Genomic DNA, 57671 nt, shown 5'->3' with positions numbered 1-57671 from the left:
TTATCAAACAAAACACCGCCGCATAAATTTCCGGCTGCACTGGCGCCTGAATTCAGCATGAGGACAAGCCCTGCTACTGTTAATGACTTCCCTAAATGATTATGGATATAAATCGTATTCAGCGGCCATAAAAAAGAAGCACCTGTCACATTGATAAACATTCCTATAATTAAAATTTTAAGAGCACCCGGCATACTCATCCCCCTTTCTTACCTAAAAAAGCTCATGAAAAAAACGAAACCTAAAACGGCTCCGTACGAATCCAGTTATCATAGCACATTCATTCTATCTGTCTATCTCACATTTTTCAACTGATGAGCGTGAAAAAATCTAACAAATATTGTTCATAAAATGTAAAATAAATAGAAAAAGGGGTAATTTTATGGAAATGGCATTAGCATTCTTAGGTTTTCTTGCATATCTCACTTCGCTTGGCTATGGATTGTATCACCTCGTCAGATATGTGCTGAAAAAGGAAAAACGTTTCTCTAAGAGACTCTTTTGACCGCTTTTCATAGGAGGCCTCGTGCTGCTCTTCACCGGAGCAGGATTGTCAGAACCTGATGCTGCTGCAGCAAATGCTGAGAAAAAATATTCAGCGCTAAACGCCGAATACAAAAGTCTCACAAAAGAGCATGAAGAACTTGAGAAAGAATATAAATCTGTCAGCTCTGAAGCAAAGAAATTGAAAGACAACACAGAAGATCAAGGCAAGCTTGAACAGCTAAAAAAAGAAAATAGCGAACTCAAAAAGACTGAGAAATCATTAAAAGCAGAGATGAAAGAGCTGCAAGAAAATCAAAAACAGCTCAAAGAAGATACAAAAACGGTAAAGGCTGAAAATGAAACACTCCAACAAGATAAAACAAAGCTTGAAAAGCAATTAAAAGAGGCAAAAAGCCAAACTGCCAGTTCTCATGAAGACACTGGAAATTCTTCAAGCAATACGAATAAAAGTGATGAAGACAAAACAGCTGACACAACAGAAGGCTGTAATATCAAAGGAAGCAAAAACGGCATCTACCACACGCCTGGCAGTACATACTATGACCGGACAACCGACCCGGCTGAAATGTTTTGCTCAGTAGAAGAAGCTGAAAACGCCGGTTATCGGGCGCCAAAACGATAAACAAAAAGCTCCAGAATCTCTGGAGCTTTTGCTGTTTTACAACGACGATTTAATAACCTTCTTATAATAAAGAACTGACAGAAAACCAAAAATGGAGTAGAGCGCAGTATATAACACCATCACCACTATCATCGGCGTCCACACCTCAGATCCGAATAAGAACCAGCCGGATTGGACGGCAAAGTAGCTGTGGAAGAGGCCGACAACCAGCGGAATGCCGAAGTTGTACATTTGTTTGATGCGTATCCCCTTTATCAGGTCGCTCTGCGTAAAACCGAGTTTTCTCAAAATCGTATAATTCGGTTTTTCATCTTCACTTTCACCCATTTGTTTAAAATAAAGGATACATCCCGATGTAATCAGGAACGTTAATCCTAAGAAGCCGACGATGAACATAACGAGACCAAACAGTGATTTTTGCACAATGCTTGTATCCAGTCTTGATAAATGCTGATCTTTCTTGTTCACCTTTTGAAAAAGCTCATTTGCTTTTTCCAGCTGGTCTTCTTGTTTTACATTGATGCCGATAAATTCAGATTGCGCGAGCTGAATGCGGGGGTCTTTATCTTTGTTCAGCCGTTTATACAGGCTGTCATCCACTATAACTGTGGGCATTCCCCCGCTTGTGAACGTGTAGGATACAAGAAACTCATCTCTTAATCCTTTATAGTTTAATGGTTGCGTTTCATGCTTGCTGTTTACTTTAATGCTGCCAGAGTCTTTTAAAATCATTATTTTTTGCAGCAAGTCGGTATACCCTGAGAAAACCGCCTCTCCAGCCGCCACATCGACTCCTTTTACATTCTTGTCGCTGACAACGGCAAGCTGTAATTTGCTAGGATCGCCCTGCATTTCTTTCGGGTTTCCATCCATGATATGTGTGACATCAAAAGTTGCTTGCAGAACGGGAGTTTCTTTTTTTACATACGAAATGTTGCTTTCACTCAAACTGTTTTCAAATTGTTTGGCATCTTTCTCATTCATGAATGAAAAATCAGCCGCTACATTTTGTTCAGCAGTCTTTTCTGCAGAGTAATACGAAATATAAGCGAGCGATAACAGCCCGATGGCGAGCGCTGAAACGGTTGTAATAATCGTCAGCAGCAACGCATTTGATTTCATTCTGAACATGATCGATGACAGTGACAGGACCTCGGAAATATTTAAGTATCCGCCCTTGCTTTTTCGGATGATGTTCGAGATAAACGTGACCGATCCTTTATAGAAGAGAAACGTCCCGATAATGACGGTCCCCAGGATAAAACTCATCGCAGCAAACAGTTCATTAATGGTCTTAAATTTTCCGCCGAACAGCTCAGAGGACACATAGTATCCTGTCAAAATCAGCACGATGCCTAAAGCGCCGATCAGCATCTGGAAAAATGATATTCTCTTCACTTTATCTTCAGTGGAGGACGTCACTTTAAACAAAGATAAAATACTCTGGTTTTTGATAAACGTATAATTCATGATCATAATCAAAAGGTAAATGCCGCAGAACACAATGATCGTTTGGATCAAGGCTTGCCCGGAAAAATGCAGTTTCGCATCAGCTTCGACATCGACAATTTTGAACAAGATCATGAGCACAAGCTTTGATATTGAAAACCCGGCAAATACCCCGATGGCTAAAGAGCCGAAATACAGCATGATATTTTCTGCACTTAAGATGCGAAAGATTTTATGCTTCGTCATTCCGATTAATTGAAACAGCCCGATTTCTTTACTCCGTCTCTTAATAAAAATCGTATTGGCATATAAAATGAAGATCGCCACTACAGCCACAAGCAAAATCGAAGCGGTTTTAATAGCCGCGGCTCCCTTGATTGAAGCCTTCACTTCGTTAATCGCAGGGTCATATTGCAGTGTGACAAAGGCGAAATAAAGCGCCACGCTAAAGATTAGCGCAAACACATACAGATAGTAATTCCGAAGATTCTTTTTCAGATTTCGCAGGATGAGCTGATTAATGTTCATGCTGCACCCCGCCTAACACGCCTTGCGTTTTCATGATATCCTGGAAAAACGTCTGCCTGTCTTGGCCCCCTTTATTCAGCTGCGTATACATTAGCCCATCCTTAATAAAAATGACTCTGCCGCAGTAGCTGGCCGCGACAGGATCATGGGTGACCATAATAATCGTGGCGTTGCGTTTTTGATTGAGCTGGCTCAGCTTGTTTAATAGATCGGAGGCTGATTTCGAATCCAGCGCGCCGGTCGGTTCATCAGCGAAAATAATGCTCGGGTCATGAATAAACGCTCTCCCGGCCGATGTTCTCTGCTTCTGGCCGCCGGAAATTTCATTCGGGTACTTATCCCGTAATTCATAAATTCCCAGTTCCTTTGCAACTTCCTCAAACTTGCGATTGGCTTCCTTTTTTGATATTTTCGTGATCGATAATGGCAGAAGGATATTCTCTTTTACTGTCAGTGTGTCTAACAAATTGTAATCTTGAAAGATAAAGCCTAAATGCTGTTTTCTAAATTCAGCCAGCTGCTTTTCCTTCATAGTAGTCATTTCGTTTCCGTTAATGTTGATCGTTCCGTGACTGACCTGATCAATCGAAGACAGTACGTTGAGCAAAGTGGTTTTGCCCGATCCGGAAGCACCCATAATACTGACGAATTCACCCTTTTCAATGTGAATATCGATGCCCTTCAGCACTTCCTGTTTATTCAGCTTGTTACCATAGCTTTTTCGAATTTTATTCGCTTCTAAAATCATCATATCCGTAGTCTCCTTTATATTGGATAATGTTATTATAAAAAGGATTGCCGGGCTTTTCCTTCGATTAGGCGAACAAAAAAGAAAAGCATGTGACATTTTCGTCACACGCTTATGACACGTTCAAATTGATTCCGTTTTGGAAAGGTTAATGTAAAAACTGTCCCCGCTCCGAACTCCGAATGCACATCAATATGGATCAATAACGGCGCCGCGGCTTTTTTCGCCAAGTACAGCCCCATGCCAGTGGATGCTTGATCATGGTGGTCCGTTGTAGATGTAAAACCTTTATCAAAAATACGCGGCACATCTTTTTGATCAATGCCTCTGCCAAAGTCTTTCACTTCGAGGTGCGTCCGCTCCCCTTTTTGAAAGCTTTTGATCTCAATTTCAGAGGCTTCGCTGTATTTCACTGCGTTTGTCAGCAGCTGCCTGATGATAAATGCCAGCCATTTTGCATCGCTCAGCACTTCCTCGGCCTCAAGCTGAATATCAAAGCCAATCCCTTTTTGGATACACCACGATTGTAAATCTTTGATTTCCTTGAAGATCAAAGGCTGAAGCTGAATGAATTCTACAGACAGATCATTTTCAATAAATGACATGCGTTTTTGATGAAGCTGCTGATCAAGAAGCAGGTGAATACGCAGCCATTCATATGACAGCTGGGATTTCAAAGCTTGGTCTTCCATTCTATCAATGATTAAATGCATCGCTGTTAATGGGGTTTTGACCTCATGAATCCATGCCATCAGCTCATCTTTTTCATTTTCTAATGCCAAGCGATGCCGGTCTGCGGTTTGCTTCAAGTGTTCCGTTTGTCCGGTAATGCTTCTTTCAATCATCGATTCAAACGGCGTTTCCGGTTCACTTATCGCTGTCACATCAAGATTGTTCTCCCATGTTTTCAGGCTTTTATAAAACGCCGTTTCTTTCCGATAGCGGACCCAAAGGAATATCATAAAAAACAAGACACACAAATACACCATATAAAGAACATTTTCAAATGAAATGGAGGGATCAACAAAAGCAATGAGCAAAATCAAAACCTGCTGAAACAAAAACGCGGCAATCCAGCTTCGCCTTTCAGTGAGGAATGCTTTAATCATAGAAATGATCCTCTTCCTTCGCCAGGTAGCCTTGGCCGACCTTCGTCTCGATATATGTGCCAAGCTGCAGGGCGTCCAGTTTTTTTCGCAGGCGATTGACATTGACGGTCAGCGTATTATCACTCACAAAACGCTCATCGTTCCACAAGCTTCTGATCAGCTCTTCCCGGCTGACGATCTTGTTTTTTTGTTCTATTAATTGTTTTAAAATAAACATTTCATTTTTAGTCAGTTCAACAGTGCCTTTGTCGTTGCTGACGAGGTTCTGCTCTGCGTCTATGGCAGCCCCGCACCACGTTTTGAGCGTGTTCGCCTCCGTATTATAATGATACACACGCCGGAAAATCGCTTGGATTTTCGCAATCAGCACATCAAAATGAAACGGCTTTTGAATAAAGTCATCTGCCCCGAGCTGCATGGACATCACCATATCGGCAGGATGATCTCGGGAGGATAAAAAGAGAATCGGTACATTTGACCGGGAGCGGATCAGCCGGCACCAATGAAAACCATCAAATTTAGGAAGCTGGACATCAATAATGACACAATCAGGCTGAACCGCCGCAAATTCCTGCAGCACTTGACTGAAATCCTGAATGCCGTATACATCGTAGGACCATCCCGTTAAACGATCCTTAATTTCATGAAACAGCGATTCATCATCTTCAATCAGCAAAAGTTTAAACAATCGACTCACCGCACCTTTTCCTTTTTTATCAAGTGTATAGCAAAACGCCATCATGCGCTATAGAGAAAGCCGGCTGTCTCAGCCGGCTCGTACGCATTATAATTCTCTTCTCAACGCTGTCAGTACGTTGGTTTTGGTTGCTTTTCGTGCCGGGTTCATTCCGGAAATCACCGCAACCCCTCCACAAATCACAACGGCAATGATGACAAGGCTGACCGGGATGTAGGAGAATGTGTAATTCAAATCGCCCGCATCGCCCCCGCTTGTCGCCGCGAGAATCATTGGAACGGCCAAGTTAACAAGGTAGCTCACGCCATAAGAAATGATAATCCCAATCACACAGCCTAAAATCCCGATATACGCGCTTTCCATCAAGAACATTCGGCGAATAATAGACGGACTCGCTCCAATCGCTTTCATAATGCCGATTTCCTGAGTTCTTTCTGTAACCGCCATTGTCATCGTGTTAAAAATGCCGATTGCAGAGATAATAACAGCGATACATCCGACAAAGATCAAGCCGATTTTGAAGACCATGAAGAAGGTGTTGGCTCCCTCAAGCTCGGTAGTCACTGAAGTAACATAGTACCCGTCTTCTGTTAGATCATTTGTCAGCTGTTCCACATTCTCAAATTTATCAGCAAAAACGCCGATGTTAGTCTCAACATTTCCGCCTTTAAAATCCAAAAATTCGGAAAAATCTTTTTTGAATTGATCACTGATGAAGATGTTTGAGTCCTCCATCCAATCTTGAGATGGCTTTTTTGTAATACCAACAATTTTAAAGTCATATGTTTTTGTTTTTTTAACATCCCCTGTTTTGGGATCTGTTTTTGATACACTTAATTCAATTGTTTTGTTCAGAATGTCTTTCGTATAGCCTTTTGGTTCTTTTATATCTTCTGGATTTCCTTTTGCTTCCTCAATTTTTTTGTTATATTCTTCCGATTCCTTTTTCGTCAATAATCTCTTTGCAAAGTCGTATCCTACTACGATTTCATTTTCCGACTTTGCGACTCTTCCCTTTTCCAATTCCATATTGGCCTTTAATTCATCACTCATATTAGTAAAGATGAGATTAGAGCTTTCATTTGTACGATTGCCTAAAGTTGCTTTGTTTGGTTCATACACTTGAGTTCTTTCTACAACTGACCTTACATGATCATACTTCTCTAAATCAGCTTTTTTAATAGGCTTATCCCCTTCCTTGCCCATTACACTGACTTTAGTCACAACCTGCTGGCTCATCGTCATATCTGTGATTGTCTTTTGAATACCGAATCCAACCGACGACAGCACAACCAAAAACGCACACGCCATTGTTGTCGCAAGAATTGTCATAAAGACGCGGAGTCTGTTTTTCTTCATATTTCTTCTGATAAAATGAACCTGATCCTTAAACCTCAACGGTAATTCCCCCTTTTAACACACCGTCATGAAGCTGAAATTTTGAATGTCCGATAGAAGCGACTTCATCATCGTGAGTAATGATCACAAATGTAATGCCACGTTCACGGTTCAGCTGCTTGATCAATTCCAGCACTTCCTGTTCCGTTTCTGAATCAAGGCTTCCCGTCGGCTCATCCGCTAAAATAATGGATGGGTTTAAAATCAATGCTCGCGCAATGCTGACACGCTGCTGCTGGCCGCCTGACAGTTCATTCGGATAATGAGCGGCGTGATTTTCCAGACCGACGCGTTTCAGCATGTCCTGCACCTTTTGCTTGCGCTCGGACGGTTTGATCCCTTTTAACGCCAGCGGCATTTCAACATTCTCATACGTTGTTAACCCTGGGATAAGCTGAAAGCTTTGAAAAATAAATCCGAAATGGTCAAGACGAAACTGCGCCCAATCCTTTTCATTAAAGCCCGTAACATCAGTCCCATTAATGACAATCCGCCCTTTTGTCGGCGATATGTAGCCGGATATTAAATTCAAAAGCGTTGATTTTCCTGAGCCGCTTCGTCCGACGATACAGGCGATTTCCCCTTTCGCCACGCTTAATGAAACATCCTTCAAAACTGGAACTTCATTCTCACGGCCCTTTTTCCCGATCGTGAAAGAATGGTCAATATGCTGAACATCTATCATAAGTTCTCTCTCCCTTATAAAAGTTTCGTTTTTTTATAAATCGCAAAATAACTGATGAAGAAACCGATCACAGCTCCTGCAGCCATGCCAATAAGATAGCCGGCAAAGCTCTCCGTTGCGGAAAATCCAAAATATCCGAAGCCCATGATTCCAATGATAATGACGATTACTTGAACCGGACGGTCAAGTGATTTCCACAAAAAGAAATACCCGTTTCGTTCATTAGACAGTTTGACGAAACTGATGTAGCCGATAATGTAGAACATGATACTCATCACAGCCGGAATCACTAAATATTTCGGTGAATCTTCAACCCAGTTTGGAATGACATATGTGATTGGAAATATATACTGCATCCATTCAGGTATAGGGTAATCTAAAAATGCTGCTCCGCCAAAAAGGATATCAATGTTGATTGCAGGCAGAGTAATAACTAAAAAAGGCAAGATGGTGACGGTAAATGAGACCAGCAGCTGTGCGAAAATATTGCCTGTCAAAGCTCCTCCAGCCATAACCAAAGAATAAGCCAGCATGCTGACGATAGTCATTCCCAGGCTGTAGTTGTGAAAATAAACAGCCTGTTCAGGCTTCAAAAGCATTATCAGCAAAACAGATAAAACATAACCTATGAGTTGCGGTATCACAATCACCATTCCGCCGGTAAGGAACTTCGCATTAAATATCTGCCCTCGTGTATAAGGAAGGCTCAATGTAAAATCAAACAAGCCCTTGCTTCGTTCAATCCCAAGCTGGCTGACCGCCAAAACAACACCCCAAATCCAAAACAGTGAGATAAATGTGCCGTTTAAATAGTTAATCGTAAATACGCAGGTTCCGACCCACTCGTTCTGATTAGCCACGCAGCCTTGATATGAGATGTACGTATTTAAAACAGTAAAAGGATTGCTAAGCATAAATACCAAAAAAATCATGATTAGCAGAGCTTTATTTTGCTTCCACTCTTTATAAAGCAGCCCGGAATCCGGCACATCACTTCCCTCCAAACCGAAAGTATTTCTTAATGTTTCGTTTTCTTATAAATAGAGAAGTAGCTCACAAAGAATCCAGCCACTGCTCCAATGATCATACCCAAAATATAACCAATAATGGAATGTCCAGAGTAATATCCAAATAACCCAAATCCAAGAATTCCGAAAGCTATGACAAGGATTTGTACCGGACGATCTAATTTGTTCCATAAGAAAAAGTGTCCGTTTCGTTCACTTGGAAGCTTTTTGAAGCCTATTAATCCAATTAAGTAAAAAAGAATGCTCATTACGGCTGGAATCAATAAAAGATATTTACTGTTAGTCAGCCATTCATTTACAACGTAACTAATCGGTACTAGATACGATAAATTGCTTGCCAGAGAGAAATAACTCTCAGGTGAAGGAAACAATTCCCATATACTCACACCAAAAACAACTTCAAAGTTTCCAACCGGCAATGCAACAATTAAATACGGCAATATGCCGGCAGAAAGAGCAGTTAATAGCTGGGCAAAAGAATTTCCAGTTAACGCTCCGGCGGCCATCACGAGTGAAAAAGCCATAAAACTAATCACGATTACTCCAACACTGCTGTGCTCAAAATAGTAGACGTGTTCAGGGCTATAAACAAGAATTAGTAGCCATGCAAGTAAAAAACCAATCAATTGTGACAGCACAATCACAAAACCGCCTAACCAAAATTTCGTCTGAAAAATTTGGCTTCTGTTATATGGAAGGCTTAATATAAAATCCATCGTGCCTTTCGAACGTTCCATTCCCAGGAAGCAGACCGCCAAAATGACACCCGGCACCCAGTTGATATCTATCAGATTGCTTATGGAATAATTCACAATAAAATCACAATATTGCGGGTCTTGGCGATCAAGACATCCTTGATAAGTCAAATACGTATTAACGATAGAAAGCGGATTTGCCAGCACTAAAAACACAATACTTAACAAAATCACCACTTGATTCTGCTTCCACTCTCGATAGAGGAGGCCTCGGTCTACCATCTCCGCTTCCCTCCAAACTTCGCAATGAACACTTCTTCCAAGTTGACAGGAAGCTCATTCCACACTTTTGGCTTCAGCTCTCTTAAAAAGCTCTTGTTCTCTTCGTCGCTTTTCGGAATCAGCACCGTATAGAACACGCCGGCCTGATCGAGCATCGGAATGTTTTGCTCTCTGATGGCCAAATTGACATCTGTATCAAACGCCATTTGAATTTTGATGTATTCTTCTTTTAGCTCATCAAGATCCATCACATTCGTCAGCCTGTTATCTTCGAGAAAACCGATTCGGTTGCACATCCGCTCTATGTCCTCAAGCCGGTGAGAAGTGATCAGAATGCTCGTATCACGCTCTGCCACTTCATCGACCATCAGCTGCAGCACATCATGCCTTGTCACCGCGTCTATTCCATCCGTCGGCTCATCAAGGAGAATCAGCGCCGGTCTCGCCGCAAACGACAGAACGAGCGACAGCTGTTTTTTCAAGCCTGTTGACAGCTCGCGGTATTTTTTCGTTTCTGGAATTTCGTATCTGTTCATCAGCTCATTTGCGTACGTGACATCAAATTTCGGATAAATTCTTCTTAGGATATCGACAAGCTGCTTGTATGTATACTTATCATAAAAAGGATTCTGAACAGGCATGTAGATGATATTCTGTTTCACCTTCGGATGCTTTTTAATTTCTACGCCGTCAAATAAAATCGTCCCGCTGTCTGCGAAAATGATTTGCTGGATTAAGCGGAGCATCGTCGTTTTGCCTGATCCGTTGCGGCCGAGCAGTCCGAAGATTTCTCCTTTTTCAATCGTTAATGAAACATCTTTTAATACCTGATTGCCGTCAATCGTTTTTGACAGCTGCCGTAGTTCAATCATTTTTTGTGCCTCCTTTCACATCAGCGCTGATTTCCTTTATCCATTCTTGCAGTTTCTCCAGCTCAACCCCTGCATAGTGTGCATCGATGATGAGCTGTTTGAGTTGCTCTTTAATCATCGTCATCTTCCCTTCAACCAGTGTCGTTTTTGCATTCTCCGATATATAGGTCCCTCTGCCCCGAAGCGTTTCAATAATCCCCTCTCGCTCAAGCTCTTTGTACGCTTTGCTGACAGTGTTCGGATTCGCAATAATGATCGTCGCCAATTCTCTGACAGAAGGAAGCTTATCACCAGGCTTCATGATCCCTTTCAAACAAAGCTCTTTCATTTGCTGAATAATTTGTTCGTAAATGGGTGTTGAGCTTCTTGGATCGATTTGAATCATTTACTTCCCTACTTTCTATACGATCTGAACCTTTATAGATAAAACTGATCAATTATACTTTTTTGACATTCAAAACCGATCATCACAAGAACAAGAAAAAAAGAACAAGCGATCACAGATGCCGTGATTAGCATTGGCACGTTACGTTTGTTTCGTTTTTTATGTTTCATAACTGCCTCCCTTAATTTCAATATATAAATGACTTTTCATCAGTGTCTATAGTGTATTACTTCAATTAGTACACTTAATACAATAAATACTTTGACGTACAAAGTCAATCCTTTTTTTACAAAAAAACGGACCCTTATCAAAAGGGTCCGTTTCTTATACATCAAGAGGGTGCTGCAGGATCATATTATTTTGCAAAGCTTGCAGCTGAAGTCTCATTCTGTACAGCTGTTCTCTCTGCTGATCATTTGACGACAGCCACAGCTTATTCAAGGCATTTACCGCGTTTTCAAGCTGCATTTGTGCATCACTGTATTCTTGATCGTTATAATGCTCTTGTTTAGAAGCGATTTTCAGCTGTTCTTCAGCATAATCATACGCCTGCATACATTGCTGGAGATGTTCATCTACTGATTGTCTTGTTGCCACAGTAACCCCTCCTCTTGGTAATGGAAACAATCCATCATTCATATTGTAGCCCCATCTGACTTCGTTCAATAAAGTAATTTATGGTCGATATTCATTTGTTCTCTTGTGAAATGCGTGCTACAATTTTAGGATGCAATCGTACGCAAGGAGGCACATGAATTGTGATGCAGAACAATCCTTTTCCTTATTCAAATACGGAAAAACGCTATCATACATTGAATTATCATCTCAGAGATCATTTTGGCCATAAGGTGTTTAAAGTGGCGCTGGACGGCGGCTTTGACTGTCCGAACCGGGACGGCACCGTTGCCCACGGCGGCTGTACATTTTGCAGCGCAGCAGGCTCCGGCGATTTTGCCGGAAATCGGGCCGATGATTTAATTACGCAATTCCATGACATCAAAAACCGCATGCACGAAAAATGGAAGGACGGCAAATACATCGCCTATTTTCAGGCCTTCACCAATACGCATGCGCCGGTTGAGGTGCTTCGTGAGAAATTTGAATCCGTCCTTGCCCTTGATGATGTGGTCGGCATTTCGATCGCCACACGCCCAGACTGTCTGCCTGATGATGTCGTTGACTATTTGGCAGAGCTGAATGAACGCACATATCTGTGGGTGGAGCTTGGGCTTCAAACGGTTCATGAACGGACCGCTCTTCTGATCAACCGCGCACATGATTTTAACTGCTATGTGGAAGGCGTCAAAAAATTAAGAAAACACGGCATACGGGTCTGCTCACATATTATCAACGGACTGCCTTTGGAAGACCGGGACATGATGATGGAAACCGCAAAGGCCGTCGCAGATTTGGACGTACAGGGCATTAAAATCCATCTGCTGCACCTATTGAAAGGCACACCGATGGTCAAGCAATATGAAAAAGGAAAGCTGGAATTCCTTTCTCAAGATGAATATGTGCAGCTCGTTTGCGATCAGCTTGAAATCATTCCGCCGGAAATGATCGTCCACCGCATTACAGGTGACGGGCCGATAGAATTGATGATCGGGCCGATGTGGAGCGTCAACAAATGGGAAGTGCTTGGCGCCATTAATAAAGAACTTGAAAATCGCGGCAGCTATCAAGGAAAGTTCTTTCAGCGGCTTGAGGAGGAATCAGCGCTATGATTTTGAAAAAAATTCTTCCTTACAGCAAAGAGCTGCTGAAAATGGCCGCGGGAGAAGGAGATATCGTCGTAGATGCAACGATGGGCAACGGACACGATACGCAGTTTTTAGCGGAGCTTGTCGGTGAAAACGGCCATGTGTACGCATTTGACATCCAAGAATCAGCCGTGGTCAATACGAAGGAACGGCTCGGCGAGACATTTCAAGCGCGAACAACGTTATTTCACAAAAGCCACGACAAAATCGCTGAATTCCTTCCGCTGGAAGCACATGGCAAAGTGGCGGCCGCTGTGTTTAACCTCGGCTATCTGCCGGGCGGGGACAAATCGATTACGACGAACGGCAGTTCAACGATCAAAGCGATTGAACAGCTTCTCAGCATCATGAAAGATGAGGGCCTGATTGTTCTGGTCGTCTATCATGGTCATCCGGAAGGCAAAGCTGAAAAAAACGACGTGCTTGACTTTTGCCGGGACTTGGACCAGCAAACAGCCCGTGTGTTAACATATGGATTTATCAATCAGCAAAATGACCCGCCATTTATTGTCGCCATCGAAAAAAAAGCTCAAATCAGCAAATGATTTGAGCTTTTTTCTTTGAGTTTTTCATCCAGGCCATTTTTTGAAATTTCCGGTAGGCTCTGCCGTTGATATAAAAGAAAAAGGAGGTTTTTCCGCTTGCTTTGATCAGCTTCTTCGCGAGCCGGCCCATTTCCTTTTGGCCCGCCACTTTATCATCTGACAAATAAACACCCAGCAAGCCCCGATTGATTAAACGATGGAAGTTTTCATGCGGAATGCCTTGCAAATGTTCGTCGGCTTTATGGATAAAGTGTTCAAGCCGCTTCATCATTTCTTCATGCGACTGATAATACGAGCAGAAATTCAAGTCCCCTTCTAGCAAGTCCTCCTCTTGATCGATCAAATAATCCAGCAGAATGTGAAGACCTTGTATGTAAGGAAAATAACTATTGCGGATTTTTTTAGCGGTGTTTTCTGTGAAATCAGGCTGGAACGAATACGCAACAAGACAGAAAATGCCTAGCGTAGAGCCTGCACAAGCTGAAAACTCATACCATTCCATCTCAGGCAGCTCTGATTCATATTGAGTAAACCACTTCTCAAGCCGCGGAACACGCTCATGCTCAATGACGTGCTTATGCACCTGCAAATCGCAATAATAGCCGCACAGTTCAAGCAGATACGGTTTAATCATGTCGTAGTGCTCAATTGAACCAAGTACACGCTGGCACGTTTTGACCAACTCATGCAAATATCCACTGTCATCCTGTTCTTCACGGAATTGATAATAATTTTGCGGTTCCGCTCCCACTGTCAGTGCGTCCTGCATTGAGGTGTGGAGCATCCGAAAATCCTGCGGGTCAAGTGATGTGCTGCGGTCGCACAGATTGTCCAGATAATCACTGATCGTTTGATACGCGATGATAAACTCGACGCATTTCTGCTTTTGATTGCCTGACAACAAGGCCAGTATGCCGCCGCCTTCACAGTGGAACGTTTTGTCTCGAATACTTGCGGTTGCCTGTGCTTTTAATTCACTGTTATGAATTGATTCTGATTTTTGCTTCCATATGTCCAGCTCTTGATGAACGAGCGGAAAAATATCTCGATATACTTTTGCCATCAGTCCAAAAGGATGTTCCGGTACTGTCAACACATGCACCCCCAACTAGTTCAAATATATTGATCAGTAAACGCTCTTGCTGCTTTAAAGACATCTTCTCTTTCGGGTTCATTAAATATTTCATGATAAAGCCCTTCCCACTCTTTGTACGCTTTATTGTGGGAAGCAACACCTGAAAACCACTTGATGACCATCGTTTTGTCGACAAGCTTGTCGTCACCTGCCTGCATAACAAGGAGGGGCACTCTCAAAAACGCATCTGTCGGCACCATCGCTGACTCAATTGTTTTTAACAGTTCTCTGTACCATCTGACAGATACTTTCCTGACGTATAACGAATCATTTTGGTCTGCCTCGATGACGTCCTCATTACGCGTCGCCATATCAATTGATAATCCCGAATCAACCTTAAGTGACGGAGCGATGACATTCAGGCCTCTTGATGCAATGTCAAGCGCTTTATTGACTTTAATTTGCAGTCCGAGACACGGTGATGATAAAATAATTCCCGTAATGCGGGGATTTCTTTGCTGTTTAAACCATTCAATCGCGACCAGGCCGCCCATGCTGTGACCAAGTAGAAAAACAGGCAGCTCAAAGGTTCGCGCTTTATCTATCCAAGTATCTACTTCATCAATGTATTCTTGAAATGAGCGAATATGACCTCTTGCCCTTGTGGTTGTCCCCTGACCCGGCAAATCGCCCATGACAACGTGATAACCCGAAGATCTCCACATTTCAACCAGCCATTTATATCGTCCGTGATATTCACTTGCCCCGTGGATCATCACAATCACTGCAACAGGTCTGTCTGCTTTCCAGGTCCACATGCTGTTCACCTCATACGAAATTTAAATAGAGAAAGAAGGATGAATGTTATGATCTACCCTTATAAGGAACACACGCCAGATATTCACCCAACAGCCTTTGTAGCTGATAATGCCACAATTACCGGTGACGTCGTTATCGGAGAACAGTCCAGCATTTGGTTTTCTGTTGTCATAAGGGGAGATGTCGCGCCGACCAGAATCGGAAGCAGAGTCAATATCCAAGATTTAAGCTGCCTCCATCAAAGTCCGAACCGGACGCTTCTCATTGAAGATGACGCCACGATAGGGCATCAAGTTACACTTCATAGCGCTGTTATCCGCAAGAATGCCTTAATCGGCATGGGCTCAATCATCTTAGACGGAGCCGAAATTGGCGAAGGGGCCTTTATTGGTGCCGGCAGTCTTGTCCCTCCGGGAAAATTCATCCCGCCTGGCCACCTCGCCTTTGGCCGTCCTGCAAAAGTCATCCGCCCTTTGACGGAAGAAGACCGACAAGATATGCAAAGAATACGGTCGGAATATGTAGCAAAGGGCCAATATTATAAATCACTTCAGCAAACATAAGACCTGCTTCGTCTTACTTTACCATTTTTCAAATTATGTTTGAAAGCAATAACCATCGTTTCCCCGGACGTAATGACAGTTCGGGTTTTGTTTTTTCCATAAAATGTTCACATGTAGCATTAAACGTATGACTTTTATCTTATCATAAAACATGATCAGCAACTGTAATCTGGCTCTGCAAAAATCACATTTCTATTCTTTCCTGTTCTCTATTTTCTATGAGTACATACAAAAAGAGCCCGCTGGGAGCTCTTTTTGTCAGCTGATATTGCGTTCGCTGGCAGCAGCCGCATTTTTCTTATGAAAACCTTTTCCATAATACACAGCAAGTAAGATAAGAAACCATATCGGCCCGATAATCACGGCTACTCTTGTATCGGGACTGTAAGCCATAAGAATAACGACAAATGCTAAAAATGCCAATGACACATAAGACGTAAACGGAAAGAAAGGCATTTTGTATTTTAAGTGTTTCTTTTCTTCTGGCTGCAAGCTTTTCCGGTATCTAATTTGAGAAAGCAAAATGATCGCCCACGTCCAAATCGCTCCGAACGTCGCAATGCTTGTGACCCAAGTAAACACTTTTGCAGGTACAACGTAGTTTAACAGCACGCCGACCAATAAAGCGCCCGCTGAAGCCAGAACAGCTTTACCCGGGATGCCGCCTTTTGTCAGCTGGCCATAGGCTTTTGGCGCCTCCCCCTGATCCGCTAAGTTAAACAGCATCCGACCCGTGCTGAAAATGCCGCTGTTGCAGGAAGACAGCGCGGCCGTCAAGACGACAAAGTTAATGATGCCTGCCGCAGATGGAATGCCCACTTTTTCAAATGTGAGGACAAACGGACTTCCTTGTGAGCCAATTTCCTGCCATGGATAAATAGACATAATGACAAATAAAGCACCTACATAAAAAATCAAAATACGCCAAAATACCGTATCTATTGCTTTGGCTAACGATTTTTGCGGGTTCTTCACTTCACCAGCCGTCACCCCGATCATTTCAATCCCTAAATAGGCGAACATCACCATTTGGAGTGACAATAAAACCCCTTTTATGCCATATGGAAAAAATCCTCCGTTGTTCCACAAATTGCTGATTCCCGTGGCAATGCCTCCATTGCCGACCCCTGCGATGATCATCAATAACCCGACAGCAATCATAGATAAAATCGCGACAATTTTAATCAAAGCGAACCAAAATTCCAGCTCTCCGTAAGCTTTAACAGCCAAGAAGTTAACACCCGTCATAATGATCAGCGCCGATAATGCCCATATCCAGTTTGGCACGTCCGGAAACCAGTATCCCATATAAATACCGACAGCAGTGATTTCAGCCATACAGGTGACAACCCATAAAAACCAGTAGTTCCATCCGGTTAAATAGCCTGCAAGCGGTCCCAAATAATCACGCGCATACCTGCTGAAGGAGCCAGCGACCGGTTTTTGAATGGCCATTTCTCCAAGCGCTCTCATAATAAAAAACATGATCAGGCCGCTTACGGCATACGCTGCCAAAATACCAGGCCCTGCTAATTTGATAGCTGATGCGGAGCCGAGAAACAACCCCACTCCAATGGCAGCTCCTAAAGACATTAGAGAAATATGCCTCTGCTCGAGTCCGCGGTGCAGCTCTTGTTTTTGTTTTTGCATGCTCTTCTCCCCTAGAAAAAAATATCAATAAAACATTTTTCTGAATTTTTCGTGTGGATTAGGTAATCAATGATCATGGAGAAATAAAAGTATACAAGGCTTTCGACGAATCGAAAGCCTTGTCTGTTACACAAAGATGACTTCTTTAGGCTGATGGCTCAGCTCTTCAGGCATATACCGTTTTTCGATATTGATGCTGTGCCAGATCATAAAGATTAATACAGTCCAGATTTTACGGCTGTTATCAGCCTTATCCGCACAGTGGTCTTCAAGAAGCTGAAGGACATAATCCTTGTGGATATAAGCATCCGTTTGGCTTTCCTGAATAATGTTCCGCACCCATTCGTTCATTTCGTTTTTCAGCCAATGACGGATCGGTACAGGGAAACCAAGCTTTTTGCGGTTTAAAACGTGCTCAGGCACAATTCCTTCAGCTGCTTTGCGAAGAAGATATTTCGTCGTGCCGTTCTTCGTTTTCAGTTCGTCAGGAATTTTTGAAGCGACGTCAAATACGACTTTATCCAGGAATGGCACACGCAGTTCCAAAGAATTCGCCATAGTCATTTTATCTGCTTTTAACAGAATGTCACCGCGCATCCAAGTGTGGATATCAACATATTGCATTTTGTTGATATCGCTGTATGAGCTGCTTTCTGTAAAATAAGTCTTGGTCACATCACGATATGAAAGGTTCGGATTATAATGTTTCAACAGCTGTTTTTTGACAGACTCTTCAAAGATCTTCGCGTTACCGATGTAACGATCCTGAAGCGGAGTGCAGCCGCGCTCAAGCAGGCTCTTTCCTCTCATTCCTTCAGGCATAACGGCCGCAACGTGCAGAAGCATCTTTTTCAGGCCGGACGGAATGCGCTCAAACGGTTTAAGCGAAAGCGGTTCACGGTAAATGTTATATCCGCCGAAGAGCTCGTCTGCACCTTCACCGGATAAGGCAACCGTTACATGTTTTTTCGCTTCTTTTGCAACAAAGTACAATGGAATCGCCGCCGGATCAGCAAGCGGATCATCAAAATGCCATACGATCTTCGGAAGCTCGTTCATGTATTCCTCAGGGGAAATGACTTTGCTGATATTTTCAATACCAAGTGCCGCAGCAGTTTCTTTCGCTACATCGACTTCACTGAAGCCCTGCTGTTCGAATCCGACAGAGAAAGTTTTTAAGCTTGGATGAAATTCTTTCGCAACGGATACAATAAAGGAAGAATCGATTCCGCCAGACAGGAATGAACCGACAGGAACGTCACTTCTCATATGAACGTTTACAGAGTCATAGATCGCGTCTCTGACTTCTTTCACAAGCTTATCTTCTTCGGTCTGAACTGGCTTGAAGTTCGCTTTGAAATACGTTTTGAATGTGATATCGCCGTCCGGGCGGATTGTAAACTGTGAACCCGGCTCTACTTTTTTCACATTGGCATCAAGCGTGCTTGGTTCAGGAACGAATTGGAAAGACATGTACTGCTGCAATGCCTCTTTATCTATTTCAATATCGTTCTGAGCAACCATTAAACTTTTTCTCTCTGAGGCAAAATAAACCTGATCATTGATCGTTGTGTAGTACAACGGTTTAATGCCGAATGGATCTCTTGCTCCATAAAGCACATGATCGTTTTTATTCCAAATCAGAAAGGCAAACATACCGCGCAGTTTGGACGCCGCTTCTTCTTTATAGTGACGGTAAGTCGCAAGAAGAACCTCTGTGTCCGAATCCGTGTTGAATGTATACCCCTTTGCTTCAAGTTCTTCTCTCAATTCAATATAGTTATAGATTTCTCCGTTAAAGATAATCCAATATGTTTCATCTTCATATGATAAAGGCTGTCCGCCATTTTCTACATCAATAATGCTGAGCCGTCTGAATCCGAATCCAACGTGCTCATCATGGAAATATCCATCACTGTCAGGACCGCGGTGAACGATCATTTGGTTCATTTGTTTGATTAGTTCTTCTTGATCAGCGGTTTGAGCTAACGGATGCTTGTTAAAAACCCCGACAAATCCACACATAGTATTGCCTCCATAATTAAAATTGTCATCATTGAACCCCTATTTATAGACGCTGTGAATAGTATTTGGTTTCACGGTTATGTAAAAAAATAAACATGAATACAACGTAAAAAAGGGAAAGCCGCTTAACCAGTAAGCGGCTATAAAATTATTCTCCTAACGCTTCTTTACGCAGCTGCTCCGCTTTGTCTGTACGTTCCCACGGAAGATCAACATCGTGGCGTCCAAAGTGGCCGTACGCAGCAGTTTGTTTGTAGATCGGACGGCGTAAATCAAGCATTTTGATAATGCCGGCAGGTCGTAAATCAAAGTTATTGCGAACAACTTCAATCAGTTTTTCCTCAGAAGCTTTTCCGGAACCGAATGTGTTGATTGAGATTGACACAGGCTGTGCAACACCAATCGCGTAAGCAAGCTGTACTTCGCAAGAATCTGCAAGCTCAGCCGCTACGATGTTTTTCGCAACATATCTTGCTGCATATGCCGCAGAACGGTCTACCTTCGTCGCATCCTTACCTGAGAACGCGCCTCCGCCGTGGCGTGCATAGCCGCCGTACGTATCAACAATGATTTTGCGTCCTGTAAGTCCCGCATCCCCTTGAGGGCCTCCGATAACGAAACGTCCTGTAGGGTTGATGAAATATTTTGTTTCTTCATCAATCAGCTCTTCAGGAACAACCGGATTGATAACATGTTCTTTAATGTTGCGCTGGATTTGCTCAAGCGTAATTTCAGGGTGGTGCTGAGTTGAAATAACAATCGCGTCAATGCGGACAGGTTTGTTATTTTCATCATACTCAACCGTTACCTGTGTTTTGCCGTCAGGGCGAAGGTATGGAAGAATATCTTCTTTGCGGACTTCACTCAGGCGGCGGGCCAATTTATGAGCAAGTGAAATTGGAAGAGGCATAAGCTCTTTCGTTTCATTGCACGCATAACCGAACATTAAACCTTGGTCACCCGCACCGATCGCTTCAATTTCTTCGTCACTCATTGTGCCTTCACGGGCTTCAAGCGCTTGGTCTACACCCATCGCGATATCAGCAGACTGCTCGTCAATTGATGTTAAAACCGCACAAGTTTCCGCATCAAATCCGTATTTCGCACGTGTGTATCCGATTTCTTTAATTGTTTGGCGAACTGTTTTCGGAATGTCAACATACGTAGATGTTGTGATCTCTCCGCTGACAAGAACCAAACCAGTTGTCACAGACGTTTCACAAGCAACACGCGCGTTAGGGTCTTTCTTTAAAATTTCATCTAAAATGCTGTCAGAAATCTGGTCACAGATTTTATCCGGATGCCCCTCCGTAACAGATTCTGATGTAAATAAACGACGATTTTTACTCATGATTTGCTTCCTCCTGCACAAGGCCTCCCGAAAGACCTTGTATATATGATACGGAACTCGCTCCCTCTTTTATACAATGTAACGTTATATTAGAGAATGTTAATTGGCATATTTATGAAATAAAAAAACCTTTTCCATCGAGGAAAGGGTTTGGACTTTGTGCCTTTCACTCTTATCGCTCAAGGAATCATACAACCTTGCAACAGGTTAGCACCTTGGTTGTCTCACACAGTTGAACATAATAAATAACAGAGAAACCGGTTGCTGGGCTTCATAGGGCCTGTCCCTCCGCCAGCTCGGGATAAGAGTATCCGCTCAATGAAATATCTTATCGTAAAAGGGTTTGCAATGTCAATATGATTCAGAAGAAATAGGCACCTATATCGAGGGAAAACATTGGAAAACACACACACAAAAAACGATAAATAGTATAGACTATTTGAAAATATATGTTATACTAATTCACAATTAGCAAAACACAAAAAACGATAAAGGAAGGTTTCATATGAACTCAGTTGATTTGACCGCTGATTTACAAGCCTTATTAACAAGTCCAAATGTGCGTCATAATTTATCAGCAGCACAGCTTACAGAAAAAGTACTCTCCCGGAACGAAGGCATTTTAACATCCACGGGTGCTGTTCGGGCGACAACAGGCGCTTACACAGGACGTTCACCTAAAGACAAATTTATCGTGGAGGAAGAAAGCACGAAAAATAAGATCGATTGGGGCACGGTGAATCAGCCGATTTCAGAAGAAGCATTTGACCGGCTGTACACGAAGGTTGTCAGCTATCTGAAACAGCGAGATGAGCTGTTTGTTTTCGAAGGATTTGCCGGAGCAGATGAAAAATACAGGCTGCCGATCACCGTCGTAAATGAGTTCGCATGGCACAATTTATTCGCCAGACAGCTGTTTATCCGTCCGGAAGGCAATGATAAGAAAACAGTTGAACAGCCGTTTACCATTCTTTCTGCTCCGCATTTCAAAGCGGATCCAAAAACAGACGGCACACATTCCGAAACCTTTATTATTGTCTCTTTCGAAAAGCGGACGATTTTAATCGGCGGAACAGAGTATGCCGGAGAAATGAAGAAATCTATTTTCTCCATTATGAATTTCCTGCTCCCTGAAAGAGATATTTTATCTATGCACTGCTCCGCCAATGTCGGTGAAAAAGGCGATGTCGCCCTTTTCTTCGGACTATCTGGAACAGGCAAGACCACACTGTCAGCCGATGCTGACCGCAAGCTAATCGGCGACGATGAACACGGCTGGTCTGACACAGGCGTCTTTAATATTGAAGGCGGATGCTACGCCAAGTGCATTCATTTAAGCGAAGAAAAGGAACCTCAGATCTTTAACGCGATTCGCTTCGGGTCTGTTCTCGAAAATGTTGTTGTTGATGAAGATACACGGGAAGCCAATTATGATGATTCCTTCTATACCGAAAATACGCGGGCTGCTTACCCGATTCATATGATTGACAACATCGTGACCCCAAGCATGGCAGGCCACCCGTCAGCAATTGTATTTTTAACGGCTGATGCATTCGGGGTTCTGCCGCCGATCAGCAAACTGACGAAGGAGCAGGCAATGTACCATTTCTTAAGCGGTTATACGAGTAAACTTGCCGGAACCGAACGCGGTGTGACGTCTCCTGAGACGACATTCTCCACATGCTTCGGCTCACCGTTCCTGCCGCTTCCTGCTCACGTCTATGCTGAAATGCTCGGCAAAAAGATCGATGAACACGGCGCAGACGTTTACTTGGTCAATACCGGCTGGACTGGCGGCGGCTACGGCACAGGCGAACGAATGAAGCTTTCTTACACAAGAGCAATGGTCAAAGCAGCGATTGAAGGCCAATTAGAGGATGCAGAAATGATGACTGACGATATTTTCGGCCTGCACATTCCACTTCACGTTCCTGGCGTTCCCGATCATATCCTTCAGCCGGAAAACACGTGGAACAACAAGGAAGAATACAGAGAAAAGGCTGTCTACCTCGCAAATGAATTCAAAGAGAATTTTAAAAAGTTCGCACATACAGATGCCATTGCGCAGGCTGGCGGCCCTCTCGTTTAGAAAGCAAAAGCCAAGAGCAATTATGCTCTTGGCTTGTTTTAATTGACAGAATGCAGTGAAGTCAGCTTGTACGTAATGATGGTCCGGCCGTCTTCCCATTGAAGCTTCTGCACTTCAGCTGTGCCCGATTTTTCGCCAAACTTTGTTTTGCGTACATCCATCGGAATCTCCATCGGATACACACGGTATCCCTCTTTCTCTAACGTGAATATATTTTCATCTATGCGAACTTCTTTTCCTTTTGTCACAATCAGTGTATTAAATTCAACAGGCATTCCCAAAGTGAAATCCCCTTTCGTTCTCTTTTTTCTTTATCATACCATATTTCACCGTCAGCGGTTTTTCATCCATTGTGTGAGCTGCCGTACGATACGCCGGTTTTCTTTTGGCGGAAAATAATGTGTGAATTTACTGTAGTACCACGTCTCCACCGGCTTATGCAGCTGTTTTAGCTTCTCTTCAAATAGATAGGAATGCTGAATCGAAACGTTTTGGTCTTTTTCTCCATGGATTAATAGCACGGGGGCCTGAATTTTATCTACTTGGTCAAATGGTGTTCTCCATTTGTATTCCTCAGGCACCTTTTTCGGTGTTCCGCCGATGACTCTTTTCATCATTCGCCGCAAATCATGCCGCTCCTCATATGTAAGGATCATATCACTGACGCCTCCCCAGGAAACAAATGAAGCCGCTTGCCGGCCCATTTCAATCGCAGTGAGCATTCCCATAATTCCGCCGCGGGAAAAGCCGAAGATATGGATTCTGTCCTTCTTGACATTTGGATGCTGCTGAAGCAGGCGAAATGCAGAAAAGGCATCCTCCCTGTCTTTTCCGGCAAAATCCTCATTGCCCTCTCCTCCTTGATTTCCTCTGTAAAAAGGAGCAAACACAACAAACCCTTGGGATGCAAACTGGATAATCCGGCCCGGCCGAACCATGCCCACGCTTTTAATTCCGCCGCGCAAATATAAAAAACCGTCATATTGTCCCGGTGCCGCCGGCTCAGCCAGAAGCCCCTTTACCCGTAAGCCATTTGAAAGATAGCAGATCGTATACAAACGCACATGCTGACTTGGCGACGGAAATCTTCTTTTCTCAACAATCAAAGCAGCCGCCTCCTTTTTTCTATATGCTTTCCTTCCTCCAAAATTACATCCGGAGAACCTGATTAGGCATTCACACATTTTTATACCCATCATACGATATGTAAAGCAAAAAAGGATATTAACTTGATGCTAAATAAGGAGGTTGTCTATGTGAACAAATGGTTAAGGCTGGGCTGCGCCTGTGTCGGCAGTATATTTCTGATGATCGCCCTGGCGGCTTGCAAGCAGGAAGAAACGCTCACCAAAGTCAAAGTAGCTGAAGTGACCCATTCGATTTTTTACGCACCTTTATATGTTGCTGAGTCTAAAGGATTTTTCAAGGAAGAAGGGCTTGATGTTGATGTAAACACGACATGGGGCGGCGACAAAACGATGACATCGCTTCTTTCAAACGGCTCAGACATTGCACTTGTCGGGTCAGAAACATCTATTTATGTCGAAGCGCAAGGGGCTAAAGACCCTGTCATTAATTTCGCCCAGCTGACCCAGACAGACGGAACATTTCTTGTCGCGAGAGAAGATGTTGAACACTTTGACTGGGATCAGCTGGAAGGAAAAACGTTTCTCGGCCAGAGAAAAGGCGGCATGCCGCAAATGGTCGGCGAGTATGTACTGAACAAACATAAAATTGACCCGCATAAGGATATTGACCTTATCCAGAACATAGACTTCGCCAATATCGCCAATGCATTTGCTTCTGGAACCGGCGAGTATGTACAGCTCTTTGAACCGCAAGCTTCTCTCTTTGAGAAAAAAGGCATCGGCCATATCGTAGCTTCTTTTGGAGAAGAATCAGGCCAGGTTCCTTATACGACTTTTATGGCGAAACAAAGCTACCTGAAGAAACATGAAGACACAGCCGTCAAGTTTACAAAAGCCATTTATAAGGCGCAGCAGTGGGTGGAAAAACACTCGGCGAAGGACATCACAGACGCCATTAAAGATGAATTTGATGATACCGATCCAGAAGTTATCGAAACATCCATTGAACGCTATAAAAAGCAGCATTCGTATTCGCCAGACCCTCTGCTGAACGAAAAAGAATGGGAGCTGCTCCAAACCATTATGGATCAATCGGGAGAACTGCCGAAGCACATTCCATACAATCAGCTAGTAAATAAACAAATTGCCGAAAAAGTCACCTCGGAAAAATAGGAGGCGCCATTTATGTCTTTCTTACATGTCGACCATGTAACCCATACTTATTTTTCTGTAAAAGAAAAAACAACGGCCGTGCGGGATATTCATTTCAATGCTGAAAAAGGTGATTTCATCTCATTTCTCGGCCCAAGCGGCTGCGGAAAAACAACACTGCTTTCCATTATTGCCGGCCTGATTGAGCCATCGGAAGGCAGAGTTCTGATTGAAGGCCGTGAGCCAAATCAAAAAGAACATAACATTGGCTACATGCTTCAGCAGGATTACTTATTTCCCTGGAAATCTATCGAGGAAAATGTGCTTCTCGGTTTAAAAATCGCCGACACGTTGACGGAAGAAAGCAAGGCCGCTGCACTCGGTCTATTGCCGGAGTTCGGCCTCATAGATGTGGAGAAGAAATATCCGAAAGAGCTGTCGGGCGGAATGCGCCAGCGGGCCGCGCTTGCAAGAACTCTTGCGCCAGATCCAAGTCTGCTTTTGCTGGATGAGCCATTTTCCGCGCTTGATTTTCAGACAAAGCTGTTATTGGAAAACCTGGTATTCCGTACATTAAAGGAGTATCAAAAAACAGCAGTGCTTGTCACTCATGATATTGGGGAAGCGATAGCGATGAGCGATACGATCTATTTATTTTCAAACCAGCCGGGCACCATCCATCAGATTTTTACCATTCCTAAGGAATTGGCCGCGATGATGCCTTTTGACGCCCGCCAGGCGCCATCCTTCCAGACGCTGTTTCAAACGATATGGAAGGAGCTGAATTCTCTTGAGAAACAGCAAAGAAACCATTGATTTGCTTCACGAGCAATATCAATTAAAACAGAAAAAGGAAAAATGGAATGTACATTCCTTTCAGCTTGCCATATTTATTCTCTTTTTCTCGGGTTGGGAAATCTCCAGCAGGCTCGGCTGGATTGATCCACTGATCTTCAGCTCTCCGTCAGCTGTATGGCGTTTATTGCTGGAGAAACTGGGTGACGGGTCTTTACTGTCACATATCGGCGTCACTTTATTTGAAACGGTGCTTGGCTTTTTGCTTGGGACGTTGATGGGCACGTGCCTCGCTGCTTTGTTATGGTGGTCCAACCGGCTTGCCAGAATTTTAGATCCGTATCTCGTTATTTTGAATGCAATGCCGAAAGTGGCGCTGGGCCCGATCCTGATTGTCGCGCTCGGTCCCAGTTTTATTAGCATTATTGTGATGGGGGCCATCATCAGCGTCATTATCACCACCATCGTCGTGTACACTGCCTTTCAAGAGGTTGACGAAAACTATATAAAAGTCATGAAAACATTCGGTGCAAAAAAATGGGTCATTTTTAAAGAAGTGATTCTGCCCGCATCCTCCCCCGCTATTATTTCAACACTGAAAGTAAACGTCGGGTTATCATGGGTTGGCGTCATTGTAGGGGAATTCCTTGTCTCTAAGGTCGGGTTGGGATATATGATTATTTACGGTTTCCAAGTCTTCAATTTCACGCTCGTCTTCTTAAGCCTGCTGATCATCGCCATATTTGCCACTCTGATGTATCAGGGCGTAGAGCTTCTGGAAAAGAAATGGACGAAGGGCAGGACATAAAAAAACCCGGCACATGTGCCGGGTTTTTCATTCGATCCATCCAGCTTCTTTCAGTTTTTTCAAACTGATCGGAAGAACGGAATCCTTCATAATAAAGCTGAATTTTTTATTGCGGGAAAGGTTTTCCGGAAGCTCATGAAACAGAACCGGGCCTTTCGTTTCAAAGTAATCAGCTTGCTTTTCAAGCTTTTCTATATCTGCAAAATATATATTTTTTACAATCACTTTTTCTTTACCGAGAACTTTATACTGTCCGAGGTACTTGAGGCTTTTCACTCTCGCACCCGTCTCTTCCTTTACTTCCCGGAGCGCCGCCTCTTCTGCGCACTCCATCGGCTCTACTTTCCCGCCTGGAAACTCATAGCCTCTGTCCTCATGTTCTGTTAAAAGCCATTTGCCGCCAAAACGGCAAATCACCCAGACATGTTTCGGGCTGTCCGAGAAAGGCTGAGTGTCAAAGGAAAGCTGAACAGTATTCTGATAATAATCTTTAAACTCGTACATGTTTATCCCTCAAATCCGTTCCTAGCTATCTTCCATACATCATACCACAGTTATGTTTCTTCGGAAGCCTTTTATCAAAAAATTAGGGAAACCCAGCACGCCATCAGGGTATAAAGCATGCAGACCAGCTCGTACAGTTTTTTGCCGTGCCTTTTGCCAGAATGTGCGACTGGCGCTCTGGGCTTTATTATGACCCGTGAACAGCTAAAAGTTACGGTTTGCGTTTGAATTTATTTTTTAACGTTTCTAAAAGATCGACAAGCATCTGAGGAACCGGTATGCCGAGAGAGCTGGCTGTCACTACAATTTGCACAGACTCATAAAGAATATAAAACATAATAGCCAAGTCACGTATTGACCCCTGTGTATTCAGCAGCTGATCAAAAAAGTGGCATACAGAGATCAGAGCCAGCGTGACTAATTTTTTGACAAGCCGGGTAAATACTTTTTTAAACGCCAGCTTGTGAATAATCGTTTCCTTCAAGGTCGTACTGATAAATTCAATGGCCATAAGAGAGAGCAAAATCAGGAATGAATATTGAAAACCTCCGAAGAAAAACCCCGCTGCTGAAACGCTGACTGCTAAAAACGAAAAGATGCCAAAGTCTCTATCCATTTATACCAACATCCTTTCACAGAAACGGCCTTACGATATTCTATGGAAAACAAGCCGCACGGATTGGATTTTTCAGAAAAATGGACTGGTTGTCGCCTATTTTAATTTGGATACAAAATTAAAAGCCGGACGTCTTTTATAAGACATCCGGCCTTTCTTTTTTGGGTTTATCCCAGGTAAGCTTTCAGCATCCAGTTGTGTTTTTCTATATTTTGATGGATCGCAAGAAGCATGTCCCCTGTTGTTTCGTCACCGACTTCATCAGCTAAATCCATGCCGTTTTTCAGCTCTTCCGCGATGACTGTGAAATCATCATATACGCTCTGAACCATTTGTTCAGCCGTTTCATTTCCTTCCGCTTCTTTTACAGAAGCTGTTTCCAAGGATTCCTTCATTGTCGCAATTGGTTTTCCGTTCAGTGCCAAAAGACGTTCTGCTAAGTCATCAATATAAGTTGCCGTTTCGTTATACAGCTCTTCAAACTTTTCATGAAGAGTGAAGAAATCTTTCCCTTTCACATACCAATGATAATTATGTAGTTTCACATACATGACTGTCCAGTTGGCTACTTGTTTGTTCACTGCTTGAATCAATTGTTCTGACATGATTATCTTCCTCCTTGTTATATGACTATGTATACCCTTTATATCGTACGTTAAAACCTCTTTTTTACCCTTATGTGTCACAATTTCTTCTACTATGCTACAATTGTTAAAAAACGGGAGGTGGAATGTCATGACGCTTCTCATTACGGTAAGTATTTTGATTGTGCTGGCTGTTTTGCTTGTCACCATTTGGACGACTGTGAAAGCCTATAATGTAAAGCACACCATCGATCCTCCGCAAGAAACTCGCTCTGATTCAAAACGTCAATGATTGTGTGAATGCTCGTCTTCAGTCTGATTGCTGACAGCATCGGCGTCTCCGACTTGGACTTTTAAGGTCGGCATGCTATGCTGTTTTTTTGCTGTGACATGGGATTGGACAGTGTATACACCATCTTCCTTAAACGTTGTTTCCAATCGATATACGCCTTTTTCCTGTTTCGCTTTATACATTTGGCTGGCGTCTTTTTCTCCTTCTTTCCACACTTCAAACTCCACTTCATCAGCATCCGTCACAGCTTCGTCACCATATGATACCGCTGCTTCATAAGCGGCACTTTCTCCGGGATTTACTTTTTCAGGTCCGGTCAGCTTGACATCCAATACCTCGGGCGTCTCAGCTGTATTTGCTTTGTTTTCGCCAGATCCGCATCCATTAAGCAAAAAAGCAGAAAAAAGCAGAACAACCAACATTTTTTTCATGCCATCACCCTTTCATCGTTTACCTAAATAGTAGCAAACGCTTACACCAAATGGTATATAAAAAAGCAGACGTCACAAAAAAGACCTTTTTGCTTAAGTGCAAAAAGGTCCCTTTCTGTTTAGCCAAATACTTTTAGCAATTCTTCTTTATCCTGTGACAGCCAGAAACGCATTAAACGTTTAGCGCCTTCCAGATCATGAAGCTTCGCCTGGCCGCACTGCTTTTCATTTGCAGCCGGAATTTCGGTAATTTCTACTGCTTCGTTCATTGTATCTTCAAGAAGATCAACGATTTCCGCTGGTGTCGGCTCTCCGCTCACAACAAGATAATAGCCTGTTTGGCAGCCCATTGGAGAAATATCGATGATATCAAAATGATCATATTTCTCAGCGTGAGAACGAATCGTAAACGCGAGCAAATGCTCAAGTGTGTGAATAGTGTCAGGCTTCATCGCCTGTTTATTCGGCTGGCAAAAACGAATATCAAATTTATTTACAACGCCGTCTGTTCCTACTTTATGCACGCCGCAATGTCTTACGTATGGAGCAACAACCGCATTATGATCAAGCTCAAAACTTTCTACTGAAGGCATAATGGCACTCTCCCTTTTTTAAAAATGTACATTCATTATAACATACCTTTCCGATAAGAATTATCGAATAACTTTTCAATCTGCGTTTTTTTTCTTATACTTGCATCAGAAAGGTTGCTGAAGAAATATGAAAACCCTATTTATCGCTCTGATCAGAGGATATCAAAAATTCATCTCGCCGCTGACACCGCCAACATGCCGCTTTTATCCGACTTGTTCCCAATACGGAATCGAAGCGATTAAAACGCATGGTGCTCTAAAAGGCGGATGGCTGACCATCAAACGGATTTTGAAATGCCACCCGTTACATCCGGGAGGAGTCGATCCCGTTCCTGAAAAGAAACGAAAACATTAAGCGTTATAGCCGTTTACGACAAGATCCAGTTTTCCGGTTTTAGGATCAATAACTAACCCATGGACAGGAACATTTTCCGGGAACAGCGGATGATGTTTTATAACGTCTACGCTGTCTTTTACACTAGCTTCCACTGAATCAAAGCTTTTAAACCATTGATCGAAGTCAACACCGGAGTACTTTAATGTTTCGATGCGTTCTTCAGGAATTCCTCTTTCTTTCATTCTATCAAGCATGCTTTCGCTGCTGATTTTGCTCATGCCGCAATCGTGATGCCCGATCACACATACCTCATCTGCGTTCAGCTCATACACTGCGACGAGCAAACTTCTCATGATGCTTCCGAATGGGTGTGTCACAAGCGCACCAGCACTTTTAATGATTTTCACATCACCGTTTCGCATATTCATTGCATGCGGCAGCAATTCAACCAAACGAGTGTCCATGCAAGAAAGAATTGCCATTTTTTTATCTGGGAATTTTGATGTTTGAAACTTTTCGTACTCCCTTTGTTCAGTAAATGTCTTGTTAAATTCAAGAATATCATTTAGTAGGCTCATAAGCTAGCTGTATTCCTTTCTGGTCTTTTTACTCTTCAATATATCACAGCATTTGTCTTTTCGTCATCTTATCAAAAATCAAACTGAGCAAGAAAAAAAGACAAACCCTCAGGTCTGCCTCATTTCCCCATATTATAGCGTTTTTTGAACTGCTCCACTCTTCCGCCTTTTTCATTGAATTTCTGGCGGCCTGTATAGAACGGATGCGTGTCAGAACTGACCTCTACTTTAATGACCGGATATGTGTTGCCGTCTTCCCACTCTGCTGTTTCATTAGATGTTTTAGTAGAGGTGCTGAGAAAACGGTAGCCGCTGTTGACATCCTGAAATATGACTTTGTGGTTCTTTGGATGAATTCCTTCTTTCATGTCTATCCCCTTTCTTCAAATCGTAATAATTACGTTTTATTTTATATCCTCACAAACGTTTTGTCAATCTCCTTACATCCTTCCCTAGGTTTTCGCATCGTAAACCTCACGGCATTTAAGAATAGGAAGAATAATCTAACCGAGGAAGCAAATAATAAACCCAAAATACATACAGAACGTCTTTTTAGAAAGGTGGTTTACGATTGTGGATGATTTAGTTTTGGCTAGAAGCCTTTTTGGCACGACAATGGGCTTTCATATCATTTTTGCAACGCTTGGAGTCGGTCTGCCGCTGATGATTTTAGTGGCGGAATTGATCTATCAAAAAACGAAAGATGACCATTATGCGATCATGGCGAAAAGATGGACGAAAGCGCAAGCCGTTTTGCTGGGGGTCGCCATACCAACCGGGACGATTGCGGGCACTCAGCTCGCGCTTTTATGGCCGGGATTTATGGAAGTCATCGGCCGGGTCATGTCTCTGCCGTTTCAAATTGAGATCTATGCTTTTTTTGTTGAAGCCCTTTTCATGTCGATTTATGTATATGCCGCAGACCGTTTGTCACCGGCTATGAGGATTGTTGCTGTTTTCTTTGTATTAGTCGGCGCTGCAGCGTCCGCTGTTCTGATTACGAATGTTCACGCCTTTGAAGGAACGCCGGCCGGTTTTAAAATTTCAAACGGAAAAATTACAGATGTTGATCCGTGGGCTGCGTTCTTCAACCCAAGCTTTTTTATCACTGCCGGCCATGTCGTTTTATCCGCGTTTATGACGGGAGCTTTTATCGTGGCTTCTGTGGCTGCATATAAAATGATCCGGTCGAGGAAAAAGGAAAAGGTCTATCGCTTTCACCGGAAAGCCCTTTTGCTCGCACTGACGATCGGCGGTATTTTTTCATTGCTGACCGCTTTGAATGGACACGAATCTGCACAGATGCTTTATGAATATCAGCCCGAAAAATTAGCCGGCGCGGAAGGCTTGTTTGAAACAAGGTCTCACGCCCCTCTTGCTATCGGCGGTTTTACCGACCCGAATGAAGAAAAAGTAAAATGGGCTATCGAGATTCCATGGGCGTTAAGCTTTTTAGCAGCGAACCGCTTTGACACTGTTGTAAAAGGATTAAATGCATTTCCGAGAGACGAATGGCCGCCGCTGTTTATTCACACGCTTTTTAATGCGATGGTCGGAGTAGGAATGCTGCTCATCCTTTATTCCATTATCGGTGTGGTCTGGAGAAAGGTGCTCAAGAAAGACCGTTTCCCAACGTGGCTTTTGGTCATTTTTATGACGGCAGGCCCTTTTAGCATCATCGGCATTGAATTTGGCTGGATTTTCGCCTGTACAGGGAGGCAGCCTTGGGTCATCTATCATCTCCTGAAAACGTCGGATGTTGTGACGACGACTGGCTCGATCGGGGTGCTCTTCTTATTTTTCACATTCGTTTACGCCGTGTTGGGCGCTGCTGTCGTCTACGTGCTGCTGTACTATTTCCGCAAACACCCGGTTGACGAAGATTTAAATACAGCGGAGTCGTAATGGCTCCGCAAACAGGAAACCAAATGGAAGGAAGATCGATAAATGGACATTTCAACTGACGCTCTGATCGCCATCTCAATTATTTGGGGTTTTGTGTTTATCTACGCCGTTATGGCGACAATGGATTTTGGAGCGGGATTTTGGTCTATGATCTATTTAAACAAAGAGCACATGAAGGCCACCGACATCGCGAACCGCTTTCTGTCCCCGACTTGGGAGGTAACAAATGTCTTCATCGTGGCCATCGTTGTGGCGCTTTTCAGCTTTTTTCCGGGCGCGACATTTGTGCTCGGGACCGTTTTATTAATTCCCGGAAGCATGATTTTACTGCTTTTAGCGATCCGAAGCGGGTTTCTCGTTTTTTCAAACACAGCGAAAGAACGAAAATTGCTAAGATATATTTCCGGCATCTCCGGCTTTATCATCCCTGCTATTTTAATTTTGGTGCTTCCTGTGACGCACGGAGGGTTTATAGAAAAAACGGACGGAATCTATAACTTAAATATGTCTAAAATCTTTTCAAGCCCGAACGCCTATTCATTTATCGGGTTTGCGATTTTAAGCACTTTATTTTTATCCTCACTGCTGCTTGCTGATTTTTCAAATGTGGCGGAGGAACAGGATGCCTACCGCGCTTACAGAAGAAGCGCCTTGATTACCGGCCCTATTTCACTCCTGTTTGCTGTATGCATTATGCTGACAATGCGGAATGAAGCAAACTGGCTGTATAGCGGCATGATGAATGATTTCTCTTGGATTATTGCATCGTTCATTACATTTGTCATTGCTGGAATTGCTCTTTTTCTGCCTAACAAGAGCTTTGGCCAAAACATCGGAAAGCCGCGGCTTGCACTTGTCGCGATTGCGATACAGTATTTTCTGGCAAGCTACGCGTACGGGCGGGCGCATCTCCCTTATATGATTTATCCTGATGTGACAGTTATGTCGGGCTTCACAGAACCAGCAACGTTCAGAGCGCTGTTTGCGACGTATATTGTTGCATTTATCATCCTCTTTCCGGGCTTCTTTTTCTTCTGGAAAATGTTTATGCGAGATAAGCGGTATATCCGTCAGGAGGAATAGAGGACAAACCCGCCGGCTATACTAAGGCAGAACCTTGATAAGGAGGGGATGGCATGGAGCAGAAAATTCTATGCGAAGTCAACAACTGTTCTTATTGGGACAAAGGGAACAAATGCACCGCTGATGCCATTTATGTTGTCAGCCATACTGGTGAAACGGCTGAAAACAGCCGGGAAACGGACTGCAAAACGTTTAAGCCGCATGATTTGTAATCAAAAGAAAGAGCTGCCTCAGCCAGCTCTTTCTTTTCGCATGTTCAATGTTCTCAGTTTTTTTGTCATGACCCCGTTTGCAGGTGAAAACAATAAGGCACCTGTATAACATACACCTGTCATGGCCGCCATCGCTCCGGAAATCGAAACATTAAGCCACGTTGCGAAGAAATAGCCCATGACCGCTGAAAGCCCTCCAATCACCGCGCTGAGGATCAGCATATAAAGCAGCCGGTCAGTCAGCAAATGAGCTGCAGCAGGCGGGACAATCAGCATGGCCACAACCAATACAGCACCCACCGAATCAAAGGAAGCAACGGTCGTCAGCGACAGCATGCCCATTTGCACATAATGAATCAGCAAAACCGGTATTCCCAGAGCTAAAGCCATTTGCGGATCAAACGAAGCGATTTTGAACTCCTTATAGCACACACTGATCAACAATACATTTAAAACCAGAACAGATGCCAGCATCCAAAACGCTTTCGGCCCGATGTCAACTCCGAATACCGTAATCGTATTCCACGGCACAAAAGCGATTTCTCCCATTAACGAGTGCTCAATATCAAGATGGACATTCGCTCCATACACAGATAGCAAAATGACGCCGACTGCAAATAAGGATGTAAAAACAACGCCTATGGCGGCATCTGATTGAACCCCCTTGCTGTGGAGAAGCTGAACCAAAAATGCCGTTAACAGTCCAGATACAGCCGCGCCGATAAACATAGGAATCCCGTCAAGACTTCCTGTCACAAGAAAAGCACCGACGATGCCAAGCAACACAGTATGGCTGATCGCGTCGGCCAGCATTGCCATTCTTCTCAACACCAAGAATGTGCCGATCAGCCCACAGCTCACACCGACTAGTACACCAGTAGCTATAATCCATGCTTCAAAACTCATTTGCGATCTGTCCCTTCTCGGCATCAGCGGGCGCCTTTCGAAGCTCAGGCATCCGTCCATACAGCTTTAAGAGTGAAAAAAGCCGCTCTCTCGTTTCCTCAGGCAAACGATCCGGGACAAAATGATCCTGATCGAATTCTATATTCGCAAGCTCCATTTCATGCATGAGGTACACTTCATACATCCGTTGCTTCAAAGCGATGTGATAGCCTTTTTCTATCCCAGTGCGTGTCATTTGCCAAACCCCGTTTTCGATACGCACGATGCACCTCTCTTTTTCCAAGTCATTCAATACCTTAAGACATAATGCAGGGGATATCCGCCTTTTCTTTCTTACACCTTCAGCCGTTACATAAAGATCCTTCTTTTCATACTGCTCATAAATCGTCAGCAGCACCTGCTCTCGGCTTGTTTTCCGCCGCAGCCTTATCAGCCTTATTGCTTTTGCTGCCAATCCACGCTTAGGCGCGCAAATCATTGAAAATAGAAAGATCATTGTTGCTGATAAGATCATTAACGGCCCTGTCGCCATGCCCTTCATCGTCGTGCTCAGCAAGGTTCCGGCCACGCCGCTTACACCGCCTGTGATCCCGGCAATGACCATCATTCCGGTTAACCGCTCGGTCCAATACCTTGCAGCTATGGCAGGCGTAATCAGCATAGCCGCCATTAATATCACACCAACTGTCTGAAGCCCGATGACGACAGCACAGACGATAAGGCAAGCCAAAAGCCCGTTTAAAAAACGAACCGGCATTCCCAACCCCTTTGCAAACGCGAGATCGAAAGTGATCAATGTAAACTCCTTAAAGAAAACAATACAAAGAAGCAATAAAACAGCGGATATTCCTGCAATCAGAATGATATCCTGTCTGATCAATGAAGCGGCCTGGCCGAATAAAAAAGAATCAAGCCCGCTTTGGCTTCCCGCCCCCTGCTGCTGAATATATGTCAGCAGTATGATTCCGACGCCAAAGAACACAGAGAGAACAATCCCGATCGCCGAGTCCTCTTTTGTTTTTGAAAGCCGCGGAATCAGCTGAATACACCAAGTTCCAAGCAAACCTGCAAGCGCTGCCCCCAGCAAAAAGAAAGGCAGTGATTTTTGCCCGGTGAACAGAAAAGCGAGACACACGCCCGGCAGAGCTGAATGAGCCATCGCATCGCCGATTAAACTTTGCTTTCTCAGCAGCACAAAGCTGCCCAAAACACCGCTTGCCGCCCCGAGCAAAAGCGTACCCGCAAGCACCCACTGTGTATTTGGATGCTGGAGCTGCAGCCACAAACTTTCAAACAATGCGCTCACCCCTTCTGTCCTTCTGCCAGCACTTTATCTTTTAGAAACGTCAGCTTTCCTCCATACGTTTTTTGCAGGTTTTCGATCGTAAAAACGTTTTCCGCCGGTCCGAAAGCGATTTTTCTTAGATGAAGCAGTAGGATCCAATCGAAATAATCCTCGGCGGTCTGCAGGTCATGGTGGACGACAAGCACTGTTTTCCCTTTTTCTTTGAGTTCTGCCAAAAGCGTCATAATCGCCCGCTCCGTCGCTGCATCAACGCCGGCAAACGGTTCATCCATAAAATAAACGTCGGCATCCTGGCAGAGCGCCCTGGCAAGAAACACACGCTGCTGCTGTCCGCCTGACAGCTGGCTGATCTGCCTTTTCGCGTAATCAAGCATCCCGACTTTTTCTAAAGCGGCTTTCGCCATCTCCACATCAGCCTTTTTTGGCCTTTTTAATAAGCCGATGCGGCCGTATCTCCCCATCAGCACAACATCGAGCGCGCTTGTGGGGAAGTCCCAGTCAACCGAGCCGCGCTGCGGAACGTATCCGATTCTTGTCCGCTGATCCTTATAGTCTTTGCCGTAAATAGAGATGTCTCCTGAAGCGCGGGGCACAAGACCGAGAATGGTTTTGATCAAGGTTGATTTTCCCGCGCCGTTTGGACCGATAATGCCAATCAGTTTTCCTTCCGGCACCTGCAGTGAAATTTCCTGCAGAACAGGCTTTTTATGATAAGCGACCGTTACATTATCGAGCTCAACAGGGAACATATCCATCACCTCTTTTCTTTATTTAAGCGCTTTGGTAATCGTGTTGATATTGTGGCGGAACATTCCTTCGTAAGTGCCTTCTTTTGTGCCCTTTTCACCCATGGCATCCGAATAAAGCTGACCGCCGATTGTGACTGTATGGCCTTTTTCTTTAGCCCCTTCTGCCACTGCATTGATTGATTTTTCAGATACGCTACTTTCTACAAAAACAGCTTTTATTTGTTTTTCTGTCAGGAGATCGACCAGTTCCTGAACATCCTTTAATCCGTAATCCGAATCTGTGCTGAGCCCCTGCAGGCCTTTCACCTGAAATCCATACTCTTTCCCAAAGTAGGCAAAGGCATCGTGAGCAGTGACAAGCACACGGCTTTTCTCCGGAATATTCTCGATCTCCTGGCGCGACCACTTATCTAAATATTGCAAATCTTCTTTGTACTCTTTGGCATTTTTCTTAAAATCATCCGCGTGCTCAGGCATCGCTTTGCTGAATTGCGCTTCGATTTCATCCACTGCATAGATCCATAACGGAATACTGAACCAAACGTGCGGATCAAACGTCTTGCCTTCTCCTGCAGAAATGAGCTTGTTTTTCGGTATAGCCTCAGCGACTGCCGCTGCTTGTTTTTGTTCGCCGATTTTTTGGAGAACGTCCTCCATTTTTCCCTCCAGATGCAATCCGCTGTACAGAACAACATCGGCTGACATTAGTTTTTTCGTGTCACCCTGTGAAGCTTTGTAAAGATGCGGATCGACTCCCGGCCCCATTAAAGAGGTGACTTTTACATGCTTTTCTCCAATGTTTTCGGCTGCATCGGCAATTTGGGATGTTGTTGCCGTTACCTGTAACTGTTGATCAGCGCTTTTTCCGGCTGAATCCGTACCGCATCCCGTTAGAGCAAAGCAGGTCAAAAGCACCGCTGCCATCAGTCCCTGTTTCATTTTCACACTCCTCATTGCCATCAATGTCCGATTATATTATCTTATGTTTTCATTTCTTAGACATGTGACATTAAATTAGCCAAAAGCATATTTTATTTAGATAGGACAAAAAGTTTCCTTAGTGCAAAATTATCGCGTTTGCCCACTTTTGTCAAGGACAATTTTCACAAAAAAACCGGCTGGGTTAGCAGCCGGTCCAAACGAGAAGGGATGTATTCAACGAACGCTTTTACTATAACAGCACACTGACATTCTTTCAAAATGGCAAAATACTTTTTTCTTATCCATGTTGCGTGAAAACATCCATTTTGGTCACATATTTTCGCATAATGTCCTGGTTCACCTCAACCCCTAAACCAGGCTGTTTTGACACAGAAATAAATCCATTATCAATACGGATATCAGGGGTCACAATATCCTCATCCCAATAACGTGAGGATGAAGAAATATCACCAGGTATTGTGAATTGCGGCAGTGAAGCTAGCGCCACGTTCTGTGCTCTGGAAATGCCAGTTTCCAGCATTCCGCCGCACCAAACCTGCATATGGTGCTCTCTGCATAAATCATGAATTTTTAAGGCTTCTGTTAAGCCGCCGACACGGGAAGGCTTAATATTAATGATTTTGCAGCTTCCGAGCTCAATCGCCCGTCTCGCATCATCAGCCGAACAAATGCTTTCATCAAGGCAAATGGCCGTTTTCAAATGTTTCTGCAAGTGGCGGTGATCAACGATGTCATCAGCTTGAAGAGGCTGCTCAATCATCATTAAATGGTACTCATCAAGCTCCTTTAAACGGCTGATATCCTTCAGCTCGTATGAGGAATTGGCATCGGCCATAAGCGGGATGTTTGGGAACCGGCTGCGGATGGCCTTGACTAATTCCACATCCTGCCCAGGCTGAATTTTAATTTTTATTCTTTGATATCCTTCTTTTTGATAGCTCTCGATTTCCTTCAGCATATCGTCAAGAGGTGCCAGGCCGACAACTACCCCGGCAGGAACTTTATCTCTTATCCCGCCCAATGCCTCGGCAAGGGAAATGCCCTTCTTTTTCGCATAGATATCCCAGACAGCCGATTCAAGTCCTGCTTTTGCCATCCGGTTTCCTTTGAAGCGCGCCAGGCTGTCCGGCACTTCGGAAGGGTGCTTAAATTCACGTCCGACAACATTGGGAATAAAAAAATCCTTTAGCATGTGCAAACATGTTCCAATGGTTTCTTCGGTGTACCAAGGCGAAGAGAACGCAGATACTTCTCCCCAGCCTGTGACACCGGATGTATCAATGGCTTCCACGATTAGAAATTTACGCTCTTGAAGCGTTTCAATACTGTTTTTGAACGGTTTCTTTAAATTCATGCTTAAGTGGTAAAGCGTAATTTTCTCTATTTCGATCATAGCAGTTCTCCTTTACGCGCATCCTTCAGCTGATTTCGCAAGAGCTTATTAGACGCATTGCGCGGCAGGCTGTCAAGTATAAAGAATTTCGCCGGAATTTTATATTTCGCCAAGCGTTCTTTGCAGTAGGCGGTCAATTCTTCTGCGCTCACAGGCTTGTGAAGGACAAGATAGGCGTGGGGCACCTTCCCCCATTTTTTGTCCTCAGCACCTGAAACACCGGCTTCGGCCACAGCGGGATGTGAAAGCAGCACTGACTCCACTTCAGCCGGATAAATGTTTTCTCCGCCTGATATGATCAGATCTGAACGTCTGTCTAATACATATAAAAAGCCGTCGCTGTCTAAATACCCAAGATCACCTGTTTTCAGCCAGCCATTTTGAAAGGAAGCTTCGTTTGCGCTCTCCCGGTTAAAATAGCTTTTCATGACATTCGGGCCTTTGACCATGATTTCACCGTGTTCAAACGGTTCACATGCCTGTCCGTCCCGCTCTATTTTAATTTCGCATGAAAACAGCGGTTTCCCCGCAGATCCGAGCTTTTCCATACTGAATTCCGGCGACAGGGTGACGATTTGTGAGCATGTCTCTGTCATTCCATAGGACTGAAAGACAGGGAATCCTTTCTCACGGCATTCCTCAAGCAACGGTAGCGGTGCAGGGCCTCCGCCGAGCAGGATGCATCTGATGGTTTCAGGGCAGCGGCTTGTTTCTTCCAAAAGACTGGCCAGCATTGTCTGCACCGCAGATATCATTGTCACTTGATGCCTGTTGATAGAATCCAGCACATCGCTTACGGAAAAGCGATGGTGAAGCACGACAGTCATTCCGTAGATCACAGATTTAAATAACGCGGACAATCCGCTGATGTGGAAGAGCGGCAATGCGATAAGCCAGCGGTCTTGTTCTGTTATACCCAAATTAAGCGCGGATGACACCGCACTGAAATAATGGTTTCCAAACGTTTGCTGAACTCCCTTGGGCTTGCCTGTCGTACCCGACGTATACATCAGCGTTGCCGTTTTATCCAATTGCATATAATCCTCGATCGTAATTTCCTTTGCGTCTACTTGGGCAAGTTCGTCCACATCAATAGTTTGAAGGGTGTGCTCATAATCTTGCTTGTCAAAGCTTGAATCTGTCAGTAAAAAGCGGGCGCCGGAATCCTCCAGCTGAAACAGCCTTTCATGTGTTGACAGCTTCGTATTCAGAAGCACCACCTTAACACCGAGCAAAAAACAAGCGTGAACGGCGTAAACCATTTCTGTACGGTTTTGGAGCAAAATAGCCGCAGTGTCCCCTTTCCGAACCGAATGAGCAGCAAGCTGCTCCGCCATTTGCTTAGACGCAGCAAACAAGTCTGCAAATGTCACGGTTTGGTCTCCATAGATGAGAGCGATTCTCTCAGGTGTCAGCTGTGCCCGTTGCATGAGCCAGTTGGGCTGTTCTGTCAGCATGTCATCATCTCCGAGGTAAAATGTCTGTATTGAAAAGAAAACAGCTTGGACCGCAAAGTCTCAAGCTGTTTGTTTACTAAGTATTGCTGATCACGGGAAACGAGGGAACTGTCCGAAATCAGGTTTGCGTTTTTCCTTAAAGGAATCACGGCCTTCTTTTGCTTCATCTGTTGTGTAGTAAAGAAGGGTAGCATCCCCTGCAAACTGCTGAATTCCAGCAAGTCCGTCCGTATCCGCGTTAAACGCAGCTTTAAGAAAACGAAGTGCGGTCGGGCTTTTTTCAAGCATTTCTTCACACCATTTAATCGTTTCTTCTTCAAGTTGTTCCAAAGGAACGACTGTGTTGACAAGACCCATGTCCAGTGCTTCCTGCGCGTTGTACTGACGGCACAGGTACCAGATTTCACGAGCTTTTTTGTGTCCAACGATTCGAGCCAGGTAGCCAGAACCGTAACCAGCGTCAAAGCTTCCCACTTTAGGGCCTGTTTGTCCGAAAATCGCGTTGTCGGCAGCGATTGTCAAGTCACATACGATGTGAAGCACGTGGCCTCCGCCGATCGCATATCCGGAAACCATCGCAACAACTGGTTTCGGAATGACGCGGATTAAACGCTGAAGATCCAGTACGTTTAGACGCGGAATTTGGTCGTCTCCTACATATCCGCCGTGGCCGCGCACTTTTTGGTCTCCGCCAGAACAAAATGCTTTGTCTCCGGCACCTGCAAGCACGATAACCCCGACGTTTTGATCGTCTCTCGCGTCAGCAAACGCATCAATCATTTCAGCAACCGTTTTAGGGGTAAACGCGTTATGTACCTCGGGGCGATTGATTGTTATTTTTGCAATACCATTATACGTTTCATACAATATTTCATCGTATGTCCGTTTTGTTTTCCATTCTGCAGCCATATGATGACCTCCTTTTATTCTCTATGTGAGTGAATCAGATGCTTGTTAAAAACTCACTCACTATTTTACCAAAAAATCGCGGCTGTTCCACATGGACCGTATGGCCAGCGTTTGGAACAATCTCTATTCTACTAGATGGAAGCTTCTTATGCACCTCTTGATTGATGGCACAAAACTTTTCGTCCCACTCCCCGCAGATCAGAAGCACAGGCACCGCAATTTCGTCAACACGGCTCCACCAGGAAGGCTGTGAGCCGGTGCCAATACCGGTTAAACTGTTCGCAAGCCCAATCTTATTGTTTCGCAGACGGCCCGACCGTATCCTGTGCCGAATATCTTCAGCCAGCCGCTGCTGGGATGAAAACAAAGGGATGCCCTCCCAATACTGCACAAAAGCTTTGATGCCGTTGCGCAAAATAAAATCTGCAAGCTTTCGGTCCCGCATAATTCGTTCCCGCCGCTCCTCAAGCGTTTTGAGCCCCGGCGTTGTGCTTTCAAGTACAAGTGCCGATACCCGTTCGGGATATGTCATCGCAAAAGAATAAACAAGCCTTCCTCCCATAGAATACCCAATCAATTTCACTTTGTGAAGTTTTAATTGATCAAAAATCTCGGCAAGGTCAGAAACTTGCCGGCTTGTGCTGTATCTTTTCCCATTCAGAGGGGCATCGGTTTCACCATGCCCTAAACAATCAATTTTGATCAAACGGGAATCAGGCAGCATCCGATCAAGAAAATTCCATGATTGTTTGCTGCCGGTAAACCCGTGCAGACAGACGATGGCTTCGGAAGCATTCGGCCGCTCGTCTGTCACAGCATATCGGACACCGTCTGAAACCGTTAAGTTTACAGTTCCCATTGTTTTTTCACTTCCCGCACAGCCTCCTTCAGCATATCGCGATGAAGCTGGACTCTTGATTGTCGATCCGTTTTGATTTCTATCAAATGGAGTCCGGGCTTGTCTGCCTGCGGCGCGTAAGCTGCTTTGAATTCATCCCATGAAGCCGGGCATGAATACGTACCGTCGTATAGTGCAGCCGCATGCTTGAAATCGAGCCCTGTCGGCGTGCCGAACAAATCTTCAAAGTGTGCCTTCTCAGATGACTGCGGCAAAAATGAGAAAATCCCTCCGCCGTCATTATTCACGAGAATCACAGTAAGAGGAATGCCCAGCTTTTTAGCAGCCAGCAGTCCGTTTAAATCGTGATAAAAAGATAAATCTCCAATCACGAGGGTTACAGGCGCTTTTGTCCCTTCACATACCCCCATGGCAGAGGAGACGACACCATCTATGCCGTTTGCGCCCCGGTTTGAATAAATTCGGAAATCGCGTTCCTGCTTTTCAAAAAACGTATCAACATCCCTGATCGGCATGCTATTGCCGACAAACAGCGAGCTGTTTTCGGGCACAAGATACTGAAGGATCCGATAGAGATTACCTTCAAACGAAACCTCTTCACTGCTGATTGTTTGCAAATGCTCACGGAACCGCCCATTGACAAACTGCCACTTTTCCATCCATTCTGATGACCTGGTGATGTCAGCAAGGTCATCAATGATCGCTTCAGCAAAAGCAGACGCGTTGCAGTGAATCATATGCGAGCTTGCCTGTGTCGGGTCTCTCCACCCTCCATCCTCGTCAATCACAATCTGCTGAATCGCCGGATCATCCTTAAGCCATAAGAAAACCGGTTTTGAAACAGGCATCGGACCAAAGCGGATGACAACATCCGGACGCAGTTTCGCCTTCAGCTCATCATCTTTTAAAAATGAATCGTACGCATCAATGACAGTGCTTTTATCATGGGCGCCGTTCCGCAGATTAGACAGCGGGTCCGCTAAAATCGGATATTGAAGCGCCTTTGACAGTGCAATAATGTTTTCCTTATCCGTATCACTATGGAGCTCTCCGCAGACGATCATTCCTTTTTCAGCCTCTGTCAGCATCACAGCCACATCGGACAGGGATTCCCGGTCAACAGACTGCGTTCCCGTTTTCACAGACACGTGACAACCTGTTCTCATTCTTTCAAACGGCTCAGCTGAAAGATCCGGCATCAGCGGTTCGCGCAGCGGCACATTCACATGCACAGGTCCCATAGGGCGCTTTTGTGCTTCGCCAGCGGCGCGGCTGGCCAGCGTTCGGATATATCTCAGCATATGCGGAGACTCTTCAGGAAGAGCAGAGTCTGTGAAAAACTTAACAAAGTTACCGAATAAGAAGTGCTGATTAATAGCCTGCGGTGCGCCTACTTCGCGCAGCTCGTGAGGCCGATCAGCAGTTAACACAATAATTGGCACTCTTGAATAATGGGCTTCAATCACAGCCGGATAAAAGTTGGCCGCGGCTGTTCCTGATGTGCAGATCAAAAGCACGGGACGCTGCTTCGCTTTTGCCAGCCCTAAAGCAAAAAACCCGGCAGATCTTTCATCAATTTGGACATGGACGCTGATATCAGGATGCGCGGCTGCAAGAATAGCCAGCGGTGTGGATCTTGAGCCCGGACAAACGACGGCGTCCGTAATTCCGGAAAGGGCGAATTCATCCATAAAACTTCCGATGTAATGAGTAATCGGGTTAGCTGTCAACGCCTCTCACCTCCTAATGCAGAGATCATCGGCTTCAATTTAATCTGCGTTTCCTCATATTCCGAGTGCGGGTCTGAGTCTTCCACAATACCGCACCCGGCAAACAGCCTTGCTGTGCTGCCTTCGATCAGCCCTGAACGGATGGCCACTGCGAATTCCCCGTTATCCTGGCTGTCAATCCAGCCGATAGGAGCCGCATACCAGCCGCGGGACATCGGTTCGATCTCTCTGATCACTTCTACAGCTTTTTTCTGAGGTGCCCCCCCAAGCGCAGGTGTGGGATGCAGTTTCTCAATTAAGTCAAAAAGCGAAGCAGACTCACGAAGCTGTCCGACAATCGGCGTATATAAGTGCTGGACGCTTTTCGTTTTGTACAATGCAGGTCCGTCAGGCTTTTCAACCTCCGAACAGCTTGATATGAAAGCGTTATGGATCATGCCTACAACAATATCATGCTCCAGCAGATTTTTCTCATCGTTTAATAATTCAAGGCCTATCCGGCGGTCTTCTTCTTCATCCGCGCCGCGTTTAATGGAGCCTGCCAGACAAGAAGACATAACAGTGCTGCCGTCTCTTTTGATCAGTCGTTCTGGAGACGCGCCGACAAAGGTTTGGCCTTCCTGTTCGATTGCAAAAACATAGCTTGTCTGCTGATCGTTCAAAAGCGTTTTAAGCACCGGTTCAATTTGGACCGGGCCGTCAAACGTGAGCAGCAGCTCTCGGGCAAGAACCACTTTATCATATTGTTTCTCTTTAATTTGGCTTGTTGCCGTTTCGATTGCTTTCAGCCAATCATCCTTATCCAGCTCTTGAGATGCTGCAACCGCAGCCTGATCTCCTTGCTCTAAAACTGGAACCATAAATTCCGCTGCAAAAGCTTTTAAGCCTTCCAAAACAGCTTCTGCATCTTCTTCTTCGCTTACCCATCTGTTGACTGTTAAGAATGGGCCTTCAGCAGTCATCGTCAGCATAAGCGCAGGCACAAAGAAATCCCCTTCCGAGAAATGGTCCCATTGTGTACCTCTTTCTTCGCAAGGGTCAAAAGAAAATCCTCCGAATAACACAGGTCCCACTGCAGAATGCTGCAGCTTTTCTTCTTCATAAATATGAAAAGCCGTCTTTTTAAAGCGCTCCCATTGTTCAAAAACCTCGCGATACCGCTCGCTGTTTTTTTGACTTGTCTGGAAAACTGCTTCTTTGCCAAGACCGACTATTGTCAATTCACTTTCAGGATCTGACCAAAAAAATCGATTGCCTGTATATTTTTTTGCTCCGTAATTGAAAAATGATAGAGGGTCAAGAGACTCGATTTGTCTCGAATAGCTTATTAAGACAGCATGGTTGACTTCTTTGGCTTTATGTAATGCATGTAGAACTTCCTTTCGGAACGTACGCTGCACCGTTGTCACCATGAGACATTCCTCCATAATCCTTAAAATGCTTTTAATACCATACACCTGTGTCTCCTTTGTGTCAAACACACAGATCATGCAGTCCAAATGGCCTGCCTTACCTATTATAAACCTAATTTCAGAAATGAAAAAGAAACAAACCTTAATTTTCTTTCTCCACTGATAGCAAAGGTTGTATCCGCTTACCATATAAGGAAAATCTCCTATATTCCTCCACGCGCCATTTATGAAAGTTCTCAGGCGATCTGTTCATACTAAGGGTATGCATCACAGAGAAACGAGGCGATCACATTGCTTACAAAAGACCAGCTGCAGCATTTAAAAAATGAACTGGAACAAACGAAAAAAGATATCTTAAACCGTTTCAAAGACAATGACCATTTTCAGCTTAACTCAGCCTTTCCTTATGATTCGTGGGGTGAGCTTTCCGCTTACGACAACCATCCCGGCGATCAGGCGACAGAGCTTTACGAGCGTGAAAAAGACATCGCTCTCGACTTGCATGAGCGAGAGCATCTCCGGGACATTGAGCATTCATTGAAGGCGATAGAAAACGGTACGTACGGTATTTGTGAAGTCAGCGGAAAGGAAATCCCTTACGAACGTCTTGAAGCGCTTCCGACGGCCACGACGCTCGCAGAGTATTCGTCACAGGATGTCGTTTCCAAAGACCGTCCGATCGAAGAAGAAACACCTTTCGGGCAATTTGAATTTGACGATGATGAAGAAATCAGAGCGCCTTATGACAGTGAAGATTCCTACCAGGACGTTGAAAAATACGGAAACTCATCAACACCGCAGGATATGGAAAACCCGCCGCTCAGCTATGATGATATGACGATGAATGCCGAAGAAAATATCGGCAATACGGAGTCATACGAAAATTTCATCGCTACTGATATCACAGGAAAAGAAATTACAGTTTATCAAAGCAGAGCCCATGAGCGTTATGAGGAAGAACTCGATGAAGAGGGAATCATGACAACATTCGGCGATCTCCACGCTGATTGAACCCCCGATTATTGGGGGTTCTTTTACGTTTTCTGCATATCGGGGTTTGATCTTTATAAGATAAAGGGTAAGTGCAAATGTAAAATAAATACATACGGAGGTTACAAACATGAAGAAGATTGTCGGCGCCATAGCGGTTTTTGTGATTACATATGCGCTGTTTTCAGCCGCAGACTACCTGTTTCCAATTGACCAAGAATGGTACAATTCACTGAAAAAACCGGACTGGACGCCACCCGGATCTGCGATCGGCATCATTTGGGCCATCCTGTTTGCCCTGATCTCCCTTTCAGCTGCCATTGTGTATGCCGCGTTTTCATTTAAAGATGCGAAAAGCTTTTGGCTTATGCTTTTGCTTAATTATGTGCTTAATCAGGCATTCAGCTATTTTCAATTTACGCAAAAGAATTTTCTGGCTGCATCAATTGACTGCCTGCTTGTCGCGATCACAGCACTCATATTAATGATCGCAGCGAAAAAATACAGCAGAGCCGCAAGCTATCTTCTTTTACCTTATTTTTTATGGAGTGCATTTGCGACATTCTTATCCTTTACAATCTATTCAATGAATCTGTGAACAAAAAAAAGCCGCTTATACAACGGCTTTTTCACATCATCGGCCGGATGCCCCAAATGTCTTTCGCATATTCCCGGATCGTGCGGTCGCTGGAGAAATAACCAGAATGGGCAATGTTTAAAACCGAACGCTCAGACCATTTCCGCCGATCGCGATAATCAGCTTGAATACGCTCCTGCGCATCTGCATATGAGCTGAAATCCTTCAGCACAAAATACTCATCATTATGCGGAAGCAGCGAGTCATAGATCGATTCAAATTCATCTGCTTCCCCTTCAAAAAAACCGTTGATCAGCTGATCGACCACCTGTCTGATTCTGCGGTCATGCTGATAATATTCCCTCGATCTATAGCCGCCGTTTTCCTGATACGATAGAACGTCATCCGCCTTTAAACCGAATGTATAAATGCAATCAGGCCCCACCCGCTCAAGAATCTCAATATTTGCGCCGTCATGCGTGCCGATTGTCAAAGCGCCGTTCATCATAAACTTCATATTTCCTGTACCAGACGCTTCTTTGCTTGCGGTTGAAATTTGTTCACTCACATCTGAAGCCGGAAAAATACGCTCAGCCATAGAAACTCTGTAATTTTCCAAAAAAACAATCTTAATCAGCTGTTTGACTGCCGGATCATAGTTGACCTTTTCTGAGACAGAATGGATCAGCTTAATGATTTTCTTGGCATAATGATAGCTTGGTGAAGCCTTTGCCCCGAAAATAAAGGTTTGCGGATAGATTGAAAATCCCGAGTCCTCCTTGAGCCGGTTATACAAATACATAATATGAAGAACATTCAGCAGCTGCCGTTTGTATGCATGAAGCCGTTTTACCTGTACGTCGAATATGCTGTCAGGATTCACAACCACCCCGGCCGTGCAAAAAATCAAATCGGCAAGCTCTTGTTTTTTCCTGCTTTTGTTGTTTTGAAACTGCTCGATAAAAGCGGGATCAGAGGCGTACGATTCTAATCCGATAAGGGATTCCGGCTGTTTCACCCATTCATTGCCGATCGCCTCTGTAATGATGGCAGACAAGCCGGGATTCGCTTTTAGCAGCCAGCGCCTGTGGGCAATTCCATTCGTCTTATTGTTAAAACGACTCGGGAACAGCAAATGAAAATCGTGCATCTCCCTTTCCTTTAAAATATCAGAATGAATTTTGGCAACGCCGTTTACACTGTAGCTGCCCACTATAGCCAGATGAGCCATTTTGACGACACCATGCGCCGTAATCGCCATGGCCTCTATTCTTTTCCAGTCTCCGGGATACTTTTCCCAAACCGCTCGGCAAAACCTTTCATTGATCTCTTCAATAATCATATACATTCGCGGGAGCAGCGGCTTAAACAAATGAATCGGCCATTTCTCAAGCGCTTCTGACAATGTCGTATGATTTGTATAAGAAATCGTATGTACGGTAATATGCCAGGCCTCTTCCCAGCTCATGTTCTCTTCATCGAGTAAAATCCGCATCAGCTCAGGCACCGCAAGCGCAGGATGGGTGTCATTAATATGGATGCTTACTTTTTTATGCAGGCCGGATAAAGATTTATTTGTTTTTCGGTAATTGTTCACAATGCTTTTTAAGCTTGCGCATACTAAAAAATATTGCTGCTTCAGCCGCAAAATTTTTCCCTCGTCATGGGTGTCATCAGGATATAAAAATTCAGAAACAGCTTCTGTTTCCCGCTTATAAGACAAAATATTGCCGCCATGATAATGCGCAGAAGGCTCGGCGTTCCAAAGCCGTAACGTATTAACAGTGCCCGTTTCATAGCCGATGATCGGGATATCATAAGGAACAGCGGAAACAATTGTAGCTTGTTCGTGGCGAAAATGCAGACGCCCGTTTTTTTCTGTCATATGCACCTCGCCCCAAAACGGCACATCAACTGCCTGATCCACATTTCTTACTTCCCATACATTCCCGTTTTTCAGCCATTGCTCAGGCAGCTCCACTTGATGCCCGTCTACAATTTTTTGTTCAAACAAGCCATGCTTATAACGAATGCCCATCCCGTGCCCCGGCAAGTTCAACGAAGCCAGAGAATCTAAAAAGCAAGCGGCCAAGCGACCAAGCCCGCCATTGCCGAGACCTGCATCGCTCTCCATCTGAACGATCTCCTCTAAATTGATGCCGATATCCTTCAAGCCTGCTTCTACAACATCACGAACGCCAAGATTCATTAAATTTTGTTCAAGGAGCTGACCGAGAAGAAATTCGATTGACAAATAATATGTCTGCTTCCCGGAATTGGACCGGCTCTTTTCATTCGTCTGGATCCAATCAGCGCTGATATACTCTCTGACCATATTGCCCAACGTTTTATATTGATCCAGCTTGGCAGAGTCTTTAAAGCTTTTTCCGCACGTCATTTCCAGACGCTTTAAAAATAAGGCTGCAAAGCGTTCTTTACTCGAGAACATCCCGTCCACTCCTTGTCACATGCTCGAAAATGCGCTGATACTCTTTGGCTGACTGCTCCCAGCTGTAATCTGCATTCATTGCGGTATTCATGATGCCCTTCCATACATCCTTTTGACGATAAAACGACAGCGCCCTCTCAATCGTAAATTTCAGATCATGCGCATTGAAGGCAGAGAACGTAAAGCCATTGCCGGTTCCCTCTTCCTCCTGATAGGAACGGACTGTGTCATAAAGCCCGCCCGTCTCTCTGACAATCGGAATGGCGCCATATTGGAGAGCAATCAGCTGCCCCAAGCCGCACGGCTCAAATTTCGACGGCATCAAAAACAAGTCAGAGCCCGCATAAATTTGATGGGCAAGCGGCTCGTCAAACCCAATATACGCTCGGCACTTCTCATGAAAAGCAAATTCTGCATACCGGAAATAATCTTCAAATTCGCGTTCCCCTGTACCCAGCACAATCAGCTGTATGTCCTGCTCCTCAAGAAGTTCATGCATAATCCTGCGGACAAGATCAAGTCCCTTTTGTTTAGTCAGCCTTGTCACCATACTGATCAGCGGAATATCGTGTCGTTCCGGAAGCCCCATCCGCCGCTGAAGCTTCGTTTTATTTTCTTCCTTGTTTGCAAGATGCTCCGAATCGTAATGCGCCTCTATATAAGGATCGCTTTTTGGCTGGTAGAAGGAATCATCAATGCCATTTAAAATGCCGGTTACATCATTTTCCCTATATCGCAAAACCTGTTCCAGCTGTTCACCGTAATAAGGCGTCAATATTTCATTTCTGTAAGTAGGGCTTACAGTTGTCACATGATCAGCCGCAATGATGCCCGCCTTCATAAAATTAACAAATCCGTTGCATTCTAACCTTTCATAATGAAAATGATCCATCTCAAGCCCCAGCAAGTCATGTGTGACATCAGGCGGAAATATGCCTTGAAACTGCAGGTTGTGGATTGTGAGTACACTTTTCATCTGCTCATAAAAAGGATGTTTTCTGTATTCCTCTTTCAGCAAATAATTGACCATCGCTGTATGCCAGTCGTGAGTATGAACAATATCCGCTTGAACATTCACAGCTTCGACGGCCTCCAGTACAGCTCTTGAAAAAAAGGCAAATCGTTCACCGTCATCATAATGCCCGTACAACGAATCCCTGTTAAAATAATATTCATTGTCGATGAAATAATAATTCACATCATCTTCGGCCATATGTTCAATTCCGCAATATTGCTGACGCCAGCCAACAGCTACCGTACACTTAGCCATTTTTCTCATGCGCTTTTTCCAACGCTCAGGTATTTGACTGTATTTCGGCAGCATCACAGCTACTTCATTGCCTAATCGCGCAAGTGCCTTTGGCAGAGCGCCGGCTACATCGGCAAGACCTCCTGATTTAACAAACGGGGTACATTCTGATACAGCAAATAATACCTTCAAGAATTCATCAGCTCTCCTTGCACCAAACCTTTTCTTAATACAAGCGGCTGCTCAGCTGTTCCCGCAGCCTCAGTCGCATTTCCGATTTTAACGTCCTTATCAGAAATGACCTGCTCAAGCAGGCACTCCTCGCCAATCTGCGTTTTTTGCATAACAATGCAGTTTTTCAACTTCGTTCCCTTTCCGACATGAACCGCCCTGAACAAAATGCAGTTTTCAACCTCTCCTTCAAGCACACATCCGTTTGCCACCAAGGAATTTTTGACAGTGCTGTGCTTGCCGTATTTCGTCGGCGGCTCATCCTTCACTTTTGTATAGATCGGCTGCTGGGGCAAAAACACCTGCTGCCAAAAACGAGGCTGAATGAGCTCCATACTGTGGGTATAATACTTTTCCACCGAATCAATGACAGCGGCATAACCTGAATATTCATAAGGGCAAATGGTCAAGGAGGATGATTCTTTTTCAACAGCCTCCTGAATGGTTTTATAGCCTTTTTCACTATGTCCGTAGATCAGATCCTTTAAGAGCGCTGTAGACATGATATAGATTTGCAGCGACTGGCCGTCCTGAAATACCTCGGTGACATCGCAGCCAACCTCCTGATGGCGTTTCAGCACATATTGAAATTGAATGTTGCATACGGTATGGCTGTTGGAGATCACGGCATATTGCTGTGTGCTTCTGTGGAAGTAATCAAGATGGTCGGAAAACTGGCGAAAGGAACCGAATTCATCGTATTCTTGGTGAAGATGGGGAGACGGGAAAAAAAAGAGGCCATCCTTTTTTCGATGCAAATCCCATTCCTTACCTGCTCCAAGATGATCCATAAGCGAACGATAGCGATACTTCGGAAAAATCGCGACGCTCCTAATATCCGCATTCACCATGTTGGAAAGCATAAAATCGATCAGACGGTACCTGCCGGCAAAAGGGATCGCCCCAAGCGACCGCTGTGCCGTTAAATCCTGAAGAGAATGCTTATATGTGGTTTCATCTATAACACCTAACATTTGATTATTGAACACTGGCTTTGCCCCCTCTTCAGTATTAAATTAATTCTTTTTCTACAAATTCCTCTGAAACGAGCAGCACCTCCTGAATGTCTTTTTCAGATCGAATCACTGCGCCATCCGGAAGCACCAGACCCTTAGGTACGATGGCATTTTCAATCACTACATGCTCGCCAATCGTCACATCCGGCATAATGACCGACGATTTGACAGTCGAATGCTTGCCGACAGTAACACCTTGAAAAAGAACGGAATGAGACACATTTCCATACACGACACATCCTTCGTTCACAAGCGAATCATGAACCTGTGCGTCAGATGAAATAAATTGCGGTGGCTGATTGGGATTGACGGAGTAAATTTTCCACTTGCGTTCAAACAGCTTGAGCTCCGAGTCCTCTTTTAATAAATCCATATTGGCTTCCCACAAGCTCTGCACTGTGCCGACATCCTTCCAATATCCTTTAAACGGATATGCGGAAAGCTTCTTTTTTTCCTCTAAAAGCAGAGGAATAATGTCTTTGCCGAAGTCGTGGCTTGAATAAGGGTTCCGGTCGTCCATCTCAAGGTACTGTTTCAAAAGCGGCCAATTGAATATATAAATTCCCATTGAGGCAAGATTGCTCTTAGGAAATTTGGGCTTTTCATCAAAATGCGTGATCATCCCATCTGCATTGGTCTTCATGATGCCAAAGCGGCTTGCTTCCTCCCAGCCCACTTCGATGACAGAGATGGTGACATCCGCTTTCTTTTCAATGTGAAAATCGAGCATTTTGCCGTAGTCCATTTTGTAGATGTGATCTCCTGATAAAATCAGCACATACTCAGGATCATACTGATTCAAATAATTGAGATTTTCATAAATGGCGCTTGCCGTTCCTTTATACCATTTGACTTCGGATGACTCGGCATAAGGGGGTAAAACCGTCACGCCGCCATTATATCTGTCAAGGTCCCATGCACTGCCGATTCCAATATAGGAATTCAGCTCAAGCGGCTGATATTGTGTTAAAATCCCGACTGTGTCTATGCCTGAATTGGAACAGTTGCTGAGCGTAAAATCTATAATCCTGTATTTTCCCCCGAAAGATACAGCTGGTTTTGCCATATGTTTTGTTAATCCGCTGAGACGGCTGCCCTTCCCGCCGGCAAGGAGCATGGCTACACATTGTTTTTTCATCTTTTTATCTCTCCTCTTTTTTTAACCGCCCGTAAAATTGAAATGCCGTAAGGGGGGATGGTCATCGTGATATAACACGGTTTATGATGAAGAGCTCCCTTTTTGGCCGCTAACGGCTTTTTGTTGATTTGTCCTGAGCCTCCATATGTTTCACTGTCGCTGTTCAGCACTTCGATGTATTGGGTTAGAAAAGGAACACCAACATCATATTGATGATAGACCGCGGGTGTAAAATTACAAATGATGACAAGCGCCTCACCGTGCCTTTTCCCATAACGAATAAAAGAAAAGATTGATTGTTCGTTATTATGGACATCAATCCATTCAAACGACTGGGCACGATGGTCATTTTCATAAAGGATTTTGCTTTTTTGATAAAAGCGGAGAAGATCTTGCGTAAAAACGCTGGCTTTCTGATGCATGGGGAAGGAGTCCAAAAACCAATCTAGCTGCTCTGTGTCTTTCCATTCATCAAATTGGGCAAATTCTGAACCCATAAAGATCAATTTCTTTCCGGGATGAGCCGTCATATATCCGAGCAAAAGCCGATACTGGGCAAATTTCTGCCAATAGTCGCCAGGCATTTTATTAAGAAGTGATTTTTTTCCGTATACGACTTCATCATGAGAAAACGGCAATACAAAATGTTCACTAAATGCATACAGTAATGAAAAAGAGATAAGCTGATGACAATTCCGCCTTTCTTCTGGCGGCGTCTCCATGTATGTCAGTACGTCATTCATCCAGCCCATATTCCATTTAAAATGAAAACCGAGCCCCCCTTCCTCAACGGCACCTGTCACTTGAGGCCATTCCGTAGAATCTTCCGCAATCATCATGACATGCGGATATGCCTCTCTCATGGTTTGATTGAGTTTTTTTAAAAATTCAACAGCATATGGATTCGTATGGCGTTCATTCTGATTTGGCCAATACAAGATGTTAGCCACTGCATCAACCCTAAATCCATCTATATGATAGAATTCTGCCCAGTACAACGCATTAGAAATTAAAAAACTATGAACTTCCGGTTTTCCTAGGTCAAAGTTTGCCGTGCCCCATAGCCAGTTCTCCCGATCACGTTCTTCTTGATATTCATAAAGGGGCTCTCCATCAAACATATAAAGGCCATGTGCATCTTTACAAAAATGTCCGGGCACCCAATCCAGAATGACTCCGATGTTTTCTTGATGGCATTCATCCACAAACTTCATCAAATCATGGGGTGTGCCAAACCTGCTTGTCGGGCTGTAATAACCCGTTCCTTGGTACCCCCAGGAACGGTCATAAGGATGCTCATATACCGGAAGCAGTTCGATATGGGTAAATCCATGTTCTTTGATATAAGGAATAAGCGACTGGCTTAATTCTTGATAGGAGTAATGCCTGCCATCAGAATATTTCTTCCACGAACCGAAATGAAGCTCATAAATAAAAACAGGTTTCTCATACACCGTCTTAGCCTTTTGTTTCTTTTGCCATAATTGATCTTTCCAGCTGTAATCACCTAAATCGTAAGTAAGTGACGCTGTATGTGGCCTGACTTCCGAATAAATAGCATATGGATCTGCCTTCAGCCTGATCTCACCGCTATGAGTCACGATTTCATACTTATATCGTTCCTTTTCTCCCAAACCTGGAATAAATAACGTCCAAATGCCGTTATCGTTCACTCTGTGCATCACATGCTGCTCTCCTGACCAGCTGTTAAAATCCCCTGCCACTCGTACTTCTGACGCATGAGGCGCCCACACACAAAATTCATATCCGCTTTGGCCATTCAGCTCGCGATAGTGCGAGCCGAACAGCTGATAGCTTTTAAACAGACTGCCTTCGTGAAAAAGATAAACATCATGTGCTGTCGGGCTGGCAGCGGCCATGTAATCATCCTTTCTGACATCATAGTTTTCACTTATAGTATTTATTCGAAGAAATAAAAAAAAGCCCTTTCATGAAAGCGCTTATACTTATTGACATTTAACTTCATTTTCCGAAGAAAAACGAAATATATGAAGATTTTTGTTGTCTGTTTGTAGAATAAAGTATGAAATCTAAGGCATATCATGATTTATAAAAATAAAAAAACCTTGCAGGATATGCAAGGTTTTTGGATGACCCGTACGGGATTCGAACCCGTGTTACCGCCGTGAAAGGGCGGTGTCTTAACCGCTTGACCAACGGGCCGTTGCTTGAGAACTTATATTTGTAATCATATGGCGGAGAAGGAGGGATTTGAACCCTCGCGCCGCTTACACGACCTACACCCTTAGCAGGGGCGCCTCTTCAGCCACTTGAGTACTTCTCCATTTGGCTCCACAGGCAGGATTCGAACCTGCGACCGATCGGTTAACAGCCGATAGCTCTACCACTGAGCTACTGTGGAATATAAAAATCATGGTGGGCCTGAATGGACTCGAACCATCGACCTCACGCTTATCAGGCGTGCGCTCTAACCAGCTGAGCTACAGGCCCATGACAATATAGAAATGGAGCGGGTGATGGGAATCGAACCCACGACATCAGCTTGGAAGGCTGAGGTTTTACCACTAAACTACACCCGCAATTTTTATTTGGGGCGATTGATGGGAATCGAACCCACGAATGCCAGAGCCACAATCTGGTGCGTTAACCACTTCGCCACAACCGCCAAAATATATATATTGATATATGGTGGCTCGGGACGGAATCGAACCGCCGACACACGGATTTTCAGTCCGTTGCTCTACCAACTGAGCTACCGAGCCTAAGTATTTAAATGGCGGTCCGGACGGGACTCGAACCCGCGACCTCCTGCGTGACAGGCAGGCATTCTAACCAACTGAACTACCGGACCATTTTAAAATTTACACGTGAATTTTCTTGGTTGCACCCTTCGGGCACTACTTATTTCATTCATGTATTTTGGTTGCGGGGGCAGGATTTGAACCTGCGACCTTCGGGTTATGAGCCCGACGAGCTACCGAACTGCTCCACCCCGCGATGATTAAGAATATATATGGCGGAGGAAGAGGGATTCGAACCCCCGCGGGCTTTGACACCCCTGTCGGTTTTCAAGACCGATCCCTTCAGCCAGACTTGGGTATTCCTCCGTATAATGGTGGACCTTGTAGGACTCGAACCTACGACCGGACGGTTATGAGCCGTCTGCTCTAACCAACTGAGCTAAAGGTCCATTGGTAGCGGCGGAGGGGATCGAACCCCCGACCTCACGGGTATGAACCGTACGCTCTAGCCAGCTGAGCTACACCGCCAAATATTTATTGAAATCAAGTGGAGCCTAGCGGGATCGAACCGCTGACCTCCTGCGTGCAAAGCAGGCGCTCTCCCAGCTGAGCTAAGGCCCCAAGAATGGTCGGGAAGACAGGATTCGAACCTGCGACCCCATGGTCCCAAACCATGTGCTCTACCAAGCTGAGCTACTTCCCGATTTCATGTAGATCATGGCGCGCCCGAGAGGAGTCGAACCCCTAACCTTTTGATCCGTAGTCAAACGCTCTATCCAATTGAGCTACGGGCGCAAAACTTAATGCCGAGGGCCGGACTTGAACCGGCACGGTAGTCACCTACCGCAGGATTTTAAGTCCTGTGTGTCTGCCAATTCCACCACCCCGGCGTGGATGGTATAGTTGGAGCGGAAGACGGGATTCGAACCCGCGACCCCCACCTTGGCAAGGTGGTGTTCTACCACTGAACTACTTCCGCAGAAATGGTGCGGATGAAGGGACTTGAACCCCCACGTCTGTAAAGACACTAGAGCCTGATTCTAGCGCGTCTGCCAATTCCGCCACATCCGCAACATGTAAATGGTGAGCCATGAAGGACTCGAACCTTCGACCCTCTGATTAAAAGTCAGATGCTCTACCAACTGAGCTAATGGCTCTTCTTACAAGAGACTTGAATATTATATCATATAAAAGTGGTGCCGGCAAGAGGACTTGAACCCCCAACCTACTGATTACAAGTCAGTTGCTCTACCAATTGAGCTACACCGGCATATATGTAAAACCGAGTATGTATAATTAAAATGGTGGAGGATGACGGGCTCGAACCGCCGACCCTCTGCTTGTAAGGCAGATGCTCTCCCAGCTGAGCTAATCCTCCGTAATTGCACTAACGTGCAATTGCTTGGCGGCGTCCTACTCTCACAGGGGGAAACCCCCGACTACCATCGGCGCTGAAGAGCTTAACTTCCGTGTTCGGTATGGGAACGGGTGTGACCTCTTCGCTATCGCCACCAAACAAATGCCTTCAGGATGAAGGTACTGGGCGTTTCTCACAGGATATGAGAGCCCTTAGCGGAGTTTCTTTGCTTTTCCGCCTTTTAGAGAGTGTTCTCTCAAAACTAGATAACAGATGTGACATCATTCAAAATGTGGTTAAGTCCTCGATCGATTAGTATCTGTCAGCTCCATGTGTCGCCACACTTCCACCTCAGACCTATCAACCTGATCATCTTTCAGGGATCTTACTTCCTTGCGGAATGGGAAATCTCATC

Annotated in this window: 56 protein-coding genes, 21 tRNA genes, 2 rRNA genes, 1 pseudogene and 1 riboswitch (1 of these 81 running past the window's edge); of the genes and pseudogenes, 15 read left to right on the top strand and 65 right to left on the bottom strand. The window is 44.5% G+C overall.

Features of this window, described 5'->3' with window-relative positions; translation table 11 throughout:
* Positions 1–194 carry the 5' portion of an MDR family MFS transporter gene (locus LWH95_RS15705; protein WP_232919939.1) on the bottom strand. Its footprint begins 1000 nt before the window's first position, so 194 of the gene's 1194 nt are visible here — the first part of the coding sequence; the start codon lies at positions 192–194; its stop codon lies beyond the left edge, outside the window.
* Between the two features lie 188 nt (positions 195–382).
* Between LWH95_RS15705 and LWH95_RS15700 the strand changes: the two are divergent.
* A pseudogene (locus LWH95_RS15700) lies at positions 383–1129 on the top strand (LMBR1 domain-containing protein).
* 36 nt (positions 1130–1165) lie between these two features.
* Here LWH95_RS15700 and LWH95_RS15695 read toward each other — a convergent pair.
* The 12 genes from LWH95_RS15695 to LWH95_RS15640 form a co-directional block, all read right to left on the bottom strand.
* Positions 1166–3106: an FtsX-like permease family protein gene (locus LWH95_RS15695; protein ID WP_119914175.1), complete on the bottom strand. Its 1941-nt coding sequence runs from the start codon at positions 3104–3106 to the stop codon at positions 1166–1168.
* Positions 3096–3857, bottom strand: coding sequence for a bacitracin ABC transporter ATP-binding protein BceA (gene bceA / locus LWH95_RS15690; protein WP_003238007.1), 762 nt, complete (start codon positions 3855–3857; stop codon positions 3096–3098). Before bceA ends, LWH95_RS15695 begins: the two co-directional genes overlap by 11 nt.
* A 101-nt stretch (positions 3858–3958) precedes the next feature.
* Positions 3959–4963 (bottom strand): HAMP domain-containing histidine kinase, encoded by a 1005-nt coding sequence (locus tag LWH95_RS15685; RefSeq protein WP_003238008.1) that lies wholly within the window; start codon positions 4961–4963, stop codon positions 3959–3961.
* Positions 4956–5651 carry a two-component response regulator BceR gene (gene bceR, locus LWH95_RS15680; protein WP_032731980.1) on the bottom strand — a complete coding sequence of 232 codons (696 nt, stop codon included), beginning with the start codon at positions 5649–5651 and terminating at the stop codon, positions 4956–4958. Before bceR ends, LWH95_RS15685 begins: the two co-directional genes overlap by 8 nt.
* A 96-nt stretch (positions 5652–5747) precedes the next feature.
* Positions 5748–7058, bottom strand: coding sequence for an ABC transporter permease YtrF (gene ytrF, locus LWH95_RS15675; protein ID WP_084992837.1), 1311 nt, complete (start codon positions 7056–7058; stop codon positions 5748–5750).
* Entirely contained in the window at positions 7048–7743 is a 696-nt protein-coding gene (ytrE, locus tag LWH95_RS15670; RefSeq protein ID WP_232919938.1) for an ABC transporter ATP-binding protein YtrE, read from the bottom strand. Before ytrE ends, ytrF begins: the two co-directional genes overlap by 11 nt.
* Before the next feature lie 14 nt (positions 7744–7757).
* On the bottom strand, positions 7758–8732 hold the full coding sequence (locus LWH95_RS15665) for an ABC transporter permease (protein WP_232919937.1): 975 nt from the start codon (positions 8730–8732) through the stop codon (positions 7758–7760).
* A gap of 29 nt (positions 8733–8761) precedes the next feature.
* The gene (gene ytrC / locus LWH95_RS15660; protein ID WP_232919936.1) at positions 8762–9748 is read right to left on the bottom strand and encodes an ABC transporter permease YtrC; all 987 of its coding nucleotides are present in this window, start codon (positions 9746–9748) and stop codon (positions 8762–8764) included.
* Positions 9742–10620: an ABC transporter ATP-binding protein YtrB gene (gene ytrB, locus LWH95_RS15655; protein WP_003223329.1), complete on the bottom strand. Its 879-nt coding sequence runs from the start codon at positions 10618–10620 to the stop codon at positions 9742–9744. Before ytrB ends, ytrC begins: the two co-directional genes overlap by 7 nt.
* Positions 10613–11005: a GntR family transcriptional regulator YtrA gene (ytrA, locus tag LWH95_RS15650; RefSeq protein WP_003238015.1), complete on the bottom strand. Its 393-nt coding sequence runs from the start codon at positions 11003–11005 to the stop codon at positions 10613–10615. Before ytrA ends, ytrB begins: the two co-directional genes overlap by 8 nt.
* Before the next feature lie 32 nt (positions 11006–11037).
* A complete protein-coding gene (locus LWH95_RS15645) occupies positions 11038–11175 on the bottom strand; it encodes a hypothetical protein (RefSeq protein WP_003238016.1) in 138 nt (45 codons plus the stop codon).
* Positions 11176–11329: 154 nt separating this feature from the next.
* Entirely contained in the window at positions 11330–11602 is a 273-nt protein-coding gene (locus LWH95_RS15640) for a YtzC family protein (RefSeq protein ID WP_003238017.1), read from the bottom strand.
* Positions 11603–11763: 161 nt separating this feature from the next.
* On the opposite strand from LWH95_RS15640, the gene LWH95_RS15635 reads away from it, so the two are divergent.
* Both LWH95_RS15635 and LWH95_RS15630 read left to right on the top strand, forming a co-directional pair.
* Positions 11764–12732, top strand: a complete 969-nt coding sequence (locus tag LWH95_RS15635) for a TIGR01212 family radical SAM protein (protein WP_148982208.1) — start codon at positions 11764–11766, stop codon at positions 12730–12732.
* Positions 12729–13313 (top strand): tRNA (mnm(5)s(2)U34)-methyltransferase, encoded by a 585-nt coding sequence (locus LWH95_RS15630; RefSeq protein WP_232919935.1) that lies wholly within the window; start codon positions 12729–12731, stop codon positions 13311–13313. The genes LWH95_RS15635 and LWH95_RS15630 overlap by 4 nt, the downstream gene beginning before the upstream one ends.
* On the opposite strand, the gene tbcS is transcribed toward LWH95_RS15630, so the two are convergent.
* Positions 13303–14406 carry a tetraprenyl-beta-curcumene synthase gene (gene tbcS, locus LWH95_RS15625; RefSeq protein WP_019259257.1) on the bottom strand — a complete coding sequence of 368 codons (1104 nt, stop codon included), beginning with the start codon at positions 14404–14406 and terminating at the stop codon, positions 13303–13305. The two genes, LWH95_RS15630 and tbcS, sit on opposite strands and share 11 nt — an antisense overlap.
* Before the next feature lie 20 nt (positions 14407–14426).
* Positions 14427–15206: a phospholipase YtpA gene (ytpA, locus tag LWH95_RS15620; RefSeq protein ID WP_003238021.1), complete on the bottom strand. Its 780-nt coding sequence runs from the start codon at positions 15204–15206 to the stop codon at positions 14427–14429.
* A 48-nt stretch (positions 15207–15254) separates the two neighbouring features.
* On the opposite strand from ytpA, the gene LWH95_RS15615 reads away from it, so the two are divergent.
* The gene (locus LWH95_RS15615; protein WP_088112212.1) at positions 15255–15770 is read left to right on the top strand and encodes a gamma carbonic anhydrase; all 516 of its coding nucleotides are present in this window, start codon (positions 15255–15257) and stop codon (positions 15768–15770) included.
* 258 nt (positions 15771–16028) lie between these two features.
* Here LWH95_RS15615 and alaP read toward each other — a convergent pair whose 3' ends face one another.
* From alaP to metK, 3 genes are all read right to left on the bottom strand, one after another.
* Positions 16029–17420 (bottom strand): alanine permease AlaP, encoded by a 1392-nt coding sequence (gene alaP / locus LWH95_RS15610; protein WP_003238023.1) that lies wholly within the window; start codon positions 17418–17420, stop codon positions 16029–16031.
* Between the two features lie 126 nt (positions 17421–17546).
* A complete protein-coding gene (asnB, locus tag LWH95_RS15605) occupies positions 17547–19445 on the bottom strand; it encodes an asparagine synthase (glutamine-hydrolyzing) (protein WP_003238025.1) in 1899 nt (632 codons plus the stop codon).
* Between the two features lie 148 nt (positions 19446–19593).
* Entirely contained in the window at positions 19594–20796 is a 1203-nt protein-coding gene (gene metK, locus LWH95_RS15600) for a methionine adenosyltransferase (RefSeq protein WP_003229102.1), read from the bottom strand.
* 169 nt (positions 20797–20965) lie between these two features.
* A riboswitch (SAM riboswitch) is annotated at positions 20966–21104 on the bottom strand.
* A 197-nt stretch (positions 21105–21301) separates the two neighbouring features.
* Here metK and pckA point away from each other — a divergent pair.
* Positions 21302–22885, top strand: coding sequence for a phosphoenolpyruvate carboxykinase (ATP) (pckA, locus tag LWH95_RS15595; protein ID WP_060399338.1), 1584 nt, complete (start codon positions 21302–21304; stop codon positions 22883–22885).
* Positions 22886–22923: 38 nt separating this feature from the next.
* Here pckA and LWH95_RS15590 read toward each other — a convergent pair whose 3' ends face one another.
* The gene (locus LWH95_RS15590) at positions 22924–23166 is read right to left on the bottom strand and encodes a DUF2584 domain-containing protein (RefSeq protein ID WP_003238029.1); all 243 of its coding nucleotides are present in this window, start codon (positions 23164–23166) and stop codon (positions 22924–22926) included.
* 51 nt (positions 23167–23217) lie between these two features.
* The gene (locus LWH95_RS15585; RefSeq protein WP_232919934.1) at positions 23218–23991 is read right to left on the bottom strand and encodes an alpha/beta hydrolase family protein; all 774 of its coding nucleotides are present in this window, start codon (positions 23989–23991) and stop codon (positions 23218–23220) included.
* Positions 23992–24141: 150 nt separating this feature from the next.
* Here LWH95_RS15585 and LWH95_RS15580 point away from each other — a divergent pair, with 150 nt between their 5' ends.
* From LWH95_RS15580 to LWH95_RS15570, 3 genes are read left to right on the top strand one after another with little or no spacing between them, the layout of a single operon-like run.
* Complete coding sequence (locus LWH95_RS15580) at positions 24142–25146, top strand: ABC transporter substrate-binding protein (RefSeq protein ID WP_232919933.1); 1005 nt, start codon at positions 24142–24144, stop codon at positions 25144–25146.
* A gap of 12 nt (positions 25147–25158) precedes the next feature.
* Positions 25159–25941 (top strand): ABC transporter ATP-binding protein, encoded by a 783-nt coding sequence (locus LWH95_RS15575; RefSeq protein WP_232919932.1) that lies wholly within the window; start codon positions 25159–25161, stop codon positions 25939–25941.
* A complete protein-coding gene (locus tag LWH95_RS15570; protein ID WP_232919931.1) occupies positions 25916–26728 on the top strand; it encodes an ABC transporter permease in 813 nt (270 codons plus the stop codon). The genes LWH95_RS15575 and LWH95_RS15570 overlap by 26 nt, the downstream gene beginning before the upstream one ends.
* A gap of 27 nt (positions 26729–26755) precedes the next feature.
* Here LWH95_RS15570 and ytkD read toward each other — a convergent pair whose 3' ends face one another.
* The 3 genes from ytkD to LWH95_RS15555 form a co-directional block, all read right to left on the bottom strand.
* Complete coding sequence (gene ytkD, locus LWH95_RS15565; protein WP_003238038.1) at positions 26756–27232, bottom strand: RNA deprotection pyrophosphohydrolase; 477 nt, start codon at positions 27230–27232, stop codon at positions 26756–26758.
* Positions 27233–27443: 211 nt separating this feature from the next.
* Positions 27444–27848 (bottom strand): phage holin family protein, encoded by a 405-nt coding sequence (locus tag LWH95_RS15560; protein ID WP_100275480.1) that lies wholly within the window; start codon positions 27846–27848, stop codon positions 27444–27446.
* 167 nt (positions 27849–28015) lie between these two features.
* Positions 28016–28453 carry a Dps family protein gene (locus LWH95_RS15555; protein ID WP_003238042.1) on the bottom strand — a complete coding sequence of 146 codons (438 nt, stop codon included), beginning with the start codon at positions 28451–28453 and terminating at the stop codon, positions 28016–28018.
* Positions 28454–28583: 130 nt separating this feature from the next.
* Between LWH95_RS15555 and ytzI the strand changes: the two genes are divergently transcribed.
* A complete protein-coding gene (gene ytzI, locus LWH95_RS15550) occupies positions 28584–28724 on the top strand; it encodes a YtzI protein (protein WP_003238044.1) in 141 nt (46 codons plus the stop codon).
* Here ytzI and LWH95_RS15545 read toward each other — a convergent pair.
* Together LWH95_RS15545 and LWH95_RS15540 are read right to left on the bottom strand one after the other, a co-directional pair.
* Positions 28718–29155 carry a FixH family protein gene (locus LWH95_RS15545; protein ID WP_232919930.1) on the bottom strand — a complete coding sequence of 146 codons (438 nt, stop codon included), beginning with the start codon at positions 29153–29155 and terminating at the stop codon, positions 28718–28720. The genes ytzI and LWH95_RS15545 overlap by 7 nt on opposite strands.
* A gap of 119 nt (positions 29156–29274) precedes the next feature.
* Positions 29275–29748 carry an S-ribosylhomocysteine lyase gene (locus LWH95_RS15540; protein ID WP_003238048.1) on the bottom strand — a complete coding sequence of 158 codons (474 nt, stop codon included), beginning with the start codon at positions 29746–29748 and terminating at the stop codon, positions 29275–29277.
* Between the two features lie 127 nt (positions 29749–29875).
* On the opposite strand from LWH95_RS15540, the gene yidD reads away from it, so the two are divergent.
* Complete coding sequence (yidD, locus tag LWH95_RS15535) at positions 29876–30103, top strand: membrane protein insertion efficiency factor YidD (protein WP_003238050.1); 228 nt, start codon at positions 29876–29878, stop codon at positions 30101–30103.
* Here the strand turns inward: yidD and LWH95_RS15530 are convergent.
* Positions 30100–30663, bottom strand: a complete 564-nt coding sequence (locus tag LWH95_RS15530; RefSeq protein WP_060399342.1) for a beta-class carbonic anhydrase — start codon at positions 30661–30663, stop codon at positions 30100–30102. The genes yidD and LWH95_RS15530 overlap by 4 nt on opposite strands.
* 119 nt (positions 30664–30782) lie before the next feature.
* Positions 30783–31031, bottom strand: a complete 249-nt coding sequence (locus LWH95_RS15525; protein ID WP_003219346.1) for a type B 50S ribosomal protein L31 — start codon at positions 31029–31031, stop codon at positions 30783–30785.
* 205 nt (positions 31032–31236) lie between these two features.
* Here LWH95_RS15525 and LWH95_RS15520 point away from each other — a divergent pair, with 205 nt between their 5' ends.
* The 3 genes from LWH95_RS15520 to LWH95_RS15510 are packed head-to-tail and all read left to right on the top strand — an operon-like array spanning position 31237 to position 33863.
* Positions 31237–32568: a cytochrome ubiquinol oxidase subunit I gene (locus LWH95_RS15520; RefSeq protein ID WP_019259268.1), complete on the top strand. Its 1332-nt coding sequence runs from the start codon at positions 31237–31239 to the stop codon at positions 32566–32568.
* Positions 32569–32610: 42 nt separating this feature from the next.
* Positions 32611–33651 (top strand): cytochrome d ubiquinol oxidase subunit II, encoded by a 1041-nt coding sequence (locus tag LWH95_RS15515; RefSeq protein ID WP_148982215.1) that lies wholly within the window; start codon positions 32611–32613, stop codon positions 33649–33651.
* Between the two features lie 53 nt (positions 33652–33704).
* Positions 33705–33863, top strand: coding sequence for a DUF1540 domain-containing protein (locus tag LWH95_RS15510; protein ID WP_003238057.1), 159 nt, complete (start codon positions 33705–33707; stop codon positions 33861–33863).
* Between the two features lie 18 nt (positions 33864–33881).
* Here the strand turns inward: LWH95_RS15510 and mntD are convergent, their stop codons facing one another.
* From mntD to LWH95_RS15460, 10 genes are all read right to left on the bottom strand, one after another.
* Entirely contained in the window at positions 33882–34769 is an 888-nt protein-coding gene (gene mntD, locus LWH95_RS15505) for a manganese ABC transporter permease MntD (RefSeq protein WP_032731946.1), read from the bottom strand.
* Positions 34759–36066: a metal ABC transporter permease gene (locus LWH95_RS15500; protein WP_133486351.1), complete on the bottom strand. Its 1308-nt coding sequence runs from the start codon at positions 36064–36066 to the stop codon at positions 34759–34761. The genes mntD and LWH95_RS15500 overlap by 11 nt, the downstream gene beginning before the upstream one ends.
* Positions 36067–36071: 5 nt before the next feature.
* Positions 36072–36824, bottom strand: coding sequence for a manganese ABC transporter ATP-binding protein MntB (mntB, locus tag LWH95_RS15495; RefSeq protein WP_133486349.1), 753 nt, complete (start codon positions 36822–36824; stop codon positions 36072–36074).
* Between the two features lie 18 nt (positions 36825–36842).
* Entirely contained in the window at positions 36843–37763 is a 921-nt protein-coding gene (mntA, locus tag LWH95_RS15490; RefSeq protein ID WP_232919929.1) for a manganese ABC transporter substrate-binding protein/adhesin MntA, read from the bottom strand.
* A gap of 280 nt (positions 37764–38043) precedes the next feature.
* On the bottom strand, positions 38044–39159 hold the full coding sequence (gene menC / locus LWH95_RS15485) for an o-succinylbenzoate synthase (protein ID WP_060399346.1): 1116 nt from the start codon (positions 39157–39159) through the stop codon (positions 38044–38046).
* A complete protein-coding gene (locus LWH95_RS15480) occupies positions 39156–40616 on the bottom strand; it encodes an o-succinylbenzoate--CoA ligase (RefSeq protein ID WP_232919928.1) in 1461 nt (486 codons plus the stop codon). Before LWH95_RS15480 ends, menC begins: the two co-directional genes overlap by 4 nt.
* Before the next feature lie 90 nt (positions 40617–40706).
* Positions 40707–41525 carry a 1,4-dihydroxy-2-naphthoyl-CoA synthase gene (gene menB / locus LWH95_RS15475; RefSeq protein WP_003219322.1) on the bottom strand — a complete coding sequence of 273 codons (819 nt, stop codon included), beginning with the start codon at positions 41523–41525 and terminating at the stop codon, positions 40707–40709.
* A 34-nt stretch (positions 41526–41559) separates the two neighbouring features.
* Complete coding sequence (gene menH, locus LWH95_RS15470) at positions 41560–42384, bottom strand: 2-succinyl-6-hydroxy-2,4-cyclohexadiene-1-carboxylate synthase (RefSeq protein ID WP_084992799.1); 825 nt, start codon at positions 42382–42384, stop codon at positions 41560–41562.
* Positions 42372–44114, bottom strand: coding sequence for a 2-succinyl-5-enolpyruvyl-6-hydroxy-3-cyclohexene-1-carboxylic-acid synthase (menD, locus tag LWH95_RS15465; protein WP_232919927.1), 1743 nt, complete (start codon positions 44112–44114; stop codon positions 42372–42374). The genes menH and menD overlap by 13 nt, the downstream gene beginning before the upstream one ends.
* The gene (locus LWH95_RS15460) at positions 44111–45526 is read right to left on the bottom strand and encodes an isochorismate synthase (protein ID WP_232919926.1); all 1416 of its coding nucleotides are present in this window, start codon (positions 45524–45526) and stop codon (positions 44111–44113) included. The genes menD and LWH95_RS15460 overlap by 4 nt, the downstream gene beginning before the upstream one ends.
* A 291-nt stretch (positions 45527–45817) precedes the next feature.
* On the opposite strand from LWH95_RS15460, the gene LWH95_RS15455 reads away from it, so the two are divergent.
* Both LWH95_RS15455 and LWH95_RS15450 read left to right on the top strand, forming a co-directional pair.
* Positions 45818–46537 carry a yteA family sporulation protein gene (locus LWH95_RS15455; protein WP_003238073.1) on the top strand — a complete coding sequence of 240 codons (720 nt, stop codon included), beginning with the start codon at positions 45818–45820 and terminating at the stop codon, positions 46535–46537.
* Between the two features lie 109 nt (positions 46538–46646).
* Positions 46647–47114 carry a TspO/MBR family protein gene (locus tag LWH95_RS15450; RefSeq protein ID WP_232919925.1) on the top strand — a complete coding sequence of 156 codons (468 nt, stop codon included), beginning with the start codon at positions 46647–46649 and terminating at the stop codon, positions 47112–47114.
* A 31-nt stretch (positions 47115–47145) separates the two neighbouring features.
* Here the strand turns inward: LWH95_RS15450 and glgP are convergent, their stop codons facing one another.
* From glgP to LWH95_RS15310, 28 genes are all read right to left on the bottom strand, one after another.
* Entirely contained in the window at positions 47146–49542 is a 2397-nt protein-coding gene (glgP, locus tag LWH95_RS15445) for a glycogen phosphorylase GlgP (protein ID WP_232919924.1), read from the bottom strand.
* Positions 49529–50983: a glycogen synthase GlgA gene (gene glgA, locus LWH95_RS15440; RefSeq protein WP_232919923.1), complete on the bottom strand. Its 1455-nt coding sequence runs from the start codon at positions 50981–50983 to the stop codon at positions 49529–49531. Before glgA ends, glgP begins: the two co-directional genes overlap by 14 nt.
* Positions 50980–52011, bottom strand: a complete 1032-nt coding sequence (glgD, locus tag LWH95_RS15435; RefSeq protein WP_080429054.1) for a glucose-1-phosphate adenylyltransferase subunit GlgD — start codon at positions 52009–52011, stop codon at positions 50980–50982. Before glgD ends, glgA begins: the two co-directional genes overlap by 4 nt.
* Before the next feature lie 22 nt (positions 52012–52033).
* Positions 52034–53176, bottom strand: coding sequence for a glucose-1-phosphate adenylyltransferase (locus LWH95_RS15430; RefSeq protein WP_084992788.1), 1143 nt, complete (start codon positions 53174–53176; stop codon positions 52034–52036).
* Positions 53173–55056, bottom strand: a complete 1884-nt coding sequence (gene glgB / locus LWH95_RS15425; RefSeq protein ID WP_232919922.1) for a 1,4-alpha-glucan branching enzyme — start codon at positions 55054–55056, stop codon at positions 53173–53175. Before glgB ends, LWH95_RS15430 begins: the two co-directional genes overlap by 4 nt.
* A 232-nt stretch (positions 55057–55288) precedes the next feature.
* Positions 55289–55360: transfer RNA gene (locus tag LWH95_RS15420), tRNA-Glu, on the bottom strand.
* A 30-nt stretch (positions 55361–55390) separates the two neighbouring features.
* Positions 55391–55481: transfer RNA gene (locus LWH95_RS15415), tRNA-Ser, on the bottom strand.
* A 3-nt stretch (positions 55482–55484) separates the two neighbouring features.
* Positions 55485–55559, bottom strand: a tRNA-Asn gene (locus LWH95_RS15410).
* 12 nt (positions 55560–55571) lie between these two features.
* Positions 55572–55648, bottom strand: a tRNA-Ile gene (locus tag LWH95_RS15405).
* 15 nt (positions 55649–55663) lie between these two features.
* A tRNA-Gly gene (locus LWH95_RS15400) sits at positions 55664–55737 on the bottom strand.
* A 10-nt stretch (positions 55738–55747) separates the two neighbouring features.
* Positions 55748–55823, bottom strand: a tRNA-His gene (locus LWH95_RS15395).
* Between the two features lie 21 nt (positions 55824–55844).
* A tRNA-Phe gene (locus LWH95_RS15390) sits at positions 55845–55920 on the bottom strand.
* 12 nt (positions 55921–55932) lie between these two features.
* Positions 55933–56009, bottom strand: a tRNA-Asp gene (locus LWH95_RS15385).
* A 69-nt stretch (positions 56010–56078) separates the two neighbouring features.
* Positions 56079–56155: transfer RNA gene (locus tag LWH95_RS15380), tRNA-Met, on the bottom strand.
* A 17-nt stretch (positions 56156–56172) separates the two neighbouring features.
* Positions 56173–56265 (bottom strand) — tRNA-Ser (locus LWH95_RS15375).
* Between the two features lie 6 nt (positions 56266–56271).
* Positions 56272–56348 (bottom strand) — tRNA-Ile (locus tag LWH95_RS15370).
* 2 nt (positions 56349–56350) lie between these two features.
* Positions 56351–56427, bottom strand: a tRNA-Met gene (locus LWH95_RS15365).
* 20 nt (positions 56428–56447) lie between these two features.
* Positions 56448–56520 (bottom strand) — tRNA-Ala (locus LWH95_RS15360).
* A 5-nt stretch (positions 56521–56525) separates the two neighbouring features.
* Positions 56526–56602 (bottom strand) — tRNA-Pro (locus LWH95_RS15355).
* Between the two features lie 15 nt (positions 56603–56617).
* Positions 56618–56694, bottom strand: a tRNA-Arg gene (locus tag LWH95_RS15350).
* A gap of 9 nt (positions 56695–56703) precedes the next feature.
* A tRNA-Leu gene (locus LWH95_RS15345) sits at positions 56704–56789 on the bottom strand.
* 14 nt (positions 56790–56803) lie between these two features.
* A tRNA-Gly gene (locus LWH95_RS15340) sits at positions 56804–56878 on the bottom strand.
* Positions 56879–56883: 5 nt separating this feature from the next.
* Positions 56884–56970, bottom strand: a tRNA-Leu gene (locus tag LWH95_RS15335).
* Between the two features lie 10 nt (positions 56971–56980).
* A tRNA-Lys gene (locus LWH95_RS15330) sits at positions 56981–57056 on the bottom strand.
* 37 nt (positions 57057–57093) lie between these two features.
* Positions 57094–57169, bottom strand: a tRNA-Thr gene (locus LWH95_RS15325).
* Positions 57170–57201: 32 nt separating this feature from the next.
* Positions 57202–57277, bottom strand: a tRNA-Val gene (locus LWH95_RS15320).
* Between the two features lie 22 nt (positions 57278–57299).
* Positions 57300–57415, bottom strand: a 5S ribosomal RNA gene (rrf, locus tag LWH95_RS15315).
* A 133-nt stretch (positions 57416–57548) separates the two neighbouring features.
* Positions 57549–57671, bottom strand: a 23S ribosomal RNA gene (locus tag LWH95_RS15310); the annotation flags it as partial.

It is taken from the genome of Bacillus sp. G16 (assembly GCF_021282335.1).
Classification (GTDB): domain Bacteria; phylum Bacillota; class Bacilli; order Bacillales; family Bacillaceae; genus Bacillus; species Bacillus inaquosorum.
Note: the sequence above shows the minus strand (reverse complement) of the source record. Positions and strands in the feature narration are given on the sequence as shown.

Bases quoted from the DNA above. Each gene is read 5' to 3' on its own strand.
- menC (WP_060399346.1), bottom strand. From the start codon at position 39,159: ATGATCGAAATAGAGAAAATTACGCTTTACCACTTAAGCATGAATTTA.
- LWH95_RS15615 (WP_088112212.1), top strand. From the start codon at position 15,255: ATGATCTACCCTTATAAGGAACACACGCCAGATATTCACCCAACAGCC.
- LWH95_RS15460 (WP_232919926.1), bottom strand. From the start codon at position 45,526: ATGGTGACAACGGTGCAGCGTACGTTCCGAAAGGAAGTTCTACATGCA.
- LWH95_RS15685 (WP_003238008.1), bottom strand. From the start codon at position 4,963: ATGATTAAAGCATTCCTCACTGAAAGGCGAAGCTGGATTGCCGCGTTT.
- ytpA (WP_003238021.1), bottom strand. From the start codon at position 15,206: ATGTGGACCTGGAAAGCAGACAGACCTGTTGCAGTGATTGTGATGATC.
- pckA (WP_060399338.1), top strand. From the start codon at position 21,302: ATGAACTCAGTTGATTTGACCGCTGATTTACAAGCCTTATTAACAAGT.
- ytzI (WP_003238044.1), top strand. From the start codon at position 28,584: ATGACGCTTCTCATTACGGTAAGTATTTTGATTGTGCTGGCTGTTTTG.
- LWH95_RS15560 (WP_100275480.1), bottom strand. From the start codon at position 27,848: ATGGATAGAGACTTTGGCATCTTTTCGTTTTTAGCAGTCAGCGTTTCA.
- mntB (WP_133486349.1), bottom strand. From the start codon at position 36,824: ATGTTCCCTGTTGAGCTCGATAATGTAACGGTCGCTTATCATAAAAAG.
- menH (WP_084992799.1), bottom strand. From the start codon at position 42,384: ATGGGAACTGTAAACTTAACGGTTTCAGACGGTGTCCGATATGCTGTG.
- menB (WP_003219322.1), bottom strand. From the start codon at position 41,525: ATGGCTGCAGAATGGAAAACAAAACGGACATACGATGAAATATTGTAT.
- yidD (WP_003238050.1), top strand. From the start codon at position 29,876: ATGAAAACCCTATTTATCGCTCTGATCAGAGGATATCAAAAATTCATC.
- LWH95_RS15630 (WP_232919935.1), top strand. From the start codon at position 12,729: ATGATTTTGAAAAAAATTCTTCCTTACAGCAAAGAGCTGCTGAAAATG.
- LWH95_RS15450 (WP_232919925.1), top strand. From the start codon at position 46,647: ATGAAGAAGATTGTCGGCGCCATAGCGGTTTTTGTGATTACATATGCG.
- LWH95_RS15530 (WP_060399342.1), bottom strand. From the start codon at position 30,663: ATGAGCCTACTAAATGATATTCTTGAATTTAACAAGACATTTACTGAA.
- bceA (WP_003238007.1), bottom strand. From the start codon at position 3,857: ATGATGATTTTAGAAGCGAATAAAATTCGAAAAAGCTATGGTAACAAG.
- ytkD (WP_003238038.1), bottom strand. From the start codon at position 27,232: ATGTACGAGTTTAAAGATTATTATCAGAATACTGTTCAGCTTTCCTTT.
- ytrE (WP_232919938.1), bottom strand. From the start codon at position 7,743: ATGATAGATGTTCAGCATATTGACCATTCTTTCACGATCGGGAAAAAG.
- mntD (WP_032731946.1), bottom strand. From the start codon at position 34,769: ATGAGTTTTGAAGCATGGATTATAGCTACTGGTGTACTAGTCGGTGTG.
- asnB (WP_003238025.1), bottom strand. From the start codon at position 19,445: ATGTGTGGATTTGTCGGGGTTTTTAACAAGCATCCGTTAGCTCAAACC.
- LWH95_RS15525 (WP_003219346.1), bottom strand. From the start codon at position 31,031: ATGAAAGAAGGAATTCATCCAAAGAACCACAAAGTCATATTTCAGGAT.
- glgB (WP_232919922.1), bottom strand. From the start codon at position 55,056: ATGGCCGCTGCCAGCCCGACAGCACATGATGTTTATCTTTTTCACGAA.
- mntA (WP_232919929.1), bottom strand. From the start codon at position 37,763: ATGAAACAGGGACTGATGGCAGCGGTGCTTTTGACCTGCTTTGCTCTA.
- LWH95_RS15480 (WP_232919928.1), bottom strand. From the start codon at position 40,616: ATGCTGACAGAACAGCCCAACTGGCTCATGCAACGGGCACAGCTGACA.
- glgP (WP_232919924.1), bottom strand. From the start codon at position 49,542: ATGTTCTCGAGTAAAGAACGCTTTGCAGCCTTATTTTTAAAGCGTCTG.
- LWH95_RS15575 (WP_232919932.1), top strand. From the start codon at position 25,159: ATGTCTTTCTTACATGTCGACCATGTAACCCATACTTATTTTTCTGTA.
- ytrC (WP_232919936.1), bottom strand. From the start codon at position 9,748: ATGGTAGACCGAGGCCTCCTCTATCGAGAGTGGAAGCAGAATCAAGTG.
- LWH95_RS15515 (WP_148982215.1), top strand. From the start codon at position 32,611: ATGGACATTTCAACTGACGCTCTGATCGCCATCTCAATTATTTGGGGT.
- ytrA (WP_003238015.1), bottom strand. From the start codon at position 11,005: ATGATTCAAATCGATCCAAGAAGCTCAACACCCATTTACGAACAAATT.
- LWH95_RS15695 (WP_119914175.1), bottom strand. From the start codon at position 3,106: ATGAACATTAATCAGCTCATCCTGCGAAATCTGAAAAAGAATCTTCGG.
- metK (WP_003229102.1), bottom strand. From the start codon at position 20,796: ATGAGTAAAAATCGTCGTTTATTTACATCAGAATCTGTTACGGAGGGG.
- ytrB (WP_003223329.1), bottom strand. From the start codon at position 10,620: ATGATTGAACTACGGCAGCTGTCAAAAACGATTGACGGCAATCAGGTA.
- alaP (WP_003238023.1), bottom strand. From the start codon at position 17,420: ATGCAAAAACAAAAACAAGAGCTGCACCGCGGACTCGAGCAGAGGCAT.
- LWH95_RS15540 (WP_003238048.1), bottom strand. From the start codon at position 29,748: ATGCCTTCAGTAGAAAGTTTTGAGCTTGATCATAATGCGGTTGTTGCT.
- LWH95_RS15645 (WP_003238016.1), bottom strand. From the start codon at position 11,175: ATGAAACATAAAAAACGAAACAAACGTAACGTGCCAATGCTAATCACG.
- LWH95_RS15555 (WP_003238042.1), bottom strand. From the start codon at position 28,453: ATGTCAGAACAATTGATTCAAGCAGTGAACAAACAAGTAGCCAACTGG.
- LWH95_RS15430 (WP_084992788.1), bottom strand. From the start codon at position 53,176: ATGAAAAAACAATGTGTAGCCATGCTCCTTGCCGGCGGGAAGGGCAGC.
- LWH95_RS15510 (WP_003238057.1), top strand. From the start codon at position 33,705: ATGGAGCAGAAAATTCTATGCGAAGTCAACAACTGTTCTTATTGGGAC.
- LWH95_RS15545 (WP_232919930.1), bottom strand. From the start codon at position 29,155: ATGAAAAAAATGTTGGTTGTTCTGCTTTTTTCTGCTTTTTTGCTTAAT.